The organism is Tolumonas lignilytica (assembly GCF_000527035.1).
GTDB lineage: Bacteria > Pseudomonadota > Gammaproteobacteria > Enterobacterales > Aeromonadaceae > Tolumonas > Tolumonas lignilytica.
Genome location: NZ_AZUK01000001.1, coordinates 1,867,672 through 1,925,342 on the forward strand (window position 1 = coordinate 1,867,672; position 57,671 = coordinate 1,925,342).

A 57,671-nucleotide genomic window follows, 5' to 3' on the forward strand; every position below is an offset into this window, starting at 1 on the left:
TCGGTGTTTGCACAACCCGTGGTGCAGGATGTCGCACGGCTGCTGGAGGCGTGCCTGAATCCGCAGGATGACATGCTGATCCGCGCGGCGATGGCAACCCGTCTGATGGGCTGGTCGGTCACCCAATTGGCACGGCTGAATGATGATGAAGCACTGTGGGAGCAGACGGTCGACCATATCCGGCAGGCTGGTGAACTATGGCGGCAGCGGGGCATCTTGCCGATGCTGCGGCAGTGGTTGTTCTGGTATCAGATCCCGGAACGGTTGCTGAGTGACAGCCAGGGTGAACGGCAGCTGACAGATGTACTGCATCTGGGCGAATTGTTGCAAATGGCGGCTGGTGCACTCAATGGTGAACATGCGCTGTTGCGCTGGCTCATGGAACGCTGCCAGCAACCGAATGGCGATGCTGACGAGCAACAGTTGCGGCTCGATTCAGAGCGCCAGCGGGTTCAGATCGTCACTATCCATAAGTCAAAGGGGCTGCAATATGCTCTGGTGCTGCTGCCCTTTATCTGTGCTTACCGTGGCAATGATGTCCCGCGTTATCACACAGAGCACGGGGTGCAGCTTGATCTTACCGGTGCGCCGAGTGCCTGGGAACACGCAGCCGAAGAGCGTTTGGCGGAAGATCTGCGTCTGCTGTATGTGGCGCTGACCCGCGGCATTTTTGTGACCTGGCTGGGGCTGGCGGATCTGAAGGTCAATTCGCGCAGCAAAGGCAAAGACGATCGGCCCGCCGCACTGGATTATCTGCTGAAAAATGACAATGAGACGGGGTTGACCCAGCGTATGCAGCAGTGGCTGCAGCGGCTCAATCACCTCGATCGGGCGGCAGCGGTGGCACCGTTACCTTTCCCGGAGACGCCGTACCATGAACTCAGCCCGGAATTACCAACACCGCAGGCGCGCCATTTTGAGGGCATAGTGGAGCGCAACTGGCGCATGACCTCTTATTCGGCGCTGACGGTAAATCAGGGGGCGCATACGACGGTGACTCCGCCGGTCGTGACGGTATCAGAAAATGCCGTGCCGCCAGTTGAACCGCGTTTCGATGTTTTCAGCTTTCCTCGCGGGGCACATGCCGGAACATTCCTGCACAGCTTGTTGGAAGATCTTGATTTTGGGGCCGATGCCGCAACACGTCAGCAGTGGATCGCAGAGCATCTGCAGGGCATACAACTCAGCCATGATTGGCAGCCTGAGCCTTGGTTACCCGTACTGGCGCAGTGGCTGACACAAATTTTGAACAGCGAACTCCAGCGCGGCTTGTCGCTCGCCCGGCTGACACCGCAACACTGTTTGAGCGAAATGGAATTTCTGTTGCCACTATCACCGCTGTCGGCCTCAGCACTGAACCGCTGTCTGGCGCACGGTGATCCGCTTTCCGCCAAGGCACCCCCACTGACGTTCAATGAGGTCCAGGGCATGTTGAAAGGGTTTATCGATCTGGTGTTTGAATATCAGGGCCGTTTCTACGTGGTCGATTATAAATCGAATTATCTCGGCGATAATGCGGCGGCCTACCAACAGGACGCAATGGCACAAGCAATGCTGGAGCATCGCTATGATGTGCAATATCAACTGTATACCTTGGCGTTACATCGTTATCTGCGCTGCCGGTTGCCCGATTATGATTATGATCGCCACATAGGGGGTGTCTGTTATCTCTTCCTGCGTGGCATGAACGGCGAGGCGGGGAGCGGGGTCTATGCCACCAAACCCGACAAACAGCATATTGCTGCGCTGGATGCGTTATTCGCCGGCCAGCCTATCGCGAGCCAGGGAGAACCGACATGATGACGCTGAATTCTTCTGCATTAACACCGCTGTGGCAGGCGTTACAGGATGCACGACTGGTGCGCGATCTGGACGTGCAACTGGCCCAGTTGCTGGCCCGATGGGAACCTAATGCGGCAGTGCTGTTGGCGGCTGCGATGACCAGTCAGGAACTGGGGCGCGGGCATGTCTGCTTTGCACTGAGTAGCTGGTCGGAACGTCTGACCCAGTGGCAACCGCTGTTCCCTGAGGCGTGGGCAGATTTATCAACGATCAGTGTGGCGACGTTGATGACGCTGCTGGAGCGCAGCCAGTTGGTGCGTCTGGTCAGCGATCCGACGGAGCTGGATGAGCAGGCGGGGCAGCCGCTGACCCTGTTTGCCGGGCGACTCTATCTCAGCCGTTATTTTCGTTTTGAACAGCGGGTTGCCAACTGGTTGCAACAGGCTAGTGCCGCTTCACCGGTAGTAGCATCCTCCGCCTTGTCTGAGCCATTACAGCAACTGTTTGCTCCGCAAGAGACCATCGATTGGCAGGCGGTCGCGGTTGCCACCGCCAGTGACGGGCGTTTCACGCTGATCTCGGGTGGCCCCGGCACCGGTAAGACCACCACCGTGACCAAACTACTGGCTCTGCTGGTGGCGCAAAGCGAACAACCGTTGTTGATCCGGCTGGCGGCCCCCACGGGCAAGGCGGCGGCCCGGCTGACGGAATCGATCAGCGGCGCGAAGGTGAAACTGGCCGGACTGGTGAATGACGACTGGTTGGCCGGAATACCGACCCAGGCCAGTACCTTGCACCGTCTGCTCGGCGTGATCCCAGGGCAGCCGGAATTCCAGCACAATGCACAGAATCCGTTACCGTTGGATGTGTTGGTAGTCGATGAAGCTTCGATGATCGATCTGCCGATGATGGCCCGCCTGCTGGCCGCCTTACCTCCGCAGGCACGCCTGATTTTACTGGGCGACAAAGACCAGCTTGCCTCGGTGGAGGCCGGTGCCGTGCTGGGCGATATCTGTCAGTTTGTGGCACAGGGCATCAGTCAGCGACAAGCGGAGCAACTGCAACAATACACCGGTTATGCGTTGCAATCGTATGTCCGGACCACGGGGCATCCGCTGCGTGATCGCCTCTGTCTGTTGCGTAAAAGCTGGCGCTTTGCGGCCGGTTCCGGGATTGGCCAACTGGCGGAAGCGGTCAATGACGGCGATGCCAAAGCCGCACAGGCACTCTGGACGCAGGAACATCCGGATATCCGGCTGCATGCCGATGAACAGCGGCTCGACAAGGCCGTCCGGCTGGCGGCGCAGGGCTATCACACCTATCTGGATTTACTGCAACAACCGGTGCAGGCCGACAATGCACCGGCGTTATTAACGGCCTTTAATCAGGTACGGTTGCTGTGCGCCTTGCACGAAGGCCTGTGGGGCATTAACGGTCTGAATCAGGCGATCGGCCAGCGCTTACAGGCGCAGGGCAAATTGCAGATGAGCGGTGAATGGTTTGCTGGGCGTCCGGTGATGATCACCGAAAACGATTATGGACTGGGGCTCTATAACGGGGATATCGGGGTCACGGCGCATGATGGCGAACGACTGCGCGTCTGGTTCATGTTGCCGGATGGCAAGGCGCACGGATTTCTGCCCAGTCGTCTGCCAGCCCACGATACGGCATGGGCAATGACGGTGCATAAATCGCAGGGTTCGGAGTTTTCCCATACCTTGCTCGTGTTGCCGCCCGAGGCCAACCCGCTGTTGACACGAGAATTACTTTACACCGGTATTACCCGTGCGCGAGAACAGCTCGATTTGTTTGCCACCCCGGAAGTGCTGACTCTGATGGTGCGAAAACCAACCGAACGCTACAGCGGACTGGTGACCATGCTGGAAACCATGCAGACATTGTATGAAGCAGAGTAGTGGCATGACTCTGCTTTCATCCAGACAGTGTTCCATGAGCGCTGTCATTGTTGTCGGCTCATCAGGGATGAGCTAAGCGTCTAAACTTCGCGCTATCTTCAACATCGCATCCTATCGGGATCAACATGCCTTCGCTTTCTGACTGGAAAGAGACGCTGTTTCCAGAATGGCAGATCTATGCCCTCATTGACCCGCTGGCTGACAATAAACCTCTACAACATTGGTATCAGCAGGCTGCAACGACCGACGCCTGGCCGCTGTATGCTGGCACCGAATTTGCCGATGACTTGTTATACGGTCCCTGGCTGTTGCCGCTGGCGCAACTTCCAGACTGGGCAACATGGTGGTCAGCGCAGGAACAGGCCGGTTACGCCACCGGTATTCTGATTGCATCTGAACACCCACCCCAAACAGTGCTGCAGCACTGGCAGAGTCTGCTGATCGCCGGGCTGGAGGGTGAGGAAGTGCTGTTCCGCTATTACGACCCGCGCATTCTGGGGCCAATGCTGTTTACCTTCCATGAAGAAGAGACCCGCCGGTTCCTTGGTCCAACCAATGAAATTTTGCTCTGGTATCAGGATGACTGGTTGATTGCCGCCCCGCACCCTGAGCCGGAGTTAACCGAACATCATGAACCGTGGTGGCGGATGAAAGAGTCACATTTTGTCGGACAGCCCGGTGAAGATGCTCGGTTGACAGAAAGTCTGGATGATTATCTGTGGCAGAGCCATCGCCTCCTGATGCAACAGTGGTATCAGTCAAATGACGATCTTAAAACTGTAATCACATCGCATATTCCCGCAATGCATCAGGCTGACATCCCTAAGCTATATCAGCCTATCTGGTTGATCTTGCAACTGTTTGATTATTCATCGTGGTGGCCATCCATTTTAACGCACATACCGCAGGATGAGAGCGATGAACAGACAGAACTGATGAACCGGACTCTGGCGGCAATACAGCATCACAAGGAACGGAATATTTATGGCGAATAACATACAGAACTGCATCCCCTGTAAGCAGTTTAACCACTGGATTGAAATCCGGTTAGTTGATGAACATGCACAGTCATTCAAAGGCACCCTGAACGGCACGTTACGGGCGAACGATGGCGTCGCACATACAGTTAAATTTCAGGATGGTTATCTATTAAAAACTGGATTGCCGGCCGGCCCGGTGCAGATTGCCATTGCCACCGATGAACTCTTGAAAGCCGCCTACACTCATGCTCCTCGTGAGAAAGGAACAGCCAGCCCGGTGCCGGATTTTGCAAAAAAAGAACAAGGATATGAAGGCCATGAACAGCAATATCAAAATATCACCGTAGGAGATATTTGGTTACGCGCACCGGAAACCATACCCGAACGCCATAAACCGCAGGCAACCGGGAAAAAATTAAAATTGGTTGCCGATAACAGTTATGTGCTGGAGGTCAGAGCCTTCCATATGCTGACGGTGCGCCTCGGCATGTTCTTCGACGGTACCGGCAATAACAGCTATAACGCGGAGCTGGCCAGAGATCAAACTCGCATCTGGGCTACGCGTTGCGAAAACGAACAACAGGCAGCAACGTTATCCCAGTGGTGTGGGGCCAGCCCGAATGCGGGTAGCGCCAGCAATGAAATTACCAATATTCAAAAGTTGCATGATTTTTATCAATTTTCGGATACACCGGTAAATAATGTTTTTATACACAGGCAGTATATAGAAGGTATCGGTACCACCAATGATGGTTCATCCGCCACTATCACCAACGATTCTAAATACGGTATGGCAACTGGCGAGGGCGACACTGGCGTTGATGCCAAGGTAAAAAAAGGATGCGACATTGCCGCAAAAAGCCTGAAGGAACCATTAAGGAACAGTGATTACGATGGTGTTGTTTGTTTCCAGTTTGACGTGTTCGGCTTTAGCCGGGGAGCTGCTGCCGCCCGGCATTTTGTCAATGTGGTAACTCAGGGTGCTAACGGTTATCTTGGCAAAGCACTCCAAGAGCAAGAAATTACGCTACCGGCCCATTTTGACTGGCAAAATCCGCAGCACTGCCAGTTTACCTTTGTAGGGGTGTTTGACACCGTCGCCGCGATTGTTGACCCCGCCGACGGCGATTTCAGCCCGGCAAATGACGATAACCCCGGCATTCATCTGGCGTTACCGGTGAAACAGACCATGCGGGCAGTACATCTCACCGCGGCTGATGAATTTCGGGATTACTTTGCCTTAAATCAACTGAATCCGGCGGCACAGTTTACCGAAATTAGCGTGCCGGGTGCACATTCCGACGTAGGTGGCGGCTATTATTCCCGTTATTACCTGAATGCACAAAACCCGCAAAGCATGAACCGGGCGTTGCAGGAAGACATCATTGTCAGTGCCTATTCCTGCGGCCTGTTTATGTATCCCAGTGATGCATCTATCAAACGGACTTCTGCTTGGCGCAAAGCGGAAGCCGACAGAGCCCGGCTGATTCGTGATGGCTGGGCACCCGCCGCAGCGATACAGCTAGATTATAAAATCACCCGGCAAAATCACAAAACCAGCGACACCTATGTACTGTTGGTGAAAGTCATCATGCAACGAATTGTGGAAGGTGAACTATCACGTATTCATCTGCGGCTGATGTACGGTTTAGCAAAATATGCGAAAGTGCCGCTGCGTAATTTTGTTTCAGATAATTCATCAACCCAGGTGTCGGCTGAATTGAACGAGATTGCGGATGAGATATTGCGGGAAGCAGAACAAGGTCGGGTATCGCCGCAACTGATGGCATTACATGTACACTTGCGGCCGCGTTATGTGCATTATTCTGCCAATCTCAATTTAGTCACTTATGGTATTCACCCGAATGCCCCTACCGCTAATAATCAACGTCATGTTTATCCCTGCTATGAGGAGGCATAATGAAAACCGTTGTCCAATTATTGTTCCTGATTTTATCTTTGGCTGGATGTAGCTCAAAAGCGGAAGTGGCCGAAGAGTACCGCTACTGGAACTACGGTTTCACATCCCCAGCCTATTTTCAGATCAAGACCGAATATTTACAGGCCAGTATGCCGGATGGTCATAGTTTTAGCTTAAGAACGGGATGGTCTGTTGGGGGATACAGGCCGGATGATGGAATTGGCGATGAATTGGAACCTATTGGTTCAATGGAGTTGCAGGAACGTTACACCGAGTTGCCTGATAGCATGGTGGTGAGCTGGTTTTCTCATGCAGAGAAGCAGTTTTATGCCGCCAATATCCATTTCAGCCCCGACATTAAAAAACAGATGATGACGCCTTATGTTTCTCACTGCTGGCAAAAGAAACGAACGCTCTATCATAACAACATTTTGATTGGATTAGCGCCGGGCGGCTATGTCAGAGTCTGGGGTTTGGGTGGGTGTGGCGATAAAGAGATCCTGGTGGGTAAATTCAAAGGCTGGAAAATGGTGGAAAGCCTGACCGGAACCAAACCCTATCAACTCAGAGAACAAACCGAAGAATATCAGAAAGAATTCGCTGATATTTTGGCGAAGCCGATCCCGTATGAAAAATGGAAATAGTGGGTAAGAGCTAAAAGTTAAACAGAATGTCGGATATGCTTATTTCAGGAATGTTGACATTCTGAACAGTTCAAATAAGATGTATGGACATTTAGACGTCCAAACATCTGTTTTGACGATGCAGGAAGCGGAGCCTTCCGTCCCACAGGCCGTAAGGCAGGCAAGGAGTAATGATGAGTTTTGACAGCGCACGTCAGGTAGAAGCCCTGAACCAGAATCTGGCCGAATTGAGTGGCGATATTAATGTTTCGTTCGAGTTTTTCCCGCCCGCTACGGAAACTATGGAACTGACGCTGTGGAACTCGATTGAACGTCTGAGCAAACTGAAACCGAAATTTGTATCGGTGACTTACGGTGCGAACTCCGGTACTCGCGACCGTACACACAGCATTATCAAAGACATTAAAGAACGTACCGGCTTGGTTGCAGCACCGCATCTGACCTGTATTGATGCCAGCCGTGACGAGCTGCGTGCGATTGCTAAGGATTACTGGGATAACGGTATTCGCAATATCGTCGCCTTACGGGGCGATTTGCCAGCGGGCGCCCACAAACCGGAAATGTATGCCGACGGGCTGGTGGCCCTGCTGAAAGAGGTGGCCGATTTCGATATTTCCGTGGCAGCTTACCCGGAAGTACACCCGGAAGCGAAAAGCGCACAGGCGGATCTGCTGCATCTGAAACGTAAAATCGATGCCGGTGCCAACCGTGCCATCACTCAGTTCTTCTTCGATGTGGAAAGTTATCTGCGTTTTCGCGACCGCTGTGCTGCAATCGGGATCGAAGCGGAAATCGTGCCGGGCATTCTGCCGGTATCGAACTACAAAAATCTGCTGAAATTTGCCGGTTTCACCAATGTGAAAATTCCGCAATGGCTGCATCAGCGTTTTGAAGGCATTGCCGATGATGATCAGATGACGCGAAACATGGTCGGTGCCAGCATCGCCATCGACATGGCGCGTGTGCTGTCGCGAGAAGGGGTCAAAGATTTCCACTTCTATACGCTGAACCGCTCTGAACTGACTTACGCGATCTGTCACACACTGGGTGTACGTCCTAAAGCGTAAGTGAACCGATGATAAAAAAGGCGCCATACCTTACCGGATGGCGCCTTTTTTGTTGTTAATGGCTTAGGAAGCCGTGTTCTCCGCCAACAACACGTTTCGCAGACGGCGTAACCCTTCCACCATTTTCTCTGGATCGGTATGGCTGAAATTCAGGCGGATATACCCCTTCGGTGGGTTGGCTTCAGCAAAGAACGCTTCGCCCGGCATGAAGGCCACTCCGGCTGCCAGTGCCGTTTTTAACAGCGGACGGGTATCGATGGGGTTCTTCAGTTTTAACCAGAAGAACAACCCGCCGGAGGGGATCTGCCATTCCGCCAGATCGGCAAATTCACTCTCCAGTGCTGCGGCAAACGCATCGCGGCGGACACGATAAAATTCACGCAACCGCTCCAGACGTTGTGGCTTATCGGCGGAATTCATGTATTCCAGCGCCAGCCATTGACCGGGGCGGTTGGTGTGCAGATCGGCGGCTTGCTTCAGGCGTACCAGATGCGTGATCAGATCCGGGTGCGCAATCAGATAACCAATCCGCAAACCGGGGATCAGCACTTTGGAAAACGAACCGGAATAAATCCACGGGGCGGTTTTCATAAAAGAGCAGATGGGCGGTTTGGCCAGATGGTCGTAATCCAGTTCGCAATAAGGTTCATCTTCAATCAATGGCAGGTGGTATTGATCCAGCAAGCTGGCCACCGCCTGACGAGAGGCGACGTCGTAACAGGTGCCTGACGGATTCTGAAAACTGGGGATCAGGTAGGCAAAGCGCGGCTTGTAATCGCGGATCTGGTGTTCAAAATTCGCCACATCGGGGCCATTTTGATGCAGATGAATGCCCCGGCATTGAGCCTGAAACAGATTAAAACATTGTAATGCCGCCAGATAAGTCGGTGATTCCACCAGTACGTTGCTGTTCGGATCGATGAACAGCTTGGAAACTAAATCCAGCCCTTGCTGCGAACCGGACAGGATCAGCACCTGACTGGCATCGCAGGCGATCCCTTTCTGGCGTGCTTCGGCGGCAATCGCTTCGCGTAGTTCGGGTTCACCTTCACTCATGCCATATTGTCTGACCTTGTTGGGTAAGACTGACCAGTCAATATCCGGAAAACTGCCTTCCGCCGGTAAACCGCCTGCAAATGAAATGACATCAGGTTTTTGCGCGCTGGCTAAGATTTCTCGGATGATTGAAGATGTGAGATGTTGGATACGCTCGGCAAACATGCGGCCTCCGGTTAGGCAATATGAGGATGTTGCATTGCTATTTCTGATGCAGGACGATAAATTTTAGGAAATTATCGACAGATATGTCAGCAATGTTGACCTATCTTGCCAGCACATTAAGCTAAGTCAATATGGTTGACCCAAATAATCAAAATTCGCTCAATGCGGCCTTAGAACTGTTTCATTTTGCCTTCCGTGCGTTTACTTCCGGGCCGGATGCCATATTGGCGGAACAAGGGTTACAGCGGGTGCATCATCGCATTCTCTATTTTGTTGGTCGAAATCCGGCGATCAGTGTCAATGCGTTGCTGAAGATCCTTGGGGTGAGTAAACAGGCGTTGAACGGCCCGTTACGCGTACTAAAAGAATTAGATCTGATCGTGGCGACTCCGGATGAATTTGATAAACGCATCAAGCGCTTAACGCTCAGTGAGCAAGGGCGGACGTTGGAAAACCGTTTGTCCCAAAGCCAGCGGGAACTGATGACCCAAGTGTTTGTGGCGGCAGGCAGCGAGGCCGAGCAGCATTGGCGGGAGATCATGCAAAAACTGGCCGATACCAAATTTGCGCATTTGCTGTGTCACACCACCTCCTTACCGACGCGCACGACCGAAGACTGATTTCGTGTTTTTGGCGTACTCCGCCATGCATTGCACCTTTTGGGCCTCTGCTGCGTATTGTTATTTAATCCAATATTGAGAGTGTCGTGATATGCAGCGATTGGGCACCAGTAATGAGTTACGTCTGTCGGAACTGATTGGTTCGCTCAGTCATGCGCTGGATATTACCGAAGGGCAACCGGAAGGGCATTGTGTACGCTGTTGCTGGATCGGCATGCAACTCGGTGAACGGCTGGGGTTACCGGCACCGCAATTACATGAACTGTATTACATGCTGTTGCTGAAAGATCTGGGTTGCAGCAGCAACGCAGCCCGCATCTGTGAGTTATATCTGACGGATGATTTGCGTTTTAAGCACGATTATTCCCAAGTCGATAGCAGCATCGCCAACGTGGTGACGTTTGTATTGAAACATACCGGCCTGCAAGCCGGGTTGACCGAACGTTTCAGCAGTTTATTTACTATTTTCCGCAATGGTGAGCAGATCGCCACGGAGTTGATCCAAACCCGTTGTCAGCGCGGGGCCGAGATTGCCCGTCAATTACGGTTCAGTGAACCGGTTGCGCAAGGGATCTTATCACTGGATGAGCATTGGGATGGCGGTGGTAAGCCAGAGCGGCTAGCGGGTGAGCAGATCCCCCTGTATGCCCGTATTGCGTTGCTGGCACAGGTTGTTGATGTGTTTCATTCCGCCAGCGGGCCTGCCGCAGCACGAAATGAAATACAACAGCGTGCGGGAAAATGGTTTGATCCGATGCTGGTGCGCTTGTTTGAACAGGTCGCCAGAGAGGAGCGTTTCTGGCAAACCCTGGCGTCACCGATGCTGGAGCAGCAAGTGTTTGCGTTGCTGGCTGGTGAAGGGGAGCGACCATTAGATGAAGATTATCTGGATGAGATCGCCGCGGCCTTTGGTCAGGTTGTTGACTCGAAAAGCCCGTACACTGCCGGGCATAGTGGCCGGGTGGCGCTGTATACCGACATGCTGGCGCAGGAACTTGGCTTATCAGCACAGCGGCGTCGTTGGCTGAAACGGGGTGCCTTGTTGCATGATGTGGGCAAACTGGGTGTCAGTAACACCATTTTGGATAAACCGGGCAAGTTGGATGCCGCCGAATGGGCGGCAGTACAGCGCCATGCTGAATTCACCGAAAATATCCTGAGTCGGATTTCGGCCTTTGCGGAGCTGGCGGTGGTCGCAGGGGCGCATCATGAACGCCTGGACGGCAAAGGTTATCCGAAAGGGCTGAAAGCGGAACAGATCACGCTGGAAACCCGTATCATCACTACCGCCGATATCTTTGATGCCATCACCGCGGTGCGACCTTATCGGGGGGCGATCCCAATTCCGAAAACACTCGATATCATGGCGGAATCGGTCGGCACCGCCATTGATGCAGACTGTTTTGCCGCACTCAACCGGGTGATTGAGCGTCTGGCGCTGCCGTTGCCGGAGCAGGCGTGAACCGTTCCAGTTGCAGCAGTGCTAGATCGAAGTCGAAGGCCTGCAGGTGATGATTGATCTGTTGTAATTCCGCGATCGGGATCCGTTGTTGCAGGCCGGGTTCCATTTGGGCAAAAAGATCTAACGCTTCGCAATCGTTGTCCTGAATTTTTTTCAACAGAGTCAGCATGGCATCATCGGTGACGGGGGCAGAGGCCGACGTTCCGATCTCGGCGTTGCTATCCAAGGCATCGATCTGTGCACAAAGCTGCTGCAATGCCGCCATCAGGGTTTGGTTGAGTGCGTTCAGTTCGTCCATCGGCTGGTGATTAGCCAACGCTTTTTCGAGTTGGGCCGCGAGCATGGCGATGGGGTCGGCCCCGATATTGGCAGAAACGCCTTTTAGGCTGTGCGCCAGCGGTAAGGCGGCGTCGATTTGTTGCTGTGCCAGCAAGGTTTCGATTTGTTGCGCAGTATTGCCTTGTTCCCGGCTGTATTGCCGGAGCAGCTGCAGATAAAAAACCTGGTTGCCATTCACTCGCTGCAGTGCCACTTTGCTGTTGAGTCCTTCCAGTTTGGGCAGTGTCGTTTCCCGAGGTGTCGTGGTGCTGACCCCCGTCAATTTATAAGACAGATATTGTTTCAGTAACTGGTAGAACAGCTCAGGCGAAATCGGTTTGGCGATGTGGTCGTTCATGCCTTCCGTCAGACAGCGCTCGCGTTCGTCCTGCAGGGCATGGGCGGTCATGGCAATGATGGGAAGATGTTGAAACCGGGCGTCGGCACGGATGACGCGGGTCGCCTCGTGACCATCCATCCCCGGCATTTGCAGATCCATAAACACCAGATCGTAATGTTTCGGTTCGTGCGAGAACAGCAGCGACAACGCTTCTTTGCCATTGGCAGCAATATCGGTGTGAATGCCACAGGCGACCATCAATTCGACGGCGATCTGCTGATTGATCGGGTTGTCTTCGGCCAGCAACACCCGCACCTGACGGAACTGAGGCAAGGCAATCTGTTCCAGTGCGGCGGCGGTTTCTCCGTGTGCCGGAGCGAACAGGCGCATCAGGCAATCCACGACCTGCGACTGGCTGATCGGCTTGGTCAGGAAGCCCTCAATACCTGCTGCTCTGGCCTGTTCCTGCACCTCGTCATAACTGAATGACGTCACCAGAATCATGCGGGGTGGTGAGGGCATCCGCTGTACTTTCTGTGCGAGCATCACGCCGTCCATTTCCGGCATTTGCCAATCAGTCATCAGTAAATCATAGGGTTGCCCGGCTGCGGCGGCTTGCTGGAGCTGTGTCCAGGCGACGGCTGCGCTGTTGACCGCCTCCGGTTTGACCGGGAGCTGGCGCAGTGCCGCCAGCAGAATATCGCTGGCGACCTGATTATCGTCGACCACCAGGATACGAAGATTGGTAATGCTGCGGGGGATCAACTGCCGTTGTTCATGGAGTGGCTGGCCGACCAGTAGTGGGATGGTAAACGTGAACTGGCTGCCGACATTGGGTTCGCTGTCGGCCTGGATGCTGCCGCCCATTTTTTCTACCAGATGACGCGCGATGGTCAGGCCCAGACCGGTGCCGCCAAAACGGCGGGTGGTGGAACCATCGGCCTGCGTGAAGGCCTGAAACAGCCGGCTCAGTTGCAGCGGTGTCATGCCAATGCCGGTATCCCGCACCACAAACTGCAAGGTAATGGTGTCACCCTGTCGCGCCAGTGCCTGAATTTGCAGATGCACATAGCCGCGATCGGTGAATTTCACGGCATTGCTGACCAGATTGATCAGAATTTGTCCGACGCGCAGCGGATCGCCAATCAGGTTGCGGGGAATATCCGACGGGACATCGAACAGCAGTTCCAGTCCTTTTTCATAAGCGCGCTGGGATGACATGACCGAAAGGTTAGCCAGAACATCATCAAGATTGAACGCCGTTTGCTCCAGTTGCAGCTGGTTGGCTTCAATCTTCGAGAAATCCAGAATATCGTTGATGATATCCAGTAAGGTCGTGCCGGCGTGATGGATTTTATTCAGATAATCGCGCTGTTTCGGGGTCAGTTCGGTTTTGAGCGCCAGATAAGCCAGCCCGATGACCGCGTTCATCGGTGTACGGATCTCATGGCTCATGTTGGCAAGAAACATAGACTTCGTTCGGGTCGCCTCTTCGGCGGCGTCTTTGGCTTCCTGCAGTTGTTCGGTTTGCCGGTGGCGGGAGGTGATATCCATCCAGTAACCGTTCCAGATCCACTCACCGTGCTCCTGTCGGCTGCAGATGGCCTTGACCCGCACCCATCGCACCTCGTTGTTGCGGGTGATGCGATGATCCAATTCAAAATCCAGTTTGTGCTGAATGGCATGGTTGATGGTCTGCAGCACCGCAGGGCGATCTTCCGCGAGCAGAATGCGTTCCAGTGAAATGGGATCGGTCAGCAGTTCATACGCGTTGAGACCCAGTACCTCGCGGGTCTTGGCACTGGCATAGGTATAGCGGGATTGCCCCGGCTGGTTGCTCTGATGAAACTGGAAAATTGCCAGCGGAAGCGCATCAGAGAGATCTTGCAGATGTTGCCGGGCTTGCCGTTGCATTTCCTGCTGCATCTCCACGGCGGCCAGTGTGTCTTCCTCCATTCGGTGTTGCAACAACCAAATCCAGCGCAGCACCCCCATCATGGCGATGATGCCGATAGTTAACAAGGCGGCCTGCCAGAACGGCAGCCAGTTGCTCATATCCTGCAAGACGACAATCTGCCAGGAACCCTGTTCATCCGGCCAGTCCAGCAACTCAGAACTGACCGCGTAGTCTTTACCCTCGAACAGCGTGGTCTTGGCATGTAACTGAAATGGCAGTAACGCTGGCATCGCGTTGCGGAACAGATTCTGAAATTGTCTGCTGGCGTTTAGCCTTGCTCGTTGTTGCGGGCTCAGAGGGGCGGTCAATTTTAGGATCCATTCTGGCCGGTTGGCAGAAAACACCACTCCATCGGGTGAAATCAAGAGGGCCGGGCTGGGAATGGTTCTGAGCTTTTCATCGAGTAAATCGGCATTGATTCGGATGGTATAGACCCCGATCACCGGGGAGTGACTGACAATGCTGCGATGAACCGGCGCCGCAATGTAGAGACCTCGTAGCTCATCTGCCGTCCCCAGTGCCGGATAGACACTGGCCACACCTCGCATGGCGCGTTGCCAATAAGGACGGAAGCTGACATTGAGCCCCAGAGAACTGTAAGCCGGATTGGTATTCCAGTAACCGACGATCACCCCGGTATTGTCGATCACCACCGCGGTGTTGGCGTCGTATTCCTGCAACATGCTGGTAAATTCCTGATGCAGGCGGGGGGCATCGGCGGGAATTTGATGATCCAAGCGTTGTTTGATGCTGTCAGAAATCAGCCCCATCAGGACACTCGCACCCATCGCTGGACTGTGGCTGCTGATCGCATGCACATCCAGAGTAAGTTGGTGGACCTGTTTGGTTAACTCTTCACGTTGTTTGTTTTCGACATAATTTTTTTGCGCGCCCACGCCCAGCACTACCATCAATAAGGTAATGAATAACCAGACCAGAATCGATGTGCCTTTTTCTTCTGTCGCGCGTTGTTTCATGGATGTCCGCACTTCCTGCATTCATGCCGGTGTTTGGCATGTGGTGAAGGCCTATCATCAGTGTAGTTCTAATCGCTCCGACAGGGGGATTTGCCGGCAGAATTGTCAGCGAAATAGCCGGAGCCTGTGCAGGCTCCGGTGGGTAAGGCAGGGTTATTGCGGCTTTGGAGTATTGCGCGGGCCACCAGTGGCAGGACGCGACCCCTGAGGACGATTTGCCGGGCGGTTTGCGCCGTGCGCCGGCTTTTGCTGGGCACTTCTGGCCGTACCGGGGCGGGCCGCCGGTTTGGCTGCGCCTTCATGCTGTTTCGGCGCATGCGGACGCGGCTGACCGGTATGCACCGACAGCACCTTACGTTTTTCCTGCTGTTTTTCACCTTGTGGTGCGTGTGCGGCTTGTTGGTGTGAATCGCGCTCCGTTTGAGGCTGTTCCACCTTAATTTTTGGCTTTTTCGGTTTTTTCGGTGTCTTGCTGATCTGCGCTTCCGTGGTCATTGCCACCGGATTCTGCGGCTTGAAGCCGTCAAATTCCTCGCGTGGCAGGATCTGCTTGATCAGCTTTTCGACATCCAGCAACAGTGGCTGTTCGTCGGCGCTGACCAACGAAATCGCATGACCTTCCATGCCGGCACGACCGGTACGACCGATACGGTGCACATAATCTTCCGCGATATTCGGCAGTTCATAGTTGACCACCTGCGGCAGCTGGGCAATGTCGATACCGCGCGCGGCGATATCGGTCGCGACCAGCACACGTACGGAGCCATCCTTGAACCCGGCCAGTGCACGGGTACGTGCGCCCTGACTCTTGTTGCCATGGATGGCCGCAGCCTGGATCTCTTCTTTTTCCAGTTGTTGCACCAGTTTGTTGGCACCGTGTTTGGTACGGGTAAACACCAGCACCTGCTGCCAGTTGTTGCTCTTGATGAGATGTGTCAGTAGCGCCGGTTTACGGCCTTTATCCACCGGACAGATGGTCTGTTTGATGGTTTCGGCCGTGGTGTTGCGCGGGGCAACATCGATCTGCAGCGGTTCGTTGAGCAAGCCCTGCGCCAGTGTGCGGATATCATCGGAGAAGGTAGCGGAGAACATCAGGGTCTGGCGCTGTTTCGGTAGCAAATCAATAATTTTCCGAATATCGCGGATAAAGCCCATGTCGAGCATGCGGTCGGCTTCATCGAGGATCAGCACTTCCAACTGGCGGAAATGCAGTGCGTTCTGGTTATACAGATCGAGCAGACGCCCCGGCGTCGCCACCAGTACGTCGGCGCCTTTGCGCATCGCCATCATTTGCGGGTTGATCTTCACACCGCCGAACACCACCACCGATTTCAGTGGCAGGTATTTACCATAAGTGGTGACGCTGTCGGCGACCTGCGCCGCCAGTTCACGGGTTGGCGTCAGCACCAGTGCGCGCACTGAGTTGGCACGTGCCAGATGACCACGCGATAAACGATGCAGCAGCGGCAGGGTAAAACCGGCGGTTTTTCCAGTCCCGGTCTGCGCCGCTGCCATCACATCCTGACCACTCAGCACGGCAGGGATCGCCTGTTGTTGAATAGGGGACGGTGTGTCGTAGCCTTTGTCCTGAATGGCGCGCAGCAGCGGCTCGCTTAAACCCAGTTCGTTAAATGACATTAATTGATAATTCCTGTTTCAGATAAATATGAATGTCGAGCAAATCGGTGATTAATAGTGATAAGGCATCACACCAGTTTACGGACTTTCACCTTACGGCCTTTGATCTTGCCGTCTTGTAAATAGTTGTAGGCCTTGTTGGCGATGCTGTGATGCACCGCGACATAGGCATGCAGTTCGGCGATGTTGATTTTGCCGATGTGCTGACCGTTAAAACCGGCCTCTTTGGTCAGCGCACCGAGAATGTCACCGGGGCGCACCTTGCTCTTGCGACCACCATCGATGCACAGGGTGACCATCTCCGGCTTCATGTTGTCCGGGTTCTTTTTCAGCGCATCCAGATCGCCCCAGACGGCACGGCTTTGCTGGTAATCTTCGACTGCCACCACGCGGCTACCCTGTGTGGCTGTGGTCAGTGTCAGTGCCAGACCGGTTTGGCCGGCACGACCGGTACGGCCGATGCGGTGCACGTGCACTTCGGGATCGGGCGTGATGTCGTAGTTCACCACCGCCTGCAGTTCTTTGATATCGAGCCCGCGCGCGGCGACATCGGTGGCGACCAACACGGCGCAGCTCTGGTTAGCAAAGCGCACCACCACCTGATCGCGTTCGCGTTGTTCCAGATCGCCATGCAGCGCCAGCGCACTGTAGCCCTTGGCTTTCAGTTGGTCGGCGACCTGCTGCGTCTGCTGTTTCATGTTGCAGAAAATCACGGTGGAACGTGGCTGGTAATGTTGTAGCAGTTTAAGCAGCGCTGGGAACTTGGCTTCCTGATTCGGCAGCTCAAAGAAACGCTGTTCGATCTGGTGCGCGCTGTGGGTGGATTCCACTCGTACACTCAAGGGATTGCGCTGAAATTCGGCACTCAGCTGCTGAATATCCTGCGGGTAGGTGGCAGAGAACAGCAGTGTCTGCCGCTGACGCGGACAAACCTTGGCAATCTCGCGCATCGCATCGGCAAAGCCCATGTCGAGCATACGATCGGCTTCGTCCAGTACCCAGATTTTCAGGCTGTCGAGGCTTAAACTTTCTTTATCCAGATGCTTCTGTACACGACCGGGCGTGCCGACCACAATATGCGCGCCCTGTTCCAGTGAACTGAATTGCGGGTTGATCGGCATACCGCCGCACAGCGTCAGCACTTTAACGTTCGGAATGAGGCGCGCCAGACGGCGGATTTCACCGGCCACCTGATCGGCCAGCTCACGCGTCGGGCAGAGCACCAGCCCCTGTACCGCCAGCGATTTCACATCCAGTTTCTGCAACAGGCCGAGCGCAAACGCAGCGGTCTTACCGCTCCCGGTTTTGGCCTGCGCCAGCACATCTTTGCCGTCCAGAATGGCGGGCAGACTCTGTGCCTGAATGGGTGTCATCGCGAGATATTCCAGCGATTGCAGGTTTTCCAGCAGTGCCGGTTGTAATGAAAGTTGTGCAAACGCCGCCGATGCTGCGGTTGCAGCCGAATTTTGATCAGACATAACTATCCTGAATAGAACCAATAAAAAGACCGCCGAACAGGCGAAACGGGTGTCGGACGCAGGACATCGCCACAAAGTGCTAACGAGTGTCGGGGAAATTTGTACCGGTTTCAGGCCGCAGCGTCTGATGAAGTATCAAACGGCAAGGAGAAAGGTGAAAACGTGCAAACAACGCATCAAACGGCGCGTAGCTTAAGGGAAGGTGGCCCGGTTTGCAAACTGATGTCATGCTGGTGTGAATTTATTTTCGCCAGCGAAAAATCCGGCTACCATGCTGTCGCTAACTTTTTCGCATAGGGTGAGATCCGTGACCGTTTATGGCGGTGACACGCAGGGAGTGAACATGAAACAAAGTCAACGACATCAGGCCATATTGAACCTGTTGAACCAACATGGATTTGTTTCCACCGAGGAGATGGTGGCGCAGTTTGATGTCAGCCCACAGACCATCCGCCGTGATTTGAACGATCTGGCAGAACAGGAAAAAATCATCCGGCATCATGGCGGGGCGGCATTACCCAATTCCAGCACCAGCAACACGGCCTATAGCACGCGCAAAGTGATGCAACTGGCAGAAAAAGAGCGGATTGCCGCGGCCGTGGCTGCCCGCATCCCCGACGGGGCGTCGCTGTTTATCGATATCGGTACCACCACCGAGGCGATTGCGCGGGCATTGCTGCATCACAAAGACCTGCGGATTGTGACCAATAACCTCAATGTGGCGATGATTCTGACCGAAAAAGATGATTTCAAGGTCATCATTGCCGGCGGGGAGATCCGTAACCGCGATGGTGGCATCATTGGCGAAGCCACCCGTGATTTTATCGGTCAGTTCCGCATGGATTTCGGCATCATCGGCATTTCCGGCATTGACATGAGCGGCGCGCTGCTCGATTTTGATTATCACGAGGTTCGCGTTGCGCAGTCGATTATCCAGCATTCACGGCAGGTGTTTCTGGCCACCGACCACAGCAAGTTTGGCCGTAATGCGATGGTGAATCTTGGCAATATCAGTCAGGTGGATGTGTTGTTTACCGATCAACCGCCACCGGAGGAAATCCAGCGGATCATGCAGCAGGGACAGGTGGAGTGTTGTCTCTGCTAATCCGCATGAGATAGTGGATCTTGATACCGAAAACGAGGACGAAGGAACCATTTTGACGACCCTCCGTGGATTTTTGCATAGCGAGCACCGGTCAAAGGTTCCACCCCGCCAACTCGTCGTAAACCCATCCATGGGGACTCCGCCGCGTCATCCTTGACGCGGAGGGTTGTCGGAATGGACCCTTTGCCCATCTTGCATGATAGTTCAGGCTGAAGTCCCAACGCTTAAGCTGCTGATGTTTCTTCGATTTTCTCTTTTATTTGCGTTACTGGTTTACCAATTCGTGCCGCCATTCGTTGTGTCACATAGGCTTCGAGCTGTGCTTTTGCTTCATCATCCAGCGTTAAACCGAGCTTGGTGCGGCGCCACAAAATATCTTCCGCCGTACAGGCCCATTCCTGATTGATCAGATAATCCACCTCTTCGACACACAGCGTATTGCCGAAACTGATCGTTAACTCGGCGGGCAGCCAGTCAGCGGCGAGGCTGCCGTAACAACTGGCGATGCGTTTGGCGGTGGTGGCATCCAGCCACGGTGCTTGCTTGCGATAGCGTTGCGTCAGGTGCAGCACATTGCCTTCAAAATTACCGCCCGGTAGTTGGGTGGTCGCCGTCCAGTCAGCCCGCATCTGCGGGAAATAGGGTGCCAGCTTATGACAGGCCGCCTGTGCCAGTTTCCGGTACGTCGTCAGTTTGCCACCGAAGACAGACAACAAAGGGGTTTGCCGCTGTTCATCCGACAGTTCCAGCGTGTAATCACGGGTCACCGCCTGTGGTGAACTGGATTCATCATCGCAGAGTGGACGCACGCCGGAATAACTCCACACCACGTCATCCGGCGTGAGCTGATGAATGAAGTGTTTATTCACGACATCGCACAGATACTGCACTTCCTCGGCATCAATTTTCACGGCCCGCGGATCGCCCTGATACTCCAGGTCGGTGGTACCGATCAGCGAGAAGTGTTGTTGATATGGGATCACAAACACAATGCGCTTGTCTTCATTTTGCAGGATATACGCCTCTTCGCGCTCATGGATGCGCGGCACGATGATGTGGCTGCCTTTCACCAGTCGGATATTGCGAGGTGATGTCAGTGCCATGGCCTCATCGAACAGCCGTTTCACCCATGGGCCGGTGGCATTGACCAAGGCCTTGGCGGTCACATCAAAGGTGTTACCGTTGAGTTGATCCTGCAGTGTCAATTGCCAGTGATCTTTTTCCCGACGGGCTTTGATACACGCGGTCCGTGTTTCGATGCGCGCACCATGCTGACGTGCCAGCATCGCGTTCAATACTACTAGTCGGGCGTCATCGACCCAGGCATCGGAATATTCAAATCCTTTCACAAGTTGCGGTTGCAGCCCATCATTGGCGGAAAAACGGACACTGCGGCATGCAGGCAGTGTGACCCGTTTGGCCAGATGGTCGTAAAGGAATAATCCGGCCCGGATCATCCAGGCAGGGCGCAGATGTGGGCGATGCGGCAGACGAAACCGCATGGGGCGGGTGATATGTGGCGCCATGTTGAGTAAGGTCTCACGCTCTGCCAACGCCTCTTTGACCAGACGGAATTCGTAGTGTTCCAGATAACGTAAACCACCGTGGATCAGTTTGCTGGAAGCCGAAGAGGTGGCGCTGGCCAGATCGTTTGCCTCAAACAGCGCCACGGACAGTCCGCGTCCGGCGGCATCGGCCGCGATACCGGCGCCATTGATACCGCCACCAATGACGACCAAATCATAATGCGGAATGGTATTCATCATATTGTTTGCTCCAGCGTCAAAATGCTCGAATAAAAACATATTAGTGTTCGTTATCGAAAATATAGCGCATTTTCGAACGTTAGTGTGATGAAAATGTGATCAATAAATGAAATTTAGTATGGGCATGACCATGTCAGTCGTGCAATCAGGGCCGGAAGGTGTTTCCGGCCCTGAATTTGGCATCAATCAACCCAGTGTTGAGCGCGTGTCACCGCCTTTTGCCAGCCCGCGTACAGTTGTTCCCGCTGATCGGTGGCTAATGCCGGAGTGAATTCGCGGTCTACACTGAATTTGTCGCTGAGTTCCGCCGTGCTTTTCCAGAAACCCACCGCGAGCCCCGCCAGGAAAGCGGCGCCCAGGGCTGTGGTTTCAATCAGGGTAGGGCGCACCACGGTGGTACCCATGATGTCGGACTGGAACTGCATCAGGAAATCATTCGCGACCGCGCCGCCGTCCACTTTCAGACTAGCCAGACGAATGCCGGAATCTTTTTGCATCGCATCCAGCACATCCCGGCTTTGATAGGCGATGGATTCCAGCGCCGCTCGGATGATGTGATTGCGGTTGGCACCGCGAGTCAGGCCGACAATCGCACCTCGGGCATAAGGATCCCAATAGGGGGCACCCAGCCCGACGAACGCCGGAACCAGATAGACTCCGTTTGAATCTTTTACCTTGCTGGCAAAGTAGCCGGTATCTGTGGCGTCGTCGATCAGACGCAATTCATCGCGCAGCCATTGCACGGTGGCACCGCCCATAAAGACTGACCCCTCCAGTGCGTAGTTCACATTGCCAGTCGGGCCGACCGCGATGGTAGTCAGCAGGCCGCTTTCCGATTTCACCGGCGTTTCACCGGTATTCATCAGCAGGAAGCAACCGGTACCGTAGGTATTTTTAGCCATGCCTTTTTCAAAGCAAAGCTGGCCAAACAGCGCCGCCTGCTGGTCGCCGGCAATCCCGGAGATCGGAATGTGCGCACCGCCACCACGGGTCGTGGTGCCATACACTTCGGAAGAGGGGCGAACTTCCGGCAGCATGGAAGCCGGAATGCCGAGTTCCTGCAAAATATGACCATCCCACTGTAAATCGCGGATGTTATACAGCATGGTGCGTGAGGCATTGGTCGGGTCGGTCACATGCACTTCGCCGTTGGTCATTTTCCAGATCAGCCAGGTATCGACGGTACCAAACAGCAATTCACCCCGTTCGGCTTTTTCGCGGGCGCCTTCGACGTTATCCAGAATCCATTTCACCTTGGTGCCAGAGAAATAAGCATCCAGCAGCAGACCGGTGTTTTCACGGATGTAATTATCCAGCCCGCGCGCTTTCAGCTCTTCACAGATCGCCGCGGTACGGCGACATTGCCAGACAATGGCGTTATAGACGGGTTTACCGGTGGCTTTTTCCCAGACAATCGTCGTTTCACGCTGATTGGTGATGCCAATCGCCGCGATCTGGTCATTGTGGATACCGGATTTCGCCAGAGCCTCGGTCAGGGTTGAGGATTGGGTTGCCCAAATCTCCATCGGATCATGTTCCACCCAGCCCGGCTGCGGATAATACTGAGTGAATTCGCGCTGTGATACCGCCACAATGCGTGCATCATGGTCGAAAACGATCGCACGTGAAGACGTGGTTCCCTGGTCGAGTGCGACGACGTAACGTTGTTGTGTCATGTTGTTCTCCATTTATGGGGCGTGCTCATCAGGCCGCAGCTTTCATTGGTTTTTCTGTTTCAGATTGGATCCGCGCCATGCGATTGGCCGGCAGGTAAGGTGCGAGTAACTTGACATATACGGCGGCACCAAGTTGTGCGCCAAGTAACGGGCCGACGATCGGTACCCAGAAGTAAGGATTGCTGCGACCACCAGTCAGCGCGACATCACCCCAACCGGCAAAGAACGCAAACAGTTTCGGGCCGAAATCACGTGCCGGATTCATGGCAAAACCAGTTAACGGGCCCAGTGATGCACCGATCACGGCAATCAGAATGCCAATCAGCAGGGCGGGTGCAAAACTCTTGGAGCCTCCATTGTTGTCATCGGTGAGTGCCAGAATGCTCATCATCAATACCGCCGTAATCACCAATTCCACGGTCATGGCCTGAAAGTTAGTCAGCAAAGCGTTAGGATAGGTGGAAAAAATACCTGCCGTGCCCAGGCTGGCTACGGAACCCCGGATGACGTGGTGTGTCTGTTCCCATTGGATAAACAGATTGCTGTAAAGAAAGTAAACCAGTGCTGCCGCACAAAAGGCTCCGGCAAGCTGTGCCAGAACGAAGGGGAGCACTTTGCGCTTATCAAAACCTTTCCAGACCATCAGGGCCAGGGTGACTGCCGGATTCAGATGTGCACCGGAAATCCCGCCAGTGACATAGACGGCAATGGAAACGCCAAAGCCCCAGGTCAGAGAGATTTCCCACTGGCCGAAACTCGCACCCGCTAATACCAGTGCTGCCACACAGCCGACACCGAAGAAAATCAGTAAACCAGTTCCGATAAACTCGGCGAGACACTCGCCGGTCAGAGTGTGTGTATTTTGTTTGTTCATCGTGCATTCCTTTATAAATGGGCGTTACTTTCCGTAACATTCATTTTGCATACAACAAACAAATTATTAACAAATGTTGGGAAAAGGAACATATCTGAAATCTGAATGTTTGATCTCGCGCATAAAAATTTTCGCAAATGCTCGTTTGGTGTTAATAAATGATAACAATCTTGTTTTCTTGCCATTTTTCTGACCGTTCAGACGGGCAAGGAACCATCGCGCTCTGACGACTCTCTTGTTATGCTGCTGGCAACAGGATGGGAACAGGGGATCTCGGATGGCTCAACTACAACTGACGCGTTTTGGCGGTGTCGACGTACTACAACTTTCAGAACAGGCATTAAGCGCACCCGCCGCCGAGCAGGTGCTGCTGGATGTTCTCTTCGCCAGCGTCAATCCAATCGATGTAAAAACCCGCGCCGGGCTGGGTTGGGCGGCCCAAAAATACCAGGATCGTTTACCGTGGACGCCGGGTTTTGATGTGTGCGGTGTGGTGAAAGCGGTCGGGGCTGATGTCACCGCATTGACGGTTGGCCAACGGGTGTGCGGTATGACCTTTGACGGAGGGGCTTATGCCTCGACGATGCTGGCTCCGGCTGTGGAGTTACTGCCCGTGCCAAAAAATATGACGCATGCTCAGGCGGCGGCCTTGCCGCTGGCCGGGCTCACGGCCTGGCAGGGATTATTCGAGCATGGTCAGTTGCAGGCAGGCGAAACCGTATTGATTTCTGCGGCGGCAGGCGGAGTGGGGCACATTGGCGTGCAGTTGGCGAAACAAGCCGGTGCGACCGTGATCGCCACCGCATCCGAAACCCATCATGATTTTCTGAGACAACTCGGTGCGGATCAGGTCGTCGATTATCATGATCCTGCCGCCATGGCCGCCTTGACTGGGCAGGTCGATTTGGTATTTGATCTGGTCGGATTCGAGAGCGGATTACAAGCCCTAAGCCTATTAAAAGAGGGCGGACGGCAGATCACCGTGCCGACCGTGGCAGTGCCAGCCATTAAAGCCGTGGCGGATACTCAAGGTAAAACCGTTTCCGGCATGCTGGTGCATCCGGATCGTGACGGGCTGGCCGCCTTGCTGGCGTTGTGCGCTGACGGAAAACTACAGATCCATGTCAGTAAGATTTATCCGCTCACGGAAGGCGCAAAAGCACATCTGGCGATAGAAAGTGGTCATACGCGCGGCAAGCTATTGCTTGATCCGAGCCAGCAGGAGATGTAAATGTTTGATATACCATCTTATCAGAAATATGCCGCCTGGATTTTCGACCTCGACGGCACACTGTCCAATACCCTGCATGCCCACGATTTGGCATGGCAGCACGCACTGACCCAGTTTGAGATCCCGTTCACGTCGCAACGGATGCAACAGTTAGGCGGTGTGCCTATTCCGGATACCGTGGCAATTCTGGCGTCAGAGGCAGGGATGCAGGTTGATGTTCCTGCGGTGGTTGATGTCCGCGATCGCCGATTCTATGAATTGTTGCCGACCACCTTATCGCCGACCCCGCTGGTTGCTGGTGTCGTGTTGCCTTTTCTTGGTGAGAAGCCGATGGCCGTCGGCACCGGTTGCCACACCCAGATGGCGAAACGCATTCTGGCTGGCATCGCACTGGATCATTATTTGCCGATCGTGGTCGGTGCCGATCAGGTCAATCGTCCGAAACCCGCGCCGGATACGTTCCTGCTAGCCGCAGAAAAGCTGAACGTGAAACCCGAACATTGTCTGGTTTTTGAAGATGCCGATGCCGGTCTGAAAGCCGCGGCAGCAGCCGGCATGGCGACGGTTGATGTCCGTACGCTCTGGTCAGCCCCCTCGTTACAGCTCTGACATCGCCGCCGTAAGCTGTTGTAATTAACGGCTTATGGCCGATGACCTATTCTTCTAGACTCCCGTTTCCGGCGGCATCGGGCCGCCAGCTATGCACATCAGTATGCAATGACAGCGGGGTCCCTCTATGTTCTTCGAAGCCAATACGGCCCGGTTTCTGTTTACCGTCACGGGCCCTGCCGCCGACTTTCAGGTTTTACGCTTCAGTGGCGAAGAGTACATCAGCAACAGTTTTGAGTTTCATATCACGCTGGTGTGCGAAGATAATCAGCTCGATTTAGCCGCTTTTCTCTACCAAACCTGTTGTCTGACCATCAAGACGCCTGACGGGGTGCATGAAATCACGGGCGTGGTGCATGACATCAGTCAGGGCGATACCGGATTGCGACTGACCGAATATCAGGTCACGCTCAGACCACGTCTCGATTTACTGCGTTATCGCGTCAATTACCGAATTTATCAGCAAGTCACCGTGCGACAGATCGTCGAACAACTGCTGCAGGAAGCCGGGTTTACGACGCTGGATTATCACTGGCGGTTAAATGAAACCCATTCGCCTCGTGACTATTGCGTGCAATATGCAGAATCGGATTATGATTTTATGCATCGCATTCTATCTGAAGCGGGGATTCATTATCACTATGAAAGCCGAGGTGGTCAGCATTGTCTGGTGCTGGGGGATGCCAATGCCGCCTTTCCGAATGGCATCAGTCTGGATTATGTCCCCGGTAATGGCTTAAATCCGGAAGCACCGGCCCTGCGGGAATGTCAGACTTTCTGGCGCACAGTATCCGGCAAGGTCTCTGCCCGTGATTACACGTTTTTGCGACCCGCGGCTCCGCTTCACAGCGAGGTAACGCCCGATGCCACGGCGCAAAATGACCAAACGCAGTTTTCTTCCTCACAGCAGCCCTCTGCCCAGATGAACCCTTCCGAAATGCTTGAAGAATATCGCTGGCCAAGCCTGAGCACGACGGAGGCGGAGAATCTGCGTCAGGCTAAACTCGCGCAGGCTCGCCATCTGCAAACGGCCATTGAGTTGCAGGGAGTGACCGATCATGGCGGTCTGCGGGCCGGTATATTCACCCGTTTCAATGGGTTGCCTCGCCGTGAATTCGAGCCCTTGTGGCTGATACGGCAAGTCCATCATGCAGGCGAGCAACCACAGGTACTGGAAGAAACCAGCGGCGGTGCGGCCCATTATCACAACCAGTTTATCGCCATCCCGTGGCAAACTTTATTTGTTCCGCAGTGGTGGCAGAAACGTCCAAAGCTCCCCGGTTATCAGACCGCGATCGTCACCGGCCCGAAAGGCGAAGAGATCTATACCGACGCTGATGGTCGCATCAAGGTGCAATTTCATTGGGACAGAGAAGGTCAGGCTGACGAGAAAACCTCCTGCTGGTTGCGGATAGCACAAAGCTGGGCGGGGAATGGCTATGGCAATCACTGGATCCCGCGGGTCGGGCAGGAGGTGGTGGTCAGTTTTGAACATGGCAATCCGGATCGCCCGCTGGTACTCGGGTGCGTCTACAACGGTGCCAATGCCCTGCCGTATGCTCTGCCAGCGCATAAAACCCGTACGGTTTTCAAAACGCTCTCCACGCCCGGTGGCGGAGGATTTAATGAGCTGCGTTTTGAAGACAAGAAGCAACATGAACAAATCTACCTGCATGCACAACGGAACTGGGAATTGATGGTCAAAGCCAACGCCTATGCCACCATCGATGGTGACAGTCACCGTCTCACGCAGGGTAATGCCATTGAACGGGTCAGACACGATCGCCACGAAACCGTACAGAAAGACAGTTTCGAAGAACTCAATGCCGATGATCAGTTGAAACTTAAAGGCCTACAGCAAATGCAGGTGGATCACTCCTTTTTCGTCAGAGTGGGCGATGAAATTCATCACCATGCCGGTGTCAAAATCAATATGCAGGCGGGGGCCGGTCTGACCCTTAAGGTTGGCGGCAGTTTTATCAGCCTGAGCCCCGACGGCGTACAGATGGTGGCACCGGCCATTAGTTTGAACGGTGGCGCGGCACCCCTGTCGGGCACTGATCCGAATCTGTTGCCCGTGCAGAAACCGGTAGCCGCCGTTGTCGCCGAAGCGCGCAAACAGAAAGCAGCCGCCAGTAAAACCTGTCGCAGACATAAACCATGAACACGCTGACGGAATGGAAAAACAGCCTGCCAGCAGAATGGCAGATCTATGTGCTCATCGATCCGCTGGCGGATAACCAACCGCTGCAATACTGGTATCAACACGCCGAACCAACCGATTGCTGGCCGCTGTATGCTGGTACCGAATGGAGTGATGATATTCTGAGTGGCCCCTGGCTGTTGCCGCTGGCGCAATTATCCAGCTGGGAAAGCTGGTGGCAGCAACAAGAGGCAAACGAGTATGCATCGGGACTACTGCTCGCTTCGGCATGCCCACCCGAAAAACTGGTCCGGCACTGGCAAAGCCTGCTGACCGCCGGACTGGATGGCGAAGAAGTGTTGTTCCGTTATTACGATCCGCGCATTTTGGGGCCGATGTTGTTCACCTTTACGGAAGAAGAAACCCGCCGTTTTCTCGGGCCTACCCATGAATTTCTGCTTTGGCATCAGGGGGGGTGGCTGAGTGCGGTACCCTATCTGGAACCGGATTTAACCGAACATCATGAACCCTGGTGGCGAATGAAAGACGCGCATTTTGCCGGGCAACCGGGTGAAAAAAACATAGTGTTGTTTAATCTTGAACAGTGGCTCTGGCGCAATGCCAATGAGCTGACCACCACGTGTTATGAGCAACATGGTGCGATTTCGACACAGTTGGAAGCTTTGTATCCACAGGCAATGGAAACCATACCTGTGCTATGGCAACCAAGCTGGATGATCTTGCATCTGATGGGTTTCCCGCACTGGTGGCCTGACATTCGGCAACTGCCGGGGATCTGTCATACCGATGAACAACGCGACCTGATGCTCAAAGTCATTCAACAAATCACAAAAACAGAGAACAGCGAAGTGGAATCAAGATGACAGCCCAAATAAACCAATGCCGGGATTGCCAACCGAAAGATCACTGGCTGGAAATCCGTCTGGTGGATGAAATGAACCATCCCTTCGGTTCATTGCATGGCCAATTAAAGGATGCATCAGGAACCGAGCATCAGGTCATGTTGTCGGGCGGTTATCTGCTACTGACCGAACTTCCTGCCGGCCCTGTTGAACTCAAAATGGATACCCCGGCACTATTGAACGAAGCCCAGAAACATCAACCACGGCCAGCTCCGCAGATTTCGCCGGCTAAAGAGTATGCAGAGACGCATAAAGGGTATAAAAAGAGCAAAATTAAATTTCAGAATATTACACTTGGTGATGTCTGGTATTTAGAGCCGGAGATTATTCCTGAGCGACATAAAGCGGGTCAAACAGGCAAATCACTACGAATGGTGAGCAATAACAGTTACTTACTTGAAGTTAGATCATTATCAGACTTACATTTGCCACAAGTAATTTTTCAATCGCAACATCCAATGGATGATATGACTGCCGATGATATGCAATCTGGAGACATGTCAAAAGAGGAAATAATGAATCTTGGAATGTTTAAACCATTCAGTAAGCTGAGGTATGAGTTTGAGCTTCCGGCGAGTGATCATTTTACCAACTTCAGACTATTTGCCGGTTTGGTATCATCGGGGGAATATAGCCCATTAACCAAGATGATGATAGATCGGTTTGAACAAAATACGGGTAATAAATTTACACACTTCTTGCTGAATAAAGCTGCAAGTGAACATGAAAACACAAAAAAAGTAGTAAAACATATACAAAATGCCTTTTCTGAAAAAATAAATGAAAAATGCGGAGAACTAACGGAAGATGATCTTAAAGGTATATGGTATGAATTAGCGCATGGAAAACATATTATCCATTTACCTGGTTTTGATACATGGCCTGATTGGTTTAATGGATTGGGAATTACAGTACATGGAATTTGGTCTTTGCAGCTGTCATTAAAAGAAATGCAGATAGACATTATTAGTAGAACATTTAATGGTGTTGTCTCTTTCAAAGCTCAGGATCATTTTGGATTAAATGTTGATGATATTGATGGGCATAAATATTTTGAGTTTCTTCGTATTTTTAGGGCATGGTTTATTTTGCAAAGATATAAAAAATTTGGATATAAACCTTTCATAACCGAAATGAATCATGTTCAAAATATAAGTGGGAAATTTTAATGAAAAGAGGCAGCCTGTTTTTCTGTGTCCTGCTCTTTGTTGCTGCATTATGTTTTATTTCTTGGTCATTACTAAGAGTTAAAATAGAAAATATTTATGAAAACAACAATGATAATAGGTCTATCATAGTGATGGTTTCTAATCCACCGACCGACATTAATGGTGCAATATCATTTTGGGATGATCATAAAGTTGAATTAATGAATAGTTATCATATGCTTCATCAGTCTGAATATTTCCTTTTTGTGAAGAATTTTTTTGAAATGAAAACAAAGGAAGAGGCAAAACAAATATGTATCCCAAGTCGGAAAGATGAAAAAAAACCGTGTATTAATTTAGATGATAGGTTGTTTTTTGTTGCGCGAAAGAGAGATGGCTATTGGATGGGATTTTATGACTATTATGATGATGAATCGTGTAACGTTTTTATAAGTGATACAGGTGAAAAACAGTTTATAAATTGTAATAAACAATCACACTAAAAAAGGCTGCAGATTGCAGCCTTTGAGCTTTGAGAGAACAATTAGAACTCGTTCTGCAGTGCTTTATAGCCTTTCACCAGATCGATATTGGTGTGGGCCACGTCTTCAGAGAATTCGGTCGCAGCCACGGTGACACGCGGGATCTCGGCCAGATTGCTTTCTGGGCAGATGCGAGTGCTGGAAGGCACATAGAACTCGGCAGGCAGATCCTGACCATCAACCACGGAGTTATGGCGGATCACGGCACCATCACCGACTTCGCAGTTAAACAACACGGTATTAAAACCGATGAACACGCGATTGCCGACCTTGCATGGGCCATGCACGATCGAACGATGGGCAATCGAGGTAAATTCACCGATGGTGACAGCGGCACCGGATTTGGAGTGGATCACGACACCATCCTGAATGTTGGAGTTCGCGCCGATCACAATGGGTTCCATTTCACCGTTTTCATCCACTTCGTCTGCACGGATCACGGCATAAGGGCCGACAAACACATTGTCTTTGATGATAACTTTACCGCAGATGATCGCGGTTTGATCAACATAGGCGGATTCGGCGATGACAGGCAGGTGGCCTGAAGGATTTTTGCGGATCATGTTAGCTCCCTGATGCTTTAATTGACATCTGATGGTTAGGCAAAAATTGATCTTGATCACTTTTGTGAGCGAGCCACATGATGACAGCGACCCTAGGTGAATTGCAATCCCCGTTTTTGTGCAGCATCAATCATTATGGTTGAAAAATGGCGCCATTAAGCTCCATTTAAGAAAGTTATAATAAAAAAATCGTGAATCATGCTCATTTTGTCTGTCATTCATACTTAAAGGGCGGATATTTAGGGAAAAATTCTTCCTGCAGCATTTCTTCCACTTCCTGACGATCAGTTTGTTTCATGATAAACACCAGTTCGCTGGCGGGTTCGCCCGAAGGCCATTCCGGCAAATTCATGATGGGATAGAGCTGGTCATGTACGCCGTGAACGACAACGGGTTGTTCCTGCTCTTCCAACCAGAGAATGGCTTTGAAGCGCAGCAATCGTTCGGGATAACGCATCTGAACTCGGCGTAATCCATCCAGAAAACGTGCGGTCGGGATCGGTTTGGTATAGCGCAGGCAGAAGGCTTGGACATCGCTGTGCGCATTGGCGATGAGGCGGGTGCCCATCAGGGGATAGGCTGACTCTTCAATCGGTTTGATGGGAGAGGCGAGCCCCAACTCAGCAATGGCACCTTGCAGCCATTGGCGAATTTCTTGTGTACTGCGTTGCGAGCCACTGCCAAACGGGCCATTCTGCTCCAAGACTTTCGGTGATAATTGACCTTTAACGGCCACATAGCGGGGGGCCATCGGGTTGATCCGTTGTAACAACGCTTCCACTTCGGGCAAGGTGCCAAAATCGGCCAGATCACTTTTGCTCAAGACCAGCAGATCCGCCAGAGCGACTTGCTTGACCGCCTCATATTGTTGGTTTAACTGCTGTGTAATGTGGCAGACATCCACCACGGTCACTGTGCCATCAAAACGGTAGCGCTGCGCAAAAAAGGGGTCGTTGCGCAAGGTGTATAAGACGGGACCCGGATCGGCCAGACCGGTTGTCTCAATCAAAACTCGCTGGAACGGCTTGATTTCCCGGCGCATGGCGCGCATGAACAGCTCCCGCAACGCATTCACCAGATCGCCCTGTACGGTACAACAGACACAACCCGACTCCAGCATGACGACATTATCATCCAGTTTTTCCACCAGATGATGATCCAGTCCAACGGCCCCGAATTCGTTAATCAAGACCGCGCAGTTGGCCAGTTCCGGTTGTTTGACCCAGTAGTTCAGCAGCGTGGTTTTGCCACTACCCAAAAATCCAGTCAGTACGGTCACCGGAATACGGAAATCTTCGGTATCAAAACGGGGGTCAGACATGCGTTGTTCCTGAGTTACTGCGGCTTGGTGTCAGCCGGATCGAATTACAACAGGTATGGTATAACAGCTGGTGCAGAAAGTTCAGTACTGCTAAGAAAAACAACGCCGGTCAGTGCCGGCGTTAGTCAGGATCATTCTTCTTCATCATCTGGATCGAGGTCGAAGTTGTCTTCGCCATCATTCCAGTCGTCGCCTTCATCATCCCACTCTTCGTCTTCATCGTCCCAGTCCGGCTCATAGCCTTCGTCATCTTCCGGTCCTTCGCCCCATACATCATCATCATCGTCGTCATAACCAGCGTAGTATCCTGCCATGCTGAGTCTCCTTGAGTGAAAATTCATTTTCAGTTTAGACACAAATGTGACGTTTTTGTGTTTTCAGCCCCACCTGAAGAGAAAAATTTGATGGAGGTATAAAAAACGACGATGCAGAGCGGCATCGTCGTGGTGGTCTGTCTATTTTTTGGAAGAAAACGGGATAATCAGCAGATCACAGGTGACAGTATTCATCAATTGGCGGGCGGCCGACGCCAGCAGATTCCAGAAGGATTGATGATGACCGCAAACCAATAAATCCACATTCTGCGCTTCAATGACCTGATTGATCTCTTCGACCAGATCGCCACACATCACCATGCTGCGCTCCAGCGGATAGTTAATGCCGGCCAAAATGGTATCGAGTTTATTTTTGGTCTCGGAAAGAACCTTACGTTGCACCCGCTCCACGTCGATATCGACCATTTCAGTGTACAGATCACGCAGATTGATATCGACATGCAGTACAGACAGTTTGGCATTGTGTCGCCGCGCGATGGTAATGGCCCGTTGCAGCAATGGCTGGAAATCATCATTAATATCCAGTGCGACGAGTACATGCTGATAATCGTGTTCCTGATTCATACTTCCTCCTGGGCTAATGAATGCCCTCATGTTCTTCATCCTCGTCCTCGTCTTCATCGATATGTTCCCAGGCATGCATCAGTTCGCTGTGGCGATCCTGCTGGGTGGCTTGCAACATTTCGGCGAGAATATGCCGGTACTGTACACTCTTGGTGATATACATTTTCTCGTCGTCGAGGAACGCGGTTTGTTCTCGTAATAGTTTTTCATCATGCTCTTTGAAGGTTTGTCCGGCACGCCATGCCAGATTTCCCCTGATCCCCAGTTGTCTGAGAGCTGCAACGCCCAAATCAACCGCAGAACCTACGGTTTCACGATAGATCAATTCGACACCTAATTGCAGCAAGAGATGTGCATGAGCGCGATCAACCGCACGAACCAGAATTTTTAATTGGGGAAAATGCCGTTGGGCGAGTTCACACAAGGCTATCGATTTTGCCTGATTACTGACGGCGATAATCAGCAGCTTGGCTTTATCAGCCCCCGCGGCTTGCAGTAAGTCGATCCGATCGGCATCACCGTAGAAGACCTTGTAGCCGTATTTGCGCAGCATCTCGATGTGGGACACATCATTATCCAAGACGGTCGTGCCGATACCATGCGCATGCAGCAAGCGCCCAATGATCTGTCCGAAGCGGCCAAAACCCACAATAATCACCGGATTGTTCTGATCGACAATCGGGTCGGCTTCGCGTTGTTGTTCATCCTGCTTTTGCCACTGACTCTGTAAATAGCTATTCAGCATCAGCAGCAGCGGCGTAAAGGCCATTGATAACGCGACGGTCAGAGTCAGCAAGGCTACCAGCTCGGCATCAAACAGCTTCAGTTGACGGGCGAACGAGAACAGAACAAACGCAAATTCACTGCCTTGGGCCAGCGCAAAGGCAAATGACCAGCGGTGCCCGTGCGTCATGCGGGCCAGCCCGCCGACACCTTGCAGGATCAGGAATTTGACTGTCAGCAGCAGAACCAGCAGGCCGGCAACCAGGAAGGGGTGTTGGGCAAGCAAAGAGAAGTTGATCCCCGCACCCACCGAGATAAAAAACAGCCCCAGTAACAAGCCTTTGAAAGGCTCAATGTTGGCTTCCAGTTCATGACGATATTCACTTTCTGCCAAGACGACCCCCGCCAGGAAGGTGCCCAGTGCAGGTGAAAGCCCGACGGCTTCGGTGGCGAGAGCGGTCATGATCACCAGCAGCAATGCCGCCGCGACGAAGATCTCCCGCAGACCGGATTGTGCAATAAAACGGAAGACCGGGCGCATCAGGTAATGGCCACCCAGCACGATACCGGAGATCACCAATGCGATGAGCAAGCCGTTCTGCCAACCACTGAGCGAAGAAGGTTCAGGGACGGATTTAATGCCGGGAGCCAGAAAAGGCAACAGCGCCAGCATGGGGATCACGGCAATATCCTGAAAGAGCAAGACCGAGAAACTGGTCTGGCCGGCTTCGCTCTTGAGCATGCGGCGTTCGGTGAGACTTTGCAGCACGATGGCGGTGGAGGATAGTGCCAGGATCATGCCGATGGCGATGGCCTGCTGCCAGCGCAACCCCAATGCCAGTGCGATGATGGAAAAGGCCACCGTTGTCAAAATAACCTGACTGCCGCCGATACCGATGATGGGGCCCTTCAGTTGCCACAACAAGGCGGGTTTCAGTTCCAGACCGATCAAGAAGAGCATCAAAACCACACCGAATTCGGCCACATGCATCACTTCATCGTTGGCGCCGACAAAGTTAAATAGGTAAGGGCCAATCAGGACGCCGGCAAGCAGATACCCTAACACCGAGCCTAAACCGAAACGGCGCGCAATCGGAACCGACACCACGGCCGCGGTCAGAAAGATGGCAGCATCAAACAACATATTCTGCTCCATCACAGCTCCTTAAGCAGATCAGTCAAATAGGTGGCATTGTGCAGTTGTTGCGGGGTGAACTCTTCATCCCGCAGTGCCGTCAGCAAACGCCGATATTGCTGACCTTTCATCTTCAGATAATCCGGATCGTTCACACTGTGATAACCGTAGACCACAAACGGTGGCAGCCAGCGCATTCCGCACATCAGGCCGCTTTGCTGGATCGGCAGCAGATAATCGGTGATCGGGTGATGATTGTGGCCAATGGCGGAATAAGAGGACTCACTGCCACCCGTCGTGACAGCGGCCAGAAGATACTTATGTTTCAAGGCATTGCCATCAGGCCCGAAGGCATAACCGTATTCCAGCACTTGTTCCATCCACTCTTTCTGGATGGCCGGGCAGGAATACCAGTAAATCGGATGCTGGAACACAATGATGTCGTAATCACGCAGCATGCGCTGTTCACGCGCCACATCAATAAACATGTTGGGATAATGCTGATACAGATCGTGCACTTTAACATCTTCCAGGCCTTTGAGTGCTTTCAGCATGGCCCGGTTGGCATGCGAACGGTGATATCCCGGATGCGCTAAGATAATTAAAATACGTTTCATAGACAGACCACATCCCCCGGATCACTGAGCATGATAAAAATCCTTGTGCTGCTCATTCAGCTTAGTTCACTTAAGTCAGACAAGAATAAAACATAATGCTGCCGGCGCGTGTCATTTCTTTTACGAAAATCTCACTTTGTTATCATCCTGTTAACCACGTCGGGTGCCATTGAATGTCGCTGTGATATGCTTTTGATATGTTCAGGCATTTTCAATACAGGACAAGAGGCGTTGTATGAACTCGATTCTGCCCCCGATTGCGACCCAACATCCGCATTCTCTGATTTATCATGGTGATGAGCGCATCGATCCGTATTACTGGTTACGTGATGATTCGCGCAGCAACCCGGAAGTTCTCGATTATTTGCAAGCAGAAAATGGCTATACCGAGGCCATGCTGCGACCGACCGAGGCATTGCAGAAAACGTTGTATCAGGAAATGGTAGATCGTCAGTTACCGGATGATAGTTCGGTTCCCTATTATCTGAAAGGCTACTGGTATCGCAGCCGATATCTGCCCGAACAGGAATATCCACTCTATGAGCGTCTGGCGGCGCGCCCGGATGCGCCGACGGAGTTACTGCTGGACGGCAACCAGCGGGCCGCCGAGGTCGATTTCTACGATCTGGGCGCACTGGAAATCAGCCCGAGTAATCACTGGATGGCCTGTGGTGAAGATTTTGTCTCACGTCGTCAATATCAGATCAGCATCCGTAATTTACAGACTGGCGACTGGCTGGCCGACAAAATTGAGAATACCTCCGGCGATGTGGTGTGGAGTGCCGACAGTGCCGGTTTCTTCTATGTTCGACTCGATACGGAAACCCTGTTGCCTTATCAGGTGTGGTATCACACGTTAGGGGCGGATCCGGCGCAAGACCGACTGGTCTATGAAGAGGCTGACAACACCTATTATCTGCACATCAGCCACAGCCGTTCTGAAGAATACCTGCTGATTTCATTATCTAGCACGCTCAGTACGGAAGTGCACCTATTGCCGCTGAAAATGCCGCATGCGACACCGACAGTGTTTCTGGCGCGTCGGCGCGGGCATGAATACGGTATCGATCATTTCCAGCAGCATTTCTATGTCCGCTCCAACCGTGACGGGCGAAACTTTGCTCTGTATCAGGCAACCGATGGCGCAGAACAACACTGGCAGTGTCTGTTGCCGGTACGTGAGCACACGCTATTGCAGGATTTTGTGTTATTCCGCAATGCGCTGTTTGTTGAAGAGCGCGAGGACGGATTAACACGTCTGCGCCAGCTGGATTTGCAGGGCACAGAAGTCCGTACCATTGCCGTGGATGATCCTGCGTATGTGTTGTGGCTGGGCACCAATCCCGACCCGGATAATCCAGAGTTCCGTTATGGCTATGCTTCTCTGACCACGCCGACCACCCACTATGCGCTGGATATCGCCAGTGGCGAACGCAAGATGCTGAAGCGCCAACCGGTGCTCGGCGATTTTAAACCGGAAGATTATCAGAGCCAGCGCCTGTGGGTTGCTGCCCGCGATGGTACTCAAGTACCGGTTTCGCTGGTATATCGCAAGGATCAATATCAGCCGGGTCAGAATCCGCTGTTGGTTTACGGTTATGGTGCCTATGGCCTGAGCGAAGACCCTTATTTTGCTTCTTCCCGACTAAGCCTGCTGGATCGTGGATTTATCTTTGCCATTGCCCACGTGCGCGGGGGTGAAGAGCTGGGCCGCCATTGGTATGAACAGGGCCGGCAGTTGCATAAAATGAACAGCTTCACCGATTTCATTGATGTCACCGACGGCATTCTGGCCTCCGGTTATGGTGATCCACAACGCGTCTTTGCCACAGGCGGCAGCGCCGGCGGGCTCCTGATGGGCGCGGTGGTCAACATGGCCCCGGAACGCTATCTGGGGGTGGTCGCGGTCGTTCCTTTTGTTGATACCTTGACATCGATGCTGGATGAATCCATTCCATTGACTACGGGGGAATATGACGAGTGGGGCGATCCCCGCGACCCGGCGGTCTACCAATATATCAAGTCTTATAGCCCTTACGATCAAATCAAGCCGCAAGCCTATCCGCACCTGCTGGTGGTTAGTGGCTTGCATGATTCGCAAGTGCAATATTGGGAACCGGCCAAATGGGTGGCCAAGTTACGGGCGAATAAAACGGACGATCATCTGCTCTTGCTGAGTATGGATATGGATACCGGGCATGGTGGCAAATCCGGACGTTATCGCTATTTTCTTGATATAGCACAGGAGTATGCTTTTATGCTGGCATTGGCAGATACCAGTATAAATTCTGCATCTATTTGATCTGACGGCGGCATCTGACAAAACAGATGCTGCTAAACTGACTCCATAAAGCCGGGTTGAGCCTTCTGTGTTCAACCTGATTCGTTGAACTAAGGAGCTGAACATGGCAGTAGAACATAAAGAAGAAGTGTGTGAAGCCTGTGGCTGTCTGGCCGAAGTGGGAACCATTATTCGTGATGGTGATGATATTGTCGTGATCCCGGTTGAAGGTGATGATGAAGCAGATGCGCGTGCCCGTCAGGAGCGCTATGTGGAAGTGGCGAAACAAGCCTGCCCGGATGTTCTCGTCAGCAGTGAGCTGCAAACTGTGGCAAATGGCGTAATTCTGAACACCACGCTGCAATTTACTTGTACAGCGGAAAAGATGATTTTTGAAATGCGTGCACGTTCTGTGCGTTAATCTGCTATCTGCCGCCATATTTTCTCTCTTTGGCGGCATTTCTTGCTTTTTTCTCCTCTGTCCTCCCCATCAAACTGCGCAATGGATCACGTAGCACCGTGTAAGACATTTGCCATAGTTGCTGTAAGCCAAGGCGTTTCTTGCTGTCAGATGTTCCAAAGATGTTAATTTCAACTTATTGATAAATAACAAGTTTAATTTAATGTGCATAAAATAATGGAAAATCAGCATATTTAAGCTACTTGTGGGAATGCATTAAATCTTTAGTATTACTCCTGCAGGACGCAAAAGGTTTCTCGGATTGAAACCATGTCAGGATGACAAAAGGACACCTCAGGATGAGGTTTGTTGCTCAGGATGAGTGACAGTCAGGAAGACAAAGGATGCCTCAGGATGAGGTTCGTTGCTCAGGACGAGTGACAGTCAGGAAGACAAAGGACGCCTCAGGATGGGGTTCGTTGCTCAGGATGAGTGACAGTCAGGATGACAAAAGGACACCTCAGGATGAGGTTTGTTGCTCAGGACGAGTGACAGTCAGGAAGACGACGGATGCACCACAGGATGTGGTTATCAGGAATTCTTCATGGATGAAGAAAGTAGCAGTCTACGGATTGATTGTTACGCAGGATGCTTAAAAGGATGTCCCGATGGATCGGGAAGAGCCTTCACGGATGAACAGACGATGTAACATCGTCGTGGGCTTGGGCAACCAAGACTTTCTAAAGGGTGACCGATGTCGCCCTTTTATTTTTTGTACTTTTTATTTCCTCTTCTTTATTACTTTCTCCTTCTCTTTCCTTTTGTGACTACTTCATGTCGCCGTGTTGTTGCTGTTCACAAAATAGTCATTTTTCGTCAAAGTTCGGCGTTGATCCTTTCAGCGTACTGTTAAGCTTAAATGAAAGTGTCTCCAGATGTTGTACCGCCATTGATGGAAATCAATGCGGAGCATGTTGAGGTTTTCTATGGCTCTTTACGAAATGCGCAAGTTCGTGGCTCCGGAGTTTATTTTCGGTGTCGGGGCCCGGCGCCGGGTGGGTTTTTATGCCCGCAATATGATGGCACGCCGGGTGTTGATTGTTAGTGATCCAGGGGTGATTGCGGCAGGCTGGGTGACAGGTGTTATCGCTGATCTGGCCGAATTGGGTATTGAATCTGTGGTCTTTCATGCGTTGACGCCGAACCCGAAAGATCATGAGGTGATGCTGGGGGCTGCATTATATGCGCGTGAACGTTGTGATGTGATCATCGCTGTTGGCGGTGGTAGTGTCATCGATTGTGCCAAAGCGATAGGTATTGTCTATACCAATGGTTGCCACATTCTTGCGTTTGAAGGTGCGGATCAGGTGGCAGTGCCAGGCCCCCCTTTGATCTGTATTCCGACGACGGCGGGTACAGCGGCGGATATCTCGCAATTCTGCATCATAGTGAACTCGGCGGAACGCTACAAAATGGCGATTATCAGTAAATGTATGGTGCCGGATGTCGCGTTGGTTGATCCGGAAACGACCGTCACTATGGATCCCTATCTCACGGCCTGCACCGGCATTGATGCACTGACCCATGCGATTGAAGCATATGTTTCCACCGCCAGTTCGCCCATTGTGGATGTACATGCTCTCGCTGCCATTAAACTGATTTGGAATAACATTGAGCAGGCTGTTTCCGCCCCGGATTTTATGCCTGCCCGTGAAAATATGCTGCTTGGCAGTCTGCAGGCGGGGCTGGCGTTTTCCAACGCCAGTCTGGGTGCTGTGCATGCACTGGGACATTCGCTGGGCGGTTTCCTCGATCTGCCTCATGGTGAATGCAACGCACTGCTACTGGAGCATGTCGTGCGTTTTAATATCGGAACCGCTGCTGATCGTTATCAGCAAATTGGCGAGATGATCGGGCTTGAGATGAAAGGATTAACAGATAGAGAAAAGGCCAAACGGATCACCGCGGCGTTAAGTCAGTTGCGTAGCCGGTTGGGTATTGTCGATAGTTTGGCCAAGCGGGGTGTCCGCGAGGCCGATATTCCGGAACTGGCGTTTCATGCATACCGTGATGCTTGTCTGGTCACCAACCCCCGACATGCGCGACTGGATGATATTAAGGCGATCTATGGCGAAGCCATGTGATATCGATGAGGACTGGAGTTCGCGAAAAGAACGGATCATCGGGCTAGGTGAACGTTCGTTTCATAAAAGCTATTACCCGCAATTACGGCAGAATCTGGATCGATTAGAACGGTTTCATACCTTGCTCGATAGCACGTCGGATTTTGTCATTATGGTTTCATTGCCTGATGGGATCATTACGGATGCCAATGCCACGCTGGAGCGTCTGATGGGGCAGTCAGTCGACAAACTGATCGGTACCTCCTTTGAAGCACTTAATCTTGGTGATGCCACACACATACTGGACGTGCTGCGTCAGGAAATGACGGTTCATGATGATAGCGATGTAATGAACACGCATTCCATGGAGATTGAATTCACTCAGAATGACGAGCTGATTTGGCTGGAATTTTCCTATGGCATGGCCACTCTCGATGGTCAGCATTATGGCGTGATGGTGGGGCGTGATGTCACTGAACGTAAGCGGAACCACGAAACGTTGGCGGCATTATATCTGGAAAAAGAGGCGATGCTGGATAACGCCGTCGTTGGGATTGCGATGGTGCGGTATCGCCGGTTTATTTCCTGCAACCGGCGTTTTGAGGAGTTATTCGGTTATAAATCCGGCGAAGCCATTGGCCAGTCCACGCGCATCATGTACGAGTCCGATGACGCTTTTATGTCGCTGGGTGAAGAAGCTTATGGTTCCATGCTGAACGACCAGCATTTTAGAACAGTGCAAAAGCTGCTCCGTATGGATGGCAGTCCATTCTGGTGTGAAATGACGGGCAATGCGTTGGATCAGTCTCATCCAAACGAGGGCAGTGTCTGGATGCTGACGGATGTGACAGAGCGTAAACAGGCAGAGGAACGAGCCCTTTATCTTTCTTATCATGACGCATTAACAGGGTTGCCTAATCAATTACTGCTACAAGACCGTGTGCAACAAGCGATCATGTTTTCCGCACGTACCGGCACTCATGTGGCCTTGCTGGTGGTGGATCTGGATCGATTTAAAACCATTAATGATATTCTCGGTCACCACATGGGAAACCGTTTGCTGGTTGAAGTCGGCAAGCGACTTAACTCACTGTTACAGGGAACGGACACCGTCTGTCGGCAGGGGGGCGATGAGTTTATTCTTTTGCTAACAGATTTGCCCGAGCTTGAAGCGGTAGGCGTTTTCCTGCGGGAATTAATTGCACATTTTGCCGAATCATTTCAAATCGATGGTCATACGCTAACGACATCGATCTCAGTTGGCGCAGCCATTTATCCAGAAGACGGTGCTGATTTTGAGACACTGCTAAAAAAAGCCGATATGGCCATGTATTGGGCTAAAGATGCTGGCCGGAATACCTATCGTTTTTTCAGTGAAGACATGAACAGTGAATCACTTGATTTGCTCATGCTTCACGCGGGCCTGCGACAAGCCCTCGCAAGCGGGCAGTTTGTGCTGCACTATCAACCCCAGATCAACATTGCGACGGGGGCGTTGATTGGCGCAGAAGCGCTGATTCGCTGGAATCATCCAGAGCTGGGTCTGGTATCGCCGGGGCGCTTCATTCCCGTAGCGGAAGAAACCGGCTTGATCGTCGAAATTGGTGACTGGGTGTTGCACGAAGCCTGCCGTACCGCTGCAAAATGGCGGGAGGCTGGCATGTTTGAACCTGTTGTGGCCGTTAACTTATCGGCATTGCAATTTAAACGCGGTGATATTGAATCTTCCGTCGTTCAGGCGCTGACGGCATCGGGTATCGAACCGGCGATGCTTGAACTGGAACTCACCGAATCAATTTTGTTGAAAGATACGGAACATGTATTAGCCACTGTACAACGGCTTAAACAAATGGGGATCAAATTATCGATAGATGACTTTGGTACGGGCTATTCCAGCCTCTCTTATCTCAAGCGTTTCAGAGTCGATAAACTTAAAATTGATCAGTCATTTATCCGTGAACTGGCGTTCAATGCCGAAGATGCGGCGATTGTTCGAGCCATCATTCAGATGGCCCGTAGCCTTGGGCTAAGCACCATTGCGGAGGGTGTTGAATCTCAGCGTGTCCTTGAACTGCTGCGTCTTTATCATTGCGACGAGGTGCAGGGCTATTTTATCAGTCGCCCGATGCCAGCCGACGCATTCATGGCGTTTCTTACCGACAGTTTGATTCGTCAGAAAACGCAGTAACAACGGATGTCATCTGTTCTTTGATTCGGCTCACAAGCCAAGCAAATGCGTCTGAATACAGATCATAGATAAGCTCTGTCTCACTTTTAATACGATGTAAAGTGATGTTAATTAATCGATTCAGGGTTTATGGGGGATCGCCTGCGGGGCAGTGTGATTCATTTTCATCGGATAGGGTGAATCTATGCAGTTACGTTCAATACAGACCAAAATTGCGCTTATCGGTGGTATTTGCTTGTTGGCAACCGCGGGGTCTCTGGTGGGATACAGTGCTTATTCCGGAGCCATAACACAGAAACTGATTGGCTCGAAGGGTAGCGCCTTAGTGCAGGACACCGCGCTGGATGCGGTGAAGAATCTGGGCAGTACATATGCTGGCGAGATCCGGGCTCAATTTGACGTTGCACTGGATTCAGCCAGAACGATGGCCGATACCTTTGCGGTCTCAAAAATGGCCACCGAACAAAGTGGAGGTCTCGCACTGGGTCGCGATCAGGTCAATGCGATTTTGTTAAATGTGCTGAAGAAAAACCCTGATTTTAACGGCACCTATTCCTGCTGGGAACCCAATGCCATTGATGGCAACGATGCTGGTTTTAAAACGGGAACCAACGGCAATAATGCACAGACCGGACGGTTTACGCCGTATTGGACGCGTAGCGCCGACGGCAAGATTGCCGTCCAACCGCTGGTGGAATATGACACCAATGCCACGCATCCGAACGGGGTGTTAAAAGGGGGCTGGTATATCGGCCCGCGCGAGACACACAACGAAAGCGTGTTAGGCCCACTGCCTTATGTAGTGCAGGGTAAGCAGGTATGGCTGGCAACCCTGTCGGTACCGATTCTGGTGGATAACAAATTTTATGGTGTGGCGGGTGCCGATTACGATCTGGAGTTTGTACAAAAAATTAGCCAGAAAGTCAGCCAAGAGTTGTATCAGGGGAAGGGTGAAGTTGCCATCGTAGCGGATAATGGTTTGCTGGTTGCAGAAAGCAAACATGCCGATCTGATCGGACAGTCTTTTAAAAAGGTGATGGATGGTGACTGGGAAGCGGCGTTGCAGGCGATCAAAGCAGGTCAGGTGCTCGCTCGTATTGACCCAGACTCCAATATGGTGGAAGTGTTTGCACCGATAACTTTAGGGCGTACCGGAAAACCTTGGTCGGTAATGCTGAGAGTTAACCGGGATGTGGTACTGGCTAAAAACCATCAGCTTGAGAGCGAAATGCAGACACTGAGCACCCAATCTCTATGGAAACTGCTGGGAGTGGGGGGCGTCATTTCTCTTTTGGCACTGATAGCACTGAGTTTTGCGGCCCGTTCTCTGGCCATGCCGATCCGTAAGGCAGCCAATCTGGCGAAAGTGATTCAAAAGGGCGATCTGTCACAGCGGTTATCTCACAAGGCGGACGATGAAGTAGGTCAGTTGTCAGAGGCATTAGACAATATGGCTAACAGTCTGCAAGAACAGGTACATTTGGCCGAGCAAATCTCGCAAGGCGATCTGTCTGTCAATGTGCGTTTAGCCTCCGAGCAGGATCAACTGGGGTTGGCGTTGCAACGCATGGTACAAAACCTGAATGCGCTGGTTGCTGATTTGCAGCGGGGAACCGGAATGATCAGCAATAATGCCGATCAGGTTTCTGGGCTCAGTCAGAATCTGGCCAGTGGTGCGACAGAATCGGCATCGGCGATCACTGAAATCAGTGCCACCATGACACAAATGGCTGCGCAAACCCGGCAGAGTTCTGACAATGCGTCTCGGGCCAGCCACTTATCGATGGCATCAGAGCAATCGGCTGAAGGCGGAAATCAATTGATGGAAGAGTTGATGGTCGCCATGCAGGAGATTGAGCGTTCTGGCCGCGATATCACCAACATCATCAAAGCCATTGATGAAATAGCGACGCAAACCAACCTGTTGGCGCTGAATGCGGCGATCGAAGCGGCGCGCGCGGGGCAGCATGGACGCGGTTTTGCGGTTGTAGCCGACGAGGTACGCAATCTGGCGGCACGCAGTGCAGAGGCGGCTAAGCGGACAGCAGCATTAATCAACGAATCCAGTCAGCGTACTGTCAAGGGGATGGAGCTGGCGGATAAAACAGCGAAGGCTCTCGGAGACATAGTGACCGGGGCAGCCGAAGTTTCCTCCTTGGTAGCGGATATCGCATCAGCTGCCAGTGAACAAGCCTCCGGGATTGAGCAGGTCAGTCTGGGCATTGGGCAGATTGATGAAATTACACATCAAAACAGTGCCAGTTCGGAGCAGTGTTCGGCTGCCGCGAACGAGTTAACTGCGCAAGCGTCACAGCTGAACCAACTGATCAGCAAATTCAAAGTCAAACGCTCACGTTAAGCGGGAACAAATAAGCGGAGGCCTTGTGGTCTCCGCTTTTTTTATGGGCCAATGAAACGCGTTAGCCTTTTAGTTTTGCCGCGACGGTGGCGACATGTTTACCCTGAAAACGGGCAATCGCCAGTTCACGGGCATCGGGTTGCCGTGAACCATCTCCACCGGCGATGGTAGTGGCACCATAAGGTGTACCGCCGCCTACATGGCTGATATCGAAAAGCTCACTGGCACCATAACCAATCGGGACAATCACCATGCCGTGATGGGCCAGCGTCGTCCAGGTGGAAGTAATGGTCATCTCCTGACCACCGCCGACACCGGTAGAACTGAATACACTGGCGACTTTGCCAAACAGGGCCCCTTTGGCCCATAAACCACCGGTTTGATCGAGGAACGTCCGCATTTGTCCGGCCATGTTGCCAAAGCGGGTCGGTACCCCAAAGATAATGGCATCATAATCTGCCAGCTCTGCAGGCGTGGCGACGGGGACTTGGCTTGCTTTCCCACCGGCCGAGGCAAATATAGCCGGATCCATTGTTTCAGGCACCCGTTTCAGTGTGACTTCGACACCTTCGACTTCGCGAGCGCCTTCGACCACACTATTGGCCATCGTTTCAATATGGCCATACATGGAATAATACAGTACAAGCAACTTGGTCATGGTTTGTTCCCTTTCTACGATGAATGATGGGCGTATCATTCACGACAGGTACGCCGGTAATAACTCAGCATTAAGCATAGTCAAACCATAGACTTCCGTGCGTTATTCCGACAGTTCAATTTCGGGAACACTGGGTTGCTTTATCTGGAACAATACGCTGACACAAGGGCTGACTTAATCCGGCAAGAAAGGTTTCTACCTGTTGGGTATAAGCATTATTCAGCCCGAGTTGTTGATTGATCTCTTTGTGAGTGAGTGGTTCCGGTTGTAATGATGCCGTTATCTGTAGGCTTTTGGCCTGCGTGACAAAATCACGGGCTTGATCGCAGGGTTTGTCGGGGCGTTGGGTTGAACAGATCGCTAGAAAGGCGGTGTGTTGCAATTTGAGTTGCTGCAACGGGGATGCTGCTTGCCAATACGCCGGATCAGAGCCAAAGGCCTTATCATAGAACCGGTAATGTTTGGCTGCCATGATCCGAGGTATATCATACGCCGCGCTGTCGAGTGAAACGGTGCCTAACCAAGGCTGCGCACCTTGCCGTGTGGCGAGTGTCGGATCGGCGGCCAGCAAGCTAACCAGATGGGCGCCGGCAGAATGACCCATCAAAACAAACTGGTGTGCATCAGCCCCCCATTGCGCGGCATGTTGTTGTGCATAGGCGAGGGCGGTTGCGACATCCTGTGCCTGTAATAACGGGTCAGCCTGAGGTAATAAGCGATAATTGATAGAGATAAAAACAATACCCTCAGGCACCCAACGGGCGATTTTATTATCCACCACGTTACTCATCGCTTTATCGCCCGTACGCCAGGCGCCGCCATGCACCATAAAAATGACGGGAGCGTTGGTGAGTGGATGTGTCGGTAAATAAACATCGAGCTGTTGTTTGGCATCCGCACCATAAGCCAGATTACGTATCACCCGAACACCCGCGGGTAACGAATTTGATGTCACGCTGGTGTCAGCAAATTCATCATTTTCCGTTGTATTCTCTGCGGTTGCCGCGTGCCGTTCGGCGAATCGCTCTTGTAAGCGTTCCCGCAGTAAACCGGCTTGTGCGGGTGACATTAAAAATAAACAGGATAAGAGCCCAAGAGAGACTATTCGCAGGCGTTGCCTCAGCTGTAGATACATATCCATTCCTATAATTTATTAAATTCTTTATCGAAGCGGTAACGGCTGGAGGTCACATAACGCTCCATCGCCTGCAACCGTTGATCCAGTTGCTGCATGCGTTCACTGAGCTGTTTGGCCCGCTGTGCGGCATCTTCCCCATAACCAAATTTGGGGCGTCTGTCAGCAGAGGGTGGCAGTTGGGTTGGCCTTTTTTCCAGCAGGAACGCGCCCGCCAGATAAACCAGCGCCGCGAGGCTACCGCTGAAGACAAACAGGGTGACCATCAGAATGCGGATCAGCCAGACCGGCTGCCCATAACATTCTGCAACACCGGCACAGACTCCGGCCAGCCAGGCCTGATTACTGCTGCGGTAAAGTTGATTGTGACATCGTTTCATGACCGCTCTCCCGATTTAGGTGTGATGATGCCGATCGTCATCGTAATGACGCCAGTCGGGCTGCTGCACATCAAGGATCGTTTCCAGTGTGACGATACGCTGTTCCAGCTTTTGAGCTAATGCCAGTGCATCTTCCAACTGTTGCCGTTCTTCACCAGACAAGCCCCGGTTCATACGGGATTGGGTCCAGTAATGCAAGATCAACCAGATTGGTGCCACCACGACCATAAACACGATCGTGGGCACAAAGAATATCCCCATCAATTTTCACTCCTTTTAGCCATGCTGGCTTTTAGGGCTTCCAGTTCGGATTCGACTTTGTCGTTGCGAGTCAACTCAGCAAATTCGTCGTGCAAGTTTTTGCTGCGTCCGAGATCCTGTGCTTCGACCTGAGCTTCCAGATTATCCATCTTACGCTCATAGGCATCGAATTTACGGAATGCCTCTTCCAGTTTTTCACGGTTGCTGCTGCGTCGAATATCCATGCGAGCACGGCTGGTTTTTTCCCGAGCCAACAACGACTGCTGTTTCGCTTTGGCATCATCCAGTTTTTGTTGTAACTGACTGATTTCTTCATGCAGCACGGTCAGTTGTTCTTCTATCACTTTTAGCTCACGTTCGGCTAATTGCAATGTTTCTTCCACGGCCTGTTTCTCCGCCAGCGCGGCACGAGCCAAATCTTCACGGCCTTTGCTGATGGCGAGCCGGGCTTTATGTTCCCAGTCGCTGACATCATCTTGTAAACGCTGCAAGCGACGCTCTTGCTCTTTGCGATCGGCCAGCACACGGGCGGAACTGGTACGGACCTCTACCAGCGTTTCTTCCATCTCCTGAATCATCATGCGCACCATTTTGGCCGGGTCTTCGGCCCGATCGAGCAGGGCGGTCAGGTTGGAATTAATGATGTCACTGAAACGAGAAAAGATACCCATGATGAACTCCTGTGAATGATTTACCTCTATAACAGAGCGAAAGACATGCCATGTTTATAACGTACTGTATTAAAAGGTGTTTATCGTGCCAGACTTAATCACGCTTCATTTTTACTTGAATGTTTAGCTTTTTAGACCATAAATAAGGTTAATTAAGCCTCAAATGGTGGATTAAATGGCCACACCAAAACAGCAAGTCATCGGCAGTTCTGAACTCTGGCATCAGGTGTTACAACAGGCTTCACAGGTTGCGCCACTGAACCGTCCGGTGTTGCTGGTGGGCGAACGCGGCACGGGCAAGGAGCTGATCGCAGAACGGTTGCACTATCTGTCGCATCGCTGGCAGCAACCTTATCTACAGGTGAACTGCGCGGCTATGACCGAAAATCTGCTCGAATCCGAGCTGTTTGGCCATGAAACAGGTGCCTTTACCGGAGCAACGCGCAGTCGGTCCGGATTATTTGAACGTGCCGATGGTGGCACCTTGTTTCTCGATGAACTGGCAACGGCCAGTTTGCCGGTGCAGGAAAAACTGTTGCGCGTGATTGAATATGGTCGTTTTGAACGGGTGGGGGGCAGTAAAACCCTACAGGTCGATGTGCGAGTCGTTGCCGCTTGTAATGAAGACCTGCCAACCTTGGTTGAACAGGGGCGTTTTCGCGGTGATTTATTAGATCGGCTGGCGTTTGATGTATTAAATCTGCCGCCACTGCGTTATCGCAAAGAGGATATTGCCGAATTGGCCGAACACTTTGCCCTGCGGATGTGTCTGGAACTGGGCTATGATTTTTTCTCCGGTTTTTCACCTCAGGCGATGCTGCAGTTGCTGAACTATGACTGGCCGGGAAATGTCCGTGAACTGAAGAATGTGGTCGAGCGAAGTATTTATCGCCACGCAAAACCGGAACATCCGGTCGACGAGATGGTATTGGATCCTTTTGTCAGCCCCTGGCGCCATCCGGCAGGAGGCGCTGCACCGGCAGCCTCTGTCTCAGAACATAATCCCTTAGCATGGGCACCTCCAGTTTTTACCGGCGATCTGAAAAGTACACTGGCCAATCTGGAACAACAGCTGATCCGTCAGACATTAGAACAACAACATTTTCATCAACGACGTACAGCGCAGGCGTTAGGTTTAAGTTATGACCAGTTACGTGCGGCGTTGCGTAAATATCCGCATCTACTACAACATTGAAACTGAAGTGAAAGCAGGCATCATTTTCGACTGATGTACGTGTAGGATATTTGCCATACTTTTTGTGCTATTAATGTTCAATCGATGCCGGATTGCAGGCATAAAGTAATTGTATGGAATTGAAAATATTGTTCTTTTTCTAATCGATATCGATTCTCAAATTTTTTATAGCCAAAAGCCATGCTTCCAATCGCCGGATCGCAGTCTATTATTAATCGTAAGGAGTTTAACAGCGAATCAGGATGAGTCGCTGTTCAGGGATGGTCAGACAGGGATCTGCCGGATGCAGATAGTAGGACACCCGAAGGGACAAGGGAATAGCTGGTGAAGGATCATCGGTTATGCAGGAAGCTGATCTCAAATGGTGAGTCTAGGGATGGAATGATGCCTGCAAGGATGCCTGCGCTGTGCAACTGCTAGTGCTCCACATAGTAACGAATCTTCGGTTTAGGCAACCGATGCCTGTAGAGGGGTGACATGATGTCGCCCCTTTGTTTTTTCCGCATTTTAAATTTGTGGCGCAGATTACAGCTTTCATCCCCGCTTCCGCTAAGCTCATACAACAGGGAATGTAAACCGGAGTGTGCTACCAAATGACCTCGGCATAAAGTCGGGGTTATTTTTTGCTGCTTTATTGATCTGACCCGCCATGAGCGAACCGGAAATGATGTTTAAATTATGCATCATTATCTACAGGAGTTAGCCATGAGTCAGTCTGTACACGGCCATGATGTGATGCACATGATGCTGGAATTGGGCGGTCAATTTACTCGCGAAAGTCTGAAATCTGCCATTGAAACCCACTTCGGCGCGGAAACCCGTTTTCATACCTGCAGTGCCGAAGATATGACGGCTGAGCAGTTGATTGATTTTCTGCAAGCCAAGGGAAAATTTGTGGCCAGCGACAGCGGCTTTAATACCCGTGAAGAACATATCTGCCAGCATTAATTGATTTACACCCTGAATGTTCAGGGTGTTTCATTGCTTACCGTTCGCAACATCAGAAGCTAAAACGATAGTAGATATTATACGATTCGATCCCCGCATTATGGACGCCCAGCCCTGCGTTTGAGTAATGTAACGCTTGTATTCCTATGACATGACGCTGGTAAACACGTACTCCGAGACCAAATCGATCTTCAAAATTCACACACGAACCGAGTTGCCGGTTTTCCACTTTGTTTCGGCTAAAAGCGGCAATACCAATCCCTGCCTCGATAAAAGGCCGTATTGCAAAGTCGGGTGTGGCGAATTCCCACACCAAAACGGGAGAGGCCGATAAGCTATGGGTATTCACCGTGTGTTTGCTTTCCCAGTAGGTATAGCCTGCAGCCCAATAACCACTTAACGCGCCCGCATCTGAATTTAACCAGCTTTGTTGCCAGGGAAATTGCAGGGCCGCGCGATAGGTCGTGGTGTTATTCGCGGAATGACCCAGTGCCAGAGAGAGGTCTGTGGCATGGCTCAGTTGGCTTAACAGTAAAAGACAGCCAGCTAATAATGGTTTAATGGTTTGGGATGGAGAGACAGAAGTGACCGACATGATGCGCCTCCTGCGAAATGAAAAACCGGCGGATGCTAATTTTTCGAACTGACTATTTTCAGTATAGTTTTTTTCCCGGCTGTTGTGGGTGACTGACGAACATCGCGTGCCCTGACCAGTTTTGCTAGACTAGTGCTGTTTTAACCATCATTTATTTTGCATTTCTTTTGGATCACAGCATATGAGCGTAATTACTGCGGCAGTCATGTTATTTCTGATCATGGATCCGGTCGGCAATTTGCCGATATTCCTGTCAATTCTTCGGCACTTACCGGCGGAACGCCGTCGTAAAGTCATGATCCGGGAATTGTTGATTTCACTCGCGGTCATGTTGCTTTTCCTGTTTAGTGGTCAGGAGTTGCTGAATCTGCTAAATCTAAAACAGGAAGCGGTCAGCATCGCCGGTGGCATCGTGTTGTTCCTGATTGCATTACGCATGATTTTTCCTGGTGAAGGCGGAGTCACTGGATTGCCGGAAGGCGAGGAGCCTCTGATTGTCCCGATGGCGATCCCGATGATTGCAGGGCCGTCAATTCTGGCTGCATTGGTGCTGCTGTCACATCAGTATCCGGCACAGATGACCGACTGGGTTCTAGCACTGGCACTGGCCTGGGGTGCTTCGTCGATCATCCTGATGTTCTATGAACAAGTGCATAACTTGCTGGGTGAACGGGTTTTAACGGCGATGGAGCGTCTGATGGGGATGTTGCTGGTGATGATTTCAGTGCAGATGTTATTAGACGGTGCGGTGCAATATCTGCATCGGTGATGGCGACAGTTGTAAATAAAAAGGAGGCCTAAGCCTCCTTTTTGATCGGTGAGTCACAGCGACTAACCCGTGTTACGCATCCCGGCTGCAATCCCGGCGATGGTGACCATCAGGGCTTGATCAACCTGTGGATTGACTTCATCTGGTGTGGCGCGAGAACGGTGTAACAGCTCTACCTGCAACACGTTCAATGGATCGGTGTACGGATTACGCAACTGGATGGATTCTTTGATCCAAGGTTGCTCGTCCAGCAATTCTCCTTTTTTCGGACGCAGTTGCAAGACGACGTTGATGGAGTCCTGCAATTCCTGACGCAGGCGTTTGCCCAGCGGCCACAGATTTTCCGGTGCCAGACGCAGGTCGTAGTATTCTGCCAGCCACAGGTCGGCTTTCAGGAACACCATTTCCAGCATTTCCAGACGGGTATGGAAGAACGGCCACTGTTGATCCATGGCTTTCAGCACATCACCCTTGCCATCATCAATCACGGCTTGCAGTGCGACATGGGCGCCCAGCCATGATGGCAGCATCAGACGGTTCTGTGTCCAGGCAAAGATCCATGGAATGGCACGCAGAGATTCTACACCACCGTTCGGTTTACGTTTTGACGGACGAGACCCGAGCGGCAATTTGCCTAATTCCATCTCTGGCGTTGCGGCACGGAAGTAAGGCACAAAATCAGGCTCATCACGCACGACGCTGCGATAATGCTGGCAAGAGATTTCTGACAGCTTATCCATGACGTCATACCATTCAGCCTTCGGTTTTGGCGGTGGTAACAGGTTGGCTTCTAAGACCGCACTGGTATACAGCTTGAAGTTGTGGATAGCAATTTCAGGCAGACCGAACTTGAAGCGGATCATCTCGCCCTGTTCTGTCACACGGAAACCGCCTTTTAGCGATCCCGGTGGCTGTGACAGAATCGCCTGATGAGCTGGTCCACCGCCACGACCGATGGTACCGCCACGGCCATGGAACAAGGTCAGTTTCAGATCTTCACGTTCTGCGATGGCAACCAAATCTTCCATTGCACGGTATTGAGCCCAACCAGCGGACATCATGCCGGCATCTTTCGCTGAGTCGGAATAACCGATCATCACATACTGCTGACCGCGAATGTAGTTGCGATACCACTCTACAGACAGCAAGCGGTTCAACACGGCCGCCGCATTTTGCAAATCGTTCTGGGTTTCAAATAACGGCGCAATCGGCATATTGAATTTACAGCCGACTTCTTTCAGCAGCAATTGTACGGCTAAGACATCAGAAGGCTGACGCGCCATCGAAATGATGTAAATACCGAATGCATCCGGATCGGTTTGCGCGATCACGCGACAGGTTTCAATGACCTCATGCGATTCGGCACTCGGCTGCCAGTTTGCTGGCAGCAATGGACGGCGGGAGGCCAGTTCGCGCAACAGGAACTCCTGTTTCTCCGCTTCGCTCCATTGTGCGTAGTCGCCCAGTTCCAGATATTGTGTGAGTTCAGAGAATACCTGACCGTGACGTTCGCCATCCTGACGGATGTCCAGTTTCAACAGGTTGACGCCGAAACAAGCCAGCTTGCGCAGCACATCCAGCAACATGCCATCGGCAATGATGCTCATGCCACACGACTGCAGTGAGCGGTAGCACAGTTCCAGTGGTTCACGCAGTTGCTCGGTACGGGTGATCAGATCGCGGTTTTCCGTATACTGATTCTGTAATTTTGCGGTGACGGCCTGCTGGGTTTCACGCAACGCATCGCGCACGCCACGCAGGATCTCGCGATAAGGTTCGCTGCATTCGCCAACCCGCTGACGCAGTTCATCACTGCAATCGGTCATGGACAGTTCAGAGACCAGTTCCTGAATATCGGTCAGGAACAGATTGATAGCCACCCAGCGAGACAGCAGCAGCACTTCCTGTGTCACTTTCGCGGTAACGAACGGGTTACCGTCACGGTCGCCGCCCATCCAGGAGGCGATGCGGATCGGGTGTGCATGCAGTGGCAGACGGATACCAAAGCTTTCCTGTAAACGGTCATCCAATTTGCGCAAGAACAGCGGAATAGCAGGCCACAGGTTGTTTTCAATAACCGCAAAGCCCCATTTCGCCTCATCGACAGGTGTCGGACGCTGTTGACGAATTTCATTGGTATGCCATGACTGATTCACCAGTTGTTCAATGCGATGCAGGATAAATTTGCTTTCACGTGGTGTCAGATCCTGCAACTCCAGTTCTTCCAGACATTCATTTAACTGAACATGCTTGTGGATCAGGGTGCGGCGGGTAACTTCAGTAGGGTGTGCCGTCAGAACCAGTTCGATGTCCAGTTCACAAACGGTATCAATGATTTCCTGCTCGGACAGATTGGCATTTTTCAGTTTGTCGAACAGGCTATCCAGTGGATCTTGAGTGGTGTGCAGTTCACCTTGACGGGACATGGAGTGAAACTGTTCCGCCACGTTAGCCAGATTCAGGAATTGACTGAATGCACGGGCGACAGGTAATAATTCGTCATCACTCAGGTTTTGCAACGTAGATATCAGTTTCTGTCTGTCATCTTCGTTACCCTGACGGGATGATTTTGCCAGTTGACGAATATTCTCAATCTTGTCGAGGAATTCCCCGCCAAGATGTTCCTTGATGGTCTTGCCCAGCAGTTGGCCAAGCATGCCAACATTACCGCGCAACGCCGCGTACATATCACTCATTTATGTCGTCCTTCCTTTTAATGGCAGGGCATACAGCCTTTGCCCCGCAAACAATCCAAATTATCAGTATTCTTATAGGCAGATCAAATAGTGAACGCCATAAAAATGCAAAAAAATGCACCATGTTGGTTACAAACAGAAACGTTGCACCAAATGGCGGAGTAATTCAGTCGTGGGTTTCACAAACGACAGGTCAAGATACTCATCTGGTTGGTGAGCCTGGGTAATGTAGCCGGGGCCCATCACAATCGTTTCACAGCCAAGCTGCTGGATAAACGGTGCTTCAGTACAGTAGTTGACGACTTCCGCTTTATTTCCACTGAGTTGTTCCGCTTCTTTCACAAAAATGGAATTTTCGTCGCAGCCATAGGGGGGAACCGGCTCATGCAGATGTTCCAGACTGATTGCGCCCGGATATTCCGCTTCAACCGGTGCCAGATGGCGTTTCAGTTCGGCAATCAGGTCTTCCGGCATTACGCCGGGAATGGGGCGAAAATCAATACAGAGTTCACAACCACCACAAATACGGTTGGCACTGTCACCGCCATGAATGCTGCCCAGATTCAGGGTCGGGTAGGGCACATCAAAATGGGCATTATGATATTTTTGCTTTAATTCCTGCTGCAACGCCAGTACATGAGTCAGCACTTTATGCATGATTTCGATCGCATTGACCCCATTGGCAGGGTTGGAAGAGTGTCCACTCTTGCCGGTCACGCGGATCGATTCGGACATATGTCCTTTATGCATAAACACGGGAACCAGACCGGTGGGTTCGCCAATCACGGCATAGTCCGGGCGAATCGGATGTGCATCGGCAATGGCTTTGGCGCCGGCCATGCTGGTTTCTTCATCCGCAGTAGCCAGAATACGCAGCGGTTTCTTCAACTGGGCCAAATCGATGTCTTTAAGTGCTTCGACAATAAAGACAAAGAAACCTTTCATATCGATGGTGCCAAGGCCATAAAGGCGATCGCCATCCTGCGTCAGTTGGAATGGGTCTTTCTGCCAGCGTCCTGCATCAAACGGGACGGTATCAGTATGGCCTGCAAGGAGTAATCCGCCATCACCACTACCTATGGTGGCGATCAAATTGAATTTTCCGGTCGTGCCGGGCACCGTGGTGATATCAATCTGCATGCCTAATGCTTCAAACCAGGAGGCGAGTAGTTCAATGACCCCTTGATTACTCTGATCCCAGGCAGGATCTGTGCTGCTGATGGATGGCTGCGCGATAATATCGCGGTACATCTGAAAAAAATCGAGATTACTCATGTTTCCTCCTTGCGCGGCACAGTTTAATTTGGTAAATAATAGAAATGCAATCGAAATGCATAAATATTAACTTCTGAAGGCGATTTAGCACGACTTCAGTCACGGGGCATCCACTATGTTCATGCAGCAAAATTTTATCGAACGACGATATATTTCTGTTTGAATCTGCCACACTATGTGCCGCAGAGGTCCGCATTTCACTTCGTTACGAATTAATCTGAATTTTGAGATAAATGGAAAGCGCTATGCTTAATGTCGTTATTATTGGTGCCAGTGGTTATGCCGGGGCTGAATTAGCCTTATTAGTACACAAACATCCTGAGCTTAACCTGAAAGGGCTCTATGTGTCTGCAGGCAGTCAGGATGCTAACAAACCTTTTTCTGCCTTGCATCCGCAGTGTCTGGGGCTGGTTGATCTGCCGGTCCAACCGTTGGATGACGCGGGCATGCAGGCAGCGAAAACCGGCACCGATCTGGTGTGTCTGGCGACTGCTCATGAAGTCAGTATGAATCTGGCTCCGCAATTCCTGGCAGCGGGTATTCCGGTTTTTGATCTGTCCGGGGCTTTCCGTGTACAGCAGGATGGTTTCTACGACAAATATTACGGTTTTGCGCACGACCAGCCTGAATGGTTATCCAAAGCGGTTTATGGCTTGGCCGAGTGGAATGCCGAACAGATCAAACAGACGGATTTGATCGCAGTTGCAGGTTGCTACCCGACCGCTTCCCTGCTGGCCCTGAAACCACTGATGGCTGCGGGTCTCATCAAGGCCGATACCACGCCGATTATCAATGCCGTTTCTGGTGTTTCGGGCGCAGGCCGTAAAGCGGCTATCGGTACCAGCTTCTGCGAAGTCAGTCTGAATCCATACGGTGTCTTCAATCATCGTCATCAGCCTGAAATCAGTTATCACTTAGGTGGCAAGGTCGTATTCCAGCCACATCTGGGTAATTTTGTGCGCGGTATTCTGGCCACCATCTATGTGCAACTGGCTGATGGCGTCACCGAAGAACAGGTGAATGCTGCATACCAGCAGGTTTACAGCAATAGCCCGATTGTCCGCCTGAGCAAACAGTGGCCTTCGATCCGTGGTGTAGCGGGTACGCCGTTCTGTGATCTGCACTGGCAAATGCAGGATGGCTTGCTGATTGTCGGTTCTGCCATTGATAACCTGCTGAAAGGCGCCTCCTCTCAGGCGATGCAATGTATCAACCTGCGTTTTGGTTTCGAACCAACGCTGGGTTTGCTGTAAGTTCAAGGACATCGTGATGACACAACAAGTTCCGTTGATTATCAAATTGGGTGGTGCGCTGCTGGAAACAGAAGGCGCGCTGACTGCATTTATTGGTGGCATTCAGAGCTTCCTGAAACAATTCCCGCGTCCGTTGGTGCTGGTGCACGGCGGTGGTTGTCTGGTTGACGACCTGCTGAAAGCCTTGGGTAAAACCAGCACCAAGAAAAATGGTTTGCGGGTTACGCCGGCGGATCAGATCCCTTATGTCGTCGGTGCACTGGCCGGGACAGCCAACAAGCAGATGATGGCCGAAGCGATCGCACAGGGTCTCAATCCAGTGGGTTTATCACTGGCAGATGGCGGACTGTGTGAAGTGACTCAGCTTGATCCTGATCTGGGCAATGTGGGTGATTGCAAACCGAAAAACCCGGCGCTGCTGAAAGCATTGCTGGCACAAAATTTCCTTCCTGTGATCAGCTCCATCGGGATCACGGCACAAGGCGAGCTGATGAACGTTAATGCCGATCAGGCAGCGATTGCATTAGCAGAACTTTTAGATGCAGATCTGCTGATGCTGTCAGATGTAGAAGGCATTCTAGATGCAAACAAACAGCTGATTGCAGAGCTGGATCCGGTTAAAACAGAACAATTGATTGCCGATGGCGTGATCACTGATGGGATGGCGGTCAAAGTAAAAGCGGCCTTGCAGGTCTCTGCTGCCATCCAAAAACCGATTGTCGTGGCGAGTTGGCGTGATCCTCAACTGTTAGTCAAGCTTGCTAATGGTGAAGCGGCTGGTACTCGTCTTCAAGCTTAAATAAATGGATTATTAAGGAGCGCAGTGATGCGTCATCTGTTAGATACCACGGAATTCAATAAAGATGAATTACATGCCCTGATCGCTTT

47 protein-coding genes (2 of these 47 only partly in view) are annotated in these 57,671 nt (G+C 51.9%); 26 read left to right on the top strand and 21 right to left on the bottom strand.

The window, feature by feature from the left end:
• The 6 genes from recB to metF all read left to right on the top strand — a co-directional run.
• Positions 1-1,800, top strand: partial view of an exodeoxyribonuclease V subunit beta gene (gene recB, locus H027_RS0108710; protein ID WP_024872074.1) — the 3' portion only. 1,740 nt of this gene lie to the left of the window's left edge; the window shows 1,800 of its 3,540 coding nt (coding positions 1,741-3,540); its start codon lies off the left edge, out of view; its stop codon occupies positions 1,798-1,800.
• Complete coding sequence (recD, locus tag H027_RS0108715; protein ID WP_237657939.1) at positions 1,797-3,698, top strand: exodeoxyribonuclease V subunit alpha; 1,902 nt, start codon at positions 1,797-1,799, stop codon at positions 3,696-3,698. The genes recB and recD overlap by 4 nt, the downstream gene beginning before the upstream one ends.
• 125 nt (positions 3,699-3,823) lie before the next feature.
• Positions 3,824-4,693 carry a DUF4123 domain-containing protein gene (locus H027_RS0108720; RefSeq protein ID WP_024872076.1) on the top strand — a complete coding sequence of 290 codons (870 nt, stop codon included), beginning with the start codon at positions 3,824-3,826 and terminating at the stop codon, positions 4,691-4,693.
• Positions 4,683-6,599 carry a T6SS phospholipase effector Tle1-like catalytic domain-containing protein gene (locus tag H027_RS0108725; protein ID WP_024872077.1) on the top strand — a complete coding sequence of 639 codons (1,917 nt, stop codon included), beginning with the start codon at positions 4,683-4,685 and terminating at the stop codon, positions 6,597-6,599. Before H027_RS0108720 ends, H027_RS0108725 begins: the two co-directional genes overlap by 11 nt.
• Positions 6,599-7,243, top strand: a complete 645-nt coding sequence (locus tag H027_RS0108730) for a DUF2931 family protein (RefSeq protein ID WP_024872078.1) — start codon at positions 6,599-6,601, stop codon at positions 7,241-7,243. Before H027_RS0108725 ends, H027_RS0108730 begins: the two co-directional genes overlap by 1 nt.
• Positions 7,244-7,416: 173 nt before the next feature.
• Positions 7,417-8,310, top strand: coding sequence for a methylenetetrahydrofolate reductase (metF, locus tag H027_RS0108735; protein ID WP_024872079.1), 894 nt, complete (start codon positions 7,417-7,419; stop codon positions 8,308-8,310).
• A gap of 63 nt (positions 8,311-8,373) precedes the next feature.
• Here metF and H027_RS0108740 read toward each other — a convergent pair whose 3' ends face one another.
• A complete protein-coding gene (locus H027_RS0108740; protein WP_024872080.1) occupies positions 8,374-9,531 on the bottom strand; it encodes an aminotransferase-like domain-containing protein in 1,158 nt (385 codons plus the stop codon).
• A 131-nt stretch (positions 9,532-9,662) separates the two neighbouring features.
• On the opposite strand from H027_RS0108740, the gene H027_RS0108745 reads away from it, so the two are divergent.
• Positions 9,663-10,151 carry a MarR family winged helix-turn-helix transcriptional regulator gene (locus tag H027_RS0108745; RefSeq protein ID WP_024872081.1) on the top strand — a complete coding sequence of 163 codons (489 nt, stop codon included), beginning with the start codon at positions 9,663-9,665 and terminating at the stop codon, positions 10,149-10,151.
• 91 nt (positions 10,152-10,242) lie between these two features.
• Positions 10,243-11,613: an HD-GYP domain-containing protein gene (locus H027_RS17690; RefSeq protein ID WP_038149231.1), complete on the top strand. Its 1,371-nt coding sequence runs from the start codon at positions 10,243-10,245 to the stop codon at positions 11,611-11,613.
• On the opposite strand, the gene H027_RS18350 is transcribed toward H027_RS17690, so the two are convergent.
• From H027_RS18350 to dbpA, 3 genes are all read right to left on the bottom strand, one after another.
• A complete protein-coding gene (locus H027_RS18350; protein ID WP_024872082.1) occupies positions 11,564-15,205 on the bottom strand; it encodes a response regulator in 3,642 nt (1,213 codons plus the stop codon). The genes H027_RS17690 and H027_RS18350 overlap by 50 nt on opposite strands.
• A gap of 153 nt (positions 15,206-15,358) precedes the next feature.
• The gene (locus H027_RS0108760) at positions 15,359-16,843 is read right to left on the bottom strand and encodes a DEAD/DEAH box helicase (RefSeq protein WP_024872083.1); all 1,485 of its coding nucleotides are present in this window, start codon (positions 16,841-16,843) and stop codon (positions 15,359-15,361) included.
• Positions 16,844-16,911: 68 nt separating this feature from the next.
• Complete coding sequence (gene dbpA, locus H027_RS0108765; RefSeq protein WP_024872084.1) at positions 16,912-18,321, bottom strand: ATP-dependent RNA helicase DbpA; 1,410 nt, start codon at positions 18,319-18,321, stop codon at positions 16,912-16,914.
• 343 nt (positions 18,322-18,664) lie between these two features.
• Here dbpA and H027_RS0108770 point away from each other — a divergent pair, with 343 nt between their 5' ends.
• Entirely contained in the window at positions 18,665-19,426 is a 762-nt protein-coding gene (locus H027_RS0108770; protein WP_024872085.1) for a DeoR/GlpR family transcriptional regulator, read from the top strand.
• A 224-nt stretch (positions 19,427-19,650) separates the two neighbouring features.
• Here H027_RS0108770 and glpD read toward each other — a convergent pair whose 3' ends face one another.
• The 3 genes from glpD to H027_RS0108785 all read right to left on the bottom strand — a co-directional run bounded on the left by glpD (position 19,651) and on the right by H027_RS0108785 (position 23,742).
• Complete coding sequence (glpD, locus tag H027_RS0108775; protein WP_038149232.1) at positions 19,651-21,192, bottom strand: glycerol-3-phosphate dehydrogenase; 1,542 nt, start codon at positions 21,190-21,192, stop codon at positions 19,651-19,653.
• Between the two features lie 182 nt (positions 21,193-21,374).
• Positions 21,375-22,868, bottom strand: a complete 1,494-nt coding sequence (glpK, locus tag H027_RS0108780) for a glycerol kinase GlpK (RefSeq protein ID WP_024872087.1) — start codon at positions 22,866-22,868, stop codon at positions 21,375-21,377.
• Positions 22,869-22,896: 28 nt separating this feature from the next.
• The gene (locus H027_RS0108785) at positions 22,897-23,742 is read right to left on the bottom strand and encodes an MIP/aquaporin family protein (RefSeq protein ID WP_024872088.1); all 846 of its coding nucleotides are present in this window, start codon (positions 23,740-23,742) and stop codon (positions 22,897-22,899) included.
• Between the two features lie 277 nt (positions 23,743-24,019).
• On the opposite strand from H027_RS0108785, the gene H027_RS0108790 reads away from it, so the two are divergent.
• The 6 genes from H027_RS0108790 (at position 24,020) to H027_RS0108815 (ending at position 30,299) form a co-directional block, all read left to right on the top strand.
• On the top strand, positions 24,020-24,973 hold the full coding sequence (locus H027_RS0108790) for an NADP-dependent oxidoreductase (protein WP_024872089.1): 954 nt from the start codon (positions 24,020-24,022) through the stop codon (positions 24,971-24,973).
• The gene (locus tag H027_RS0108795; RefSeq protein WP_024872090.1) at positions 24,974-25,582 is read left to right on the top strand and encodes an HAD family hydrolase; all 609 of its coding nucleotides are present in this window, start codon (positions 24,974-24,976) and stop codon (positions 25,580-25,582) included.
• A gap of 127 nt (positions 25,583-25,709) precedes the next feature.
• Positions 25,710-27,746: a type VI secretion system Vgr family protein gene (locus H027_RS0108800; RefSeq protein WP_024872091.1), complete on the top strand. Its 2,037-nt coding sequence runs from the start codon at positions 25,710-25,712 to the stop codon at positions 27,744-27,746.
• A complete protein-coding gene (locus tag H027_RS0108805; RefSeq protein ID WP_024872092.1) occupies positions 27,743-28,609 on the top strand; it encodes a DUF4123 domain-containing protein in 867 nt (288 codons plus the stop codon). Before H027_RS0108800 ends, H027_RS0108805 begins: the two co-directional genes overlap by 4 nt.
• Complete coding sequence (locus tag H027_RS0108810; RefSeq protein ID WP_024872093.1) at positions 28,606-29,817, top strand: DUF3289 family protein; 1,212 nt, start codon at positions 28,606-28,608, stop codon at positions 29,815-29,817. Before H027_RS0108805 ends, H027_RS0108810 begins: the two co-directional genes overlap by 4 nt.
• Entirely contained in the window at positions 29,817-30,299 is a 483-nt protein-coding gene (locus H027_RS0108815) for a DUF943 family protein (protein ID WP_024872094.1), read from the top strand. Before H027_RS0108810 ends, H027_RS0108815 begins: the two co-directional genes overlap by 1 nt.
• A gap of 41 nt (positions 30,300-30,340) precedes the next feature.
• On the opposite strand, the gene H027_RS0108820 is transcribed toward H027_RS0108815, so the two are convergent.
• The 6 genes from H027_RS0108820 to H027_RS0108845 form a co-directional block, all read right to left on the bottom strand.
• A complete protein-coding gene (locus H027_RS0108820) occupies positions 30,341-30,901 on the bottom strand; it encodes a gamma carbonic anhydrase family protein (protein ID WP_024872095.1) in 561 nt (186 codons plus the stop codon).
• Between the two features lie 214 nt (positions 30,902-31,115).
• Entirely contained in the window at positions 31,116-32,222 is a 1,107-nt protein-coding gene (locus H027_RS0108825; RefSeq protein ID WP_024872096.1) for a CobW family GTP-binding protein, read from the bottom strand.
• 131 nt (positions 32,223-32,353) lie between these two features.
• Positions 32,354-32,536, bottom strand: coding sequence for a hypothetical protein (locus tag H027_RS0108830; RefSeq protein ID WP_024872097.1), 183 nt, complete (start codon positions 32,534-32,536; stop codon positions 32,354-32,356).
• Between the two features lie 141 nt (positions 32,537-32,677).
• On the bottom strand, positions 32,678-33,121 hold the full coding sequence (locus H027_RS0108835) for a universal stress protein (protein WP_024872098.1): 444 nt from the start codon (positions 33,119-33,121) through the stop codon (positions 32,678-32,680).
• Between the two features lie 13 nt (positions 33,122-33,134).
• Positions 33,135-35,000 (bottom strand): monovalent cation:proton antiporter-2 (CPA2) family protein, encoded by a 1,866-nt coding sequence (locus H027_RS0108840; RefSeq protein WP_024872099.1) that lies wholly within the window; start codon positions 34,998-35,000, stop codon positions 33,135-33,137.
• On the bottom strand, positions 35,000-35,596 hold the full coding sequence (locus H027_RS0108845; protein WP_024872100.1) for an NAD(P)H-dependent oxidoreductase: 597 nt from the start codon (positions 35,594-35,596) through the stop codon (positions 35,000-35,002). The genes H027_RS0108840 and H027_RS0108845 overlap by 1 nt, the downstream gene beginning before the upstream one ends.
• Positions 35,597-35,831: 235 nt before the next feature.
• On the opposite strand from H027_RS0108845, the gene H027_RS0108850 reads away from it, so the two are divergent.
• From H027_RS0108850 to H027_RS0108875, 5 genes are all read left to right on the top strand, one after another.
• On the top strand, positions 35,832-37,898 hold the full coding sequence (locus H027_RS0108850) for a S9 family peptidase (RefSeq protein ID WP_024872101.1): 2,067 nt from the start codon (positions 35,832-35,834) through the stop codon (positions 37,896-37,898).
• 103 nt (positions 37,899-38,001) lie between these two features.
• Complete coding sequence (locus H027_RS0108855) at positions 38,002-38,298, top strand: YfcZ/YiiS family protein (RefSeq protein WP_024872102.1); 297 nt, start codon at positions 38,002-38,004, stop codon at positions 38,296-38,298.
• Between the two features lie 965 nt (positions 38,299-39,263).
• Complete coding sequence (ercA, locus tag H027_RS0108865; protein WP_024872104.1) at positions 39,264-40,421, top strand: alcohol dehydrogenase-like regulatory protein ErcA; 1,158 nt, start codon at positions 39,264-39,266, stop codon at positions 40,419-40,421.
• A complete protein-coding gene (locus tag H027_RS17700) occupies positions 40,405-42,588 on the top strand; it encodes a putative bifunctional diguanylate cyclase/phosphodiesterase (RefSeq protein ID WP_024872105.1) in 2,184 nt (727 codons plus the stop codon). Before ercA ends, H027_RS17700 begins: the two co-directional genes overlap by 17 nt.
• A gap of 184 nt (positions 42,589-42,772) precedes the next feature.
• A complete protein-coding gene (locus H027_RS0108875; RefSeq protein WP_024872106.1) occupies positions 42,773-44,947 on the top strand; it encodes a methyl-accepting chemotaxis protein in 2,175 nt (724 codons plus the stop codon).
• Positions 44,948-45,008: 61 nt separating this feature from the next.
• Here the strand turns inward: H027_RS0108875 and wrbA are convergent, their stop codons facing one another.
• The 5 genes from wrbA to pspA form a co-directional block, all read right to left on the bottom strand.
• Positions 45,009-45,605 carry an NAD(P)H:quinone oxidoreductase gene (gene wrbA / locus H027_RS0108880; RefSeq protein WP_024872107.1) on the bottom strand — a complete coding sequence of 199 codons (597 nt, stop codon included), beginning with the start codon at positions 45,603-45,605 and terminating at the stop codon, positions 45,009-45,011.
• Between the two features lie 115 nt (positions 45,606-45,720).
• Positions 45,721-46,674: an alpha/beta hydrolase gene (locus H027_RS0108885; RefSeq protein WP_024872108.1), complete on the bottom strand. Its 954-nt coding sequence runs from the start codon at positions 46,672-46,674 to the stop codon at positions 45,721-45,723.
• 74 nt (positions 46,675-46,748) lie between these two features.
• Positions 46,749-47,120 (bottom strand): envelope stress response membrane protein PspC, encoded by a 372-nt coding sequence (gene pspC / locus H027_RS0108890; protein WP_038149233.1) that lies wholly within the window; start codon positions 47,118-47,120, stop codon positions 46,749-46,751.
• Between the two features lie 15 nt (positions 47,121-47,135).
• Positions 47,136-47,381 carry an envelope stress response membrane protein PspB gene (pspB, locus tag H027_RS0108895; protein WP_038149234.1) on the bottom strand — a complete coding sequence of 82 codons (246 nt, stop codon included), beginning with the start codon at positions 47,379-47,381 and terminating at the stop codon, positions 47,136-47,138.
• Positions 47,381-48,052, bottom strand: a complete 672-nt coding sequence (gene pspA / locus H027_RS0108900; RefSeq protein ID WP_024872111.1) for a phage shock protein PspA — start codon at positions 48,050-48,052, stop codon at positions 47,381-47,383. The genes pspB and pspA overlap by 1 nt, the downstream gene beginning before the upstream one ends.
• Before the next feature lie 175 nt (positions 48,053-48,227).
• Between pspA and pspF the strand changes: the two genes are divergently transcribed.
• Together pspF and H027_RS0108910 are read left to right on the top strand one after the other, a co-directional pair.
• A complete protein-coding gene (gene pspF / locus H027_RS0108905; RefSeq protein WP_024872112.1) occupies positions 48,228-49,247 on the top strand; it encodes a phage shock protein operon transcriptional activator in 1,020 nt (339 codons plus the stop codon).
• Positions 49,248-49,952: 705 nt separating this feature from the next.
• The gene (locus H027_RS0108910) at positions 49,953-50,195 is read left to right on the top strand and encodes a YecH family metal-binding protein (protein WP_024872113.1); all 243 of its coding nucleotides are present in this window, start codon (positions 49,953-49,955) and stop codon (positions 50,193-50,195) included.
• A gap of 52 nt (positions 50,196-50,247) precedes the next feature.
• On the opposite strand, the gene H027_RS0108915 is transcribed toward H027_RS0108910, so the two are convergent.
• Positions 50,248-50,790, bottom strand: coding sequence for an acyloxyacyl hydrolase (locus H027_RS0108915; RefSeq protein ID WP_024872114.1), 543 nt, complete (start codon positions 50,788-50,790; stop codon positions 50,248-50,250).
• Between the two features lie 181 nt (positions 50,791-50,971).
• Between H027_RS0108915 and H027_RS0108920 the strand changes: the two genes are divergently transcribed.
• Positions 50,972-51,559: a YhgN family NAAT transporter gene (locus H027_RS0108920; RefSeq protein WP_024872115.1), complete on the top strand. Its 588-nt coding sequence runs from the start codon at positions 50,972-50,974 to the stop codon at positions 51,557-51,559.
• A gap of 62 nt (positions 51,560-51,621) precedes the next feature.
• Here the strand turns inward: H027_RS0108920 and ppc are convergent, their stop codons facing one another.
• Positions 51,622-54,255 (bottom strand): phosphoenolpyruvate carboxylase, encoded by a 2,634-nt coding sequence (gene ppc, locus H027_RS0108925; RefSeq protein ID WP_024872116.1) that lies wholly within the window; start codon positions 54,253-54,255, stop codon positions 51,622-51,624.
• Between the two features lie 129 nt (positions 54,256-54,384).
• Positions 54,385-55,530 carry an acetylornithine deacetylase gene (gene argE / locus H027_RS0108930; protein WP_024872117.1) on the bottom strand — a complete coding sequence of 382 codons (1,146 nt, stop codon included), beginning with the start codon at positions 55,528-55,530 and terminating at the stop codon, positions 54,385-54,387.
• A 245-nt stretch (positions 55,531-55,775) separates the two neighbouring features.
• On the opposite strand from argE, the gene argC reads away from it, so the two are divergent.
• The 3 genes in view from argC to H027_RS0108945 are tightly spaced (at most 27 nt apart) and all read left to right on the top strand, a layout consistent with a single transcriptional unit that may run on beyond the window.
• Entirely contained in the window at positions 55,776-56,783 is a 1,008-nt protein-coding gene (gene argC / locus H027_RS0108935; RefSeq protein WP_024872118.1) for an N-acetyl-gamma-glutamyl-phosphate reductase, read from the top strand.
• A 16-nt stretch (positions 56,784-56,799) separates the two neighbouring features.
• Positions 56,800-57,582: an acetylglutamate kinase gene (gene argB, locus H027_RS0108940; RefSeq protein WP_024872119.1), complete on the top strand. Its 783-nt coding sequence runs from the start codon at positions 56,800-56,802 to the stop codon at positions 57,580-57,582.
• Between the two features lie 27 nt (positions 57,583-57,609).
• On the top strand, positions 57,610-57,671 hold the 5' portion of the coding sequence (locus H027_RS0108945; protein ID WP_024872120.1) for an ornithine carbamoyltransferase. Its footprint extends 850 nt past the window's final position; 62 of the gene's 912 nt are visible here — the first part of the coding sequence; its start codon is at positions 57,610-57,612; the stop codon falls past the right edge of the window.

Excerpts from the sequence above, each read along its gene's own strand:
- dbpA (WP_024872084.1), bottom strand. The coding sequence starts at position 18,321 with ATGTCTGATCAAAATTCGGCTGCAACCGCAGCATCGGCGGCGTTTGCA.
- argE (WP_024872117.1), bottom strand. The coding sequence starts at position 55,530 with ATGAGTAATCTCGATTTTTTTCAGATGTACCGCGATATTATCGCGCAG.
- H027_RS0108855 (WP_024872102.1), top strand. The coding sequence starts at position 38,002 with ATGGCAGTAGAACATAAAGAAGAAGTGTGTGAAGCCTGTGGCTGTCTG.
- ercA (WP_024872104.1), top strand. The coding sequence starts at position 39,264 with ATGGCTCTTTACGAAATGCGCAAGTTCGTGGCTCCGGAGTTTATTTTC.
- H027_RS0108785 (WP_024872088.1), bottom strand. The coding sequence starts at position 23,742 with ATGAACAAACAAAATACACACACTCTGACCGGCGAGTGTCTCGCCGAG.
- H027_RS0108820 (WP_024872095.1), bottom strand. The coding sequence starts at position 30,901 with ATGATCCGCAAAAATCCTTCAGGCCACCTGCCTGTCATCGCCGAATCC.
- metF (WP_024872079.1), top strand. The coding sequence starts at position 7,417 with ATGAGTTTTGACAGCGCACGTCAGGTAGAAGCCCTGAACCAGAATCTG.
- H027_RS0108740 (WP_024872080.1), bottom strand. The coding sequence starts at position 9,531 with ATGTTTGCCGAGCGTATCCAACATCTCACATCTTCAATCATCCGAGAA.
- H027_RS0108800 (WP_024872091.1), top strand. The coding sequence starts at position 25,710 with ATGTTCTTCGAAGCCAATACGGCCCGGTTTCTGTTTACCGTCACGGGC.
- H027_RS0108825 (WP_024872096.1), bottom strand. The coding sequence starts at position 32,222 with ATGTCTGACCCCCGTTTTGATACCGAAGATTTCCGTATTCCGGTGACC.
- H027_RS0108720 (WP_024872076.1), top strand. The coding sequence starts at position 3,824 with ATGCCTTCGCTTTCTGACTGGAAAGAGACGCTGTTTCCAGAATGGCAG.
- H027_RS0108835 (WP_024872098.1), bottom strand. The coding sequence starts at position 33,121 with ATGAATCAGGAACACGATTATCAGCATGTACTCGTCGCACTGGATATT.
- glpK (WP_024872087.1), bottom strand. The coding sequence starts at position 22,868 with ATGACACAACAACGTTACGTCGTCGCACTCGACCAGGGAACCACGTCT.
- H027_RS0108790 (WP_024872089.1), top strand. The coding sequence starts at position 24,020 with ATGGCTCAACTACAACTGACGCGTTTTGGCGGTGTCGACGTACTACAA.
- H027_RS17700 (WP_024872105.1), top strand. The coding sequence starts at position 40,405 with ATGGCGAAGCCATGTGATATCGATGAGGACTGGAGTTCGCGAAAAGAA.
- pspB (WP_038149234.1), bottom strand. The coding sequence starts at position 47,381 with ATGGGGATATTCTTTGTGCCCACGATCGTGTTTATGGTCGTGGTGGCA.
- H027_RS0108725 (WP_024872077.1), top strand. The coding sequence starts at position 4,683 with ATGGCGAATAACATACAGAACTGCATCCCCTGTAAGCAGTTTAACCAC.
- H027_RS0108920 (WP_024872115.1), top strand. The coding sequence starts at position 50,972 with ATGAGCGTAATTACTGCGGCAGTCATGTTATTTCTGATCATGGATCCG.
- H027_RS0108810 (WP_024872093.1), top strand. The coding sequence starts at position 28,606 with ATGACAGCCCAAATAAACCAATGCCGGGATTGCCAACCGAAAGATCAC.
- H027_RS0108805 (WP_024872092.1), top strand. The coding sequence starts at position 27,743 with ATGAACACGCTGACGGAATGGAAAAACAGCCTGCCAGCAGAATGGCAG.
- ppc (WP_024872116.1), bottom strand. The coding sequence starts at position 54,255 with ATGAGTGATATGTACGCGGCGTTGCGCGGTAATGTTGGCATGCTTGGC.
- H027_RS0108795 (WP_024872090.1), top strand. The coding sequence starts at position 24,974 with ATGTTTGATATACCATCTTATCAGAAATATGCCGCCTGGATTTTCGAC.
- H027_RS0108840 (WP_024872099.1), bottom strand. The coding sequence starts at position 35,000 with ATGGAGCAGAATATGTTGTTTGATGCTGCCATCTTTCTGACCGCGGCC.
- H027_RS0108885 (WP_024872108.1), bottom strand. The coding sequence starts at position 46,674 with ATGTCACCCGCACAAGCCGGTTTACTGCGGGAACGCTTACAAGAGCGA.
- H027_RS0108815 (WP_024872094.1), top strand. The coding sequence starts at position 29,817 with ATGAAAAGAGGCAGCCTGTTTTTCTGTGTCCTGCTCTTTGTTGCTGCA.
- H027_RS0108745 (WP_024872081.1), top strand. The coding sequence starts at position 9,663 with ATGGTTGACCCAAATAATCAAAATTCGCTCAATGCGGCCTTAGAACTG.
- H027_RS0108875 (WP_024872106.1), top strand. The coding sequence starts at position 42,773 with ATGCAGTTACGTTCAATACAGACCAAAATTGCGCTTATCGGTGGTATT.
- recD (WP_237657939.1), top strand. The coding sequence starts at position 1,797 with ATGATGACGCTGAATTCTTCTGCATTAACACCGCTGTGGCAGGCGTTA.
- H027_RS17690 (WP_038149231.1), top strand. The coding sequence starts at position 10,243 with ATGCAGCGATTGGGCACCAGTAATGAGTTACGTCTGTCGGAACTGATT.
- pspA (WP_024872111.1), bottom strand. The coding sequence starts at position 48,052 with ATGGGTATCTTTTCTCGTTTCAGTGACATCATTAATTCCAACCTGACC.
- pspC (WP_038149233.1), bottom strand. The coding sequence starts at position 47,120 with ATGAAACGATGTCACAATCAACTTTACCGCAGCAGTAATCAGGCCTGG.
- glpD (WP_038149232.1), bottom strand. The coding sequence starts at position 21,192 with ATGATGAATACCATTCCGCATTATGATTTGGTCGTCATTGGTGGCGGT.
- wrbA (WP_024872107.1), bottom strand. The coding sequence starts at position 45,605 with ATGACCAAGTTGCTTGTACTGTATTATTCCATGTATGGCCATATTGAA.
- H027_RS18350 (WP_024872082.1), bottom strand. The coding sequence starts at position 15,205 with ATGAAACAACGCGCGACAGAAGAAAAAGGCACATCGATTCTGGTCTGG.
- H027_RS0108730 (WP_024872078.1), top strand. The coding sequence starts at position 6,599 with ATGAAAACCGTTGTCCAATTATTGTTCCTGATTTTATCTTTGGCTGGA.
- H027_RS0108770 (WP_024872085.1), top strand. The coding sequence starts at position 18,665 with ATGAAACAAAGTCAACGACATCAGGCCATATTGAACCTGTTGAACCAA.
- H027_RS0108915 (WP_024872114.1), bottom strand. The coding sequence starts at position 50,790 with ATGTCGGTCACTTCTGTCTCTCCATCCCAAACCATTAAACCATTATTA.
- H027_RS0108845 (WP_024872100.1), bottom strand. The coding sequence starts at position 35,596 with ATGAAACGTATTTTAATTATCTTAGCGCATCCGGGATATCACCGTTCG.
- argB (WP_024872119.1), top strand. The coding sequence starts at position 56,800 with ATGACACAACAAGTTCCGTTGATTATCAAATTGGGTGGTGCGCTGCTG.
- pspF (WP_024872112.1), top strand. The coding sequence starts at position 48,228 with ATGGCCACACCAAAACAGCAAGTCATCGGCAGTTCTGAACTCTGGCAT.
- H027_RS0108910 (WP_024872113.1), top strand. The coding sequence starts at position 49,953 with ATGAGTCAGTCTGTACACGGCCATGATGTGATGCACATGATGCTGGAA.
- argC (WP_024872118.1), top strand. The coding sequence starts at position 55,776 with ATGCTTAATGTCGTTATTATTGGTGCCAGTGGTTATGCCGGGGCTGAA.
- H027_RS0108760 (WP_024872083.1), bottom strand. The coding sequence starts at position 16,843 with ATGTCATTTAACGAACTGGGTTTAAGCGAGCCGCTGCTGCGCGCCATT.
- H027_RS0108830 (WP_024872097.1), bottom strand. The coding sequence starts at position 32,536 with ATGGCAGGATACTACGCTGGTTATGACGACGATGATGATGATGTATGG.
- H027_RS0108850 (WP_024872101.1), top strand. The coding sequence starts at position 35,832 with ATGAACTCGATTCTGCCCCCGATTGCGACCCAACATCCGCATTCTCTG.